Source organism: Streptomyces sp. NPDC055955 (assembly GCF_042270245.1).
Taxonomy (GTDB): Bacteria; Actinomycetota; Actinomycetes; order Streptomycetales; family Streptomycetaceae; genus Streptomyces.
In genome coordinates this window covers 282,405-340,075 of record NZ_JBHJYS010000004.1, presented here as the reverse complement: position 1 = coordinate 340,075, position 57,671 = coordinate 282,405, and the positions used below count along the sequence as shown (strand labels likewise).

At 70.2% G+C, this 57,671-nt stretch carries 49 protein-coding genes (1 of these 49 only partly in view); 26 read left to right on the top strand and 23 right to left on the bottom strand.

From position 1 onward, the window contains the following. Nucleotides 1-53: 53 nt before the first annotated feature. The gene (locus ACFC96_RS10190; protein ID WP_376611347.1) at nt 54-881 is read left to right on the top strand and encodes a class I SAM-dependent methyltransferase; all 828 of its coding nucleotides are present in this window, start codon (nt 54-56) and stop codon (nt 879-881) included. A 346-nt stretch (nt 882-1,227) separates the two neighbouring features. Here ACFC96_RS10190 and ACFC96_RS10185 read toward each other — a convergent pair whose 3' ends face one another. The 7 genes from ACFC96_RS10185 to ACFC96_RS10155 form a co-directional block, all read right to left on the bottom strand. Further along, nucleotides 1,228-1,551 (bottom strand): PQQ-binding-like beta-propeller repeat protein, encoded by a 324-nt coding sequence (locus ACFC96_RS10185; protein WP_376611345.1) that lies wholly within the window; start codon nt 1,549-1,551, stop codon nt 1,228-1,230. Between the two features lie 138 nt (nt 1,552-1,689). Next, complete coding sequence (locus tag ACFC96_RS10180) at nt 1,690-2,346, bottom strand: GntR family transcriptional regulator (protein ID WP_376611343.1); 657 nt, start codon at nt 2,344-2,346, stop codon at nt 1,690-1,692. 87 nt (nt 2,347-2,433) lie between these two features. Next, entirely contained in the window at nt 2,434-3,153 is a 720-nt protein-coding gene (locus tag ACFC96_RS10175) for an aspartate/glutamate racemase family protein (protein ID WP_376611341.1), read from the bottom strand. 139 nt (nt 3,154-3,292) lie between these two features. Next, nucleotides 3,293-4,312, bottom strand: a complete 1,020-nt coding sequence (locus ACFC96_RS10170) for a DUF6282 family protein (RefSeq protein WP_376611339.1) — start codon at nt 4,310-4,312, stop codon at nt 3,293-3,295. Nucleotides 4,313-4,389: 77 nt separating this feature from the next. Next, nucleotides 4,390-5,454 carry a sugar phosphate isomerase/epimerase family protein gene (locus ACFC96_RS10165; RefSeq protein WP_376611337.1) on the bottom strand — a complete coding sequence of 355 codons (1,065 nt, stop codon included), beginning with the start codon at nt 5,452-5,454 and terminating at the stop codon, nt 4,390-4,392. Nucleotides 5,455-5,525: 71 nt separating this feature from the next. Then, complete coding sequence (locus ACFC96_RS10160) at nt 5,526-7,037, bottom strand: MFS transporter (protein WP_376611335.1); 1,512 nt, start codon at nt 7,035-7,037, stop codon at nt 5,526-5,528. A 296-nt stretch (nt 7,038-7,333) separates the two neighbouring features. After that, nucleotides 7,334-8,704 carry an MFS transporter gene (locus tag ACFC96_RS10155; protein WP_376611333.1) on the bottom strand — a complete coding sequence of 457 codons (1,371 nt, stop codon included), beginning with the start codon at nt 8,702-8,704 and terminating at the stop codon, nt 7,334-7,336. 572 nt (nt 8,705-9,276) lie between these two features. Between ACFC96_RS10155 and ACFC96_RS10150 the strand changes: the two genes are divergently transcribed. Beyond that, a complete protein-coding gene (locus ACFC96_RS10150; protein ID WP_376611331.1) occupies nt 9,277-10,689 on the top strand; it encodes an MFS transporter in 1,413 nt (470 codons plus the stop codon). 117 nt (nt 10,690-10,806) lie between these two features. Further along, nucleotides 10,807-11,733 carry a DUF4232 domain-containing protein gene (locus ACFC96_RS10145; RefSeq protein WP_376611329.1) on the top strand — a complete coding sequence of 309 codons (927 nt, stop codon included), beginning with the start codon at nt 10,807-10,809 and terminating at the stop codon, nt 11,731-11,733. Between the two features lie 165 nt (nt 11,734-11,898). Here ACFC96_RS10145 and ACFC96_RS10140 read toward each other — a convergent pair whose 3' ends face one another. Continuing rightward, nucleotides 11,899-12,264, bottom strand: coding sequence for a hypothetical protein (locus ACFC96_RS10140; RefSeq protein WP_376611327.1), 366 nt, complete (start codon nt 12,262-12,264; stop codon nt 11,899-11,901). A 718-nt stretch (nt 12,265-12,982) separates the two neighbouring features. Further along, the gene (locus ACFC96_RS10135; protein ID WP_376261380.1) at nt 12,983-13,591 is read right to left on the bottom strand and encodes a helix-turn-helix domain-containing protein; all 609 of its coding nucleotides are present in this window, start codon (nt 13,589-13,591) and stop codon (nt 12,983-12,985) included. 99 nt (nt 13,592-13,690) lie between these two features. Between ACFC96_RS10135 and ACFC96_RS10130 the strand changes: the two genes are divergently transcribed. Together ACFC96_RS10130 and ACFC96_RS10125 are read left to right on the top strand one after the other, a co-directional pair. Further along, entirely contained in the window at nt 13,691-14,707 is a 1,017-nt protein-coding gene (locus ACFC96_RS10130) for an NAD(P)/FAD-dependent oxidoreductase (RefSeq protein ID WP_376227372.1), read from the top strand. Nucleotides 14,708-15,022: 315 nt separating this feature from the next. Then, on the top strand, nt 15,023-15,508 hold the full coding sequence (locus tag ACFC96_RS10125; RefSeq protein WP_376611326.1) for a deaminase: 486 nt from the start codon (nt 15,023-15,025) through the stop codon (nt 15,506-15,508). A 147-nt stretch (nt 15,509-15,655) separates the two neighbouring features. Here the strand turns inward: ACFC96_RS10125 and ACFC96_RS10120 are convergent, their stop codons facing one another. Next, nucleotides 15,656-16,153: a GNAT family N-acetyltransferase gene (locus tag ACFC96_RS10120; RefSeq protein WP_376261383.1), complete on the bottom strand. Its 498-nt coding sequence runs from the start codon at nt 16,151-16,153 to the stop codon at nt 15,656-15,658. A gap of 109 nt (nt 16,154-16,262) precedes the next feature. Then, nucleotides 16,263-17,162 (bottom strand): GNAT family N-acetyltransferase, encoded by a 900-nt coding sequence (locus ACFC96_RS10115; protein WP_376611324.1) that lies wholly within the window; start codon nt 17,160-17,162, stop codon nt 16,263-16,265. A gap of 163 nt (nt 17,163-17,325) precedes the next feature. Between ACFC96_RS10115 and ACFC96_RS10110 the strand changes: the two genes are divergently transcribed. Continuing rightward, a complete protein-coding gene (locus ACFC96_RS10110; protein WP_376611322.1) occupies nt 17,326-17,952 on the top strand; it encodes a maleylpyruvate isomerase family mycothiol-dependent enzyme in 627 nt (208 codons plus the stop codon). Between the two features lie 420 nt (nt 17,953-18,372). Here ACFC96_RS10110 and ACFC96_RS10105 read toward each other — a convergent pair whose 3' ends face one another. Beyond that, nucleotides 18,373-19,230 (bottom strand): AraC family transcriptional regulator, encoded by an 858-nt coding sequence (locus tag ACFC96_RS10105; RefSeq protein ID WP_376261388.1) that lies wholly within the window; start codon nt 19,228-19,230, stop codon nt 18,373-18,375. A gap of 184 nt (nt 19,231-19,414) precedes the next feature. On the opposite strand from ACFC96_RS10105, the gene ACFC96_RS10100 reads away from it, so the two are divergent. The 9 genes from ACFC96_RS10100 to ACFC96_RS10060 all read left to right on the top strand — a co-directional run bounded on the left by ACFC96_RS10100 (nt 19,415) and on the right by ACFC96_RS10060 (nt 31,138). Next, nucleotides 19,415-20,248, top strand: a complete 834-nt coding sequence (locus ACFC96_RS10100; RefSeq protein ID WP_376261390.1) for a phytanoyl-CoA dioxygenase family protein — start codon at nt 19,415-19,417, stop codon at nt 20,246-20,248. Nucleotides 20,249-20,485: 237 nt separating this feature from the next. Then, entirely contained in the window at nt 20,486-21,541 is a 1,056-nt protein-coding gene (locus ACFC96_RS10095; RefSeq protein WP_376611320.1) for a LacI family DNA-binding transcriptional regulator, read from the top strand. Between the two features lie 155 nt (nt 21,542-21,696). Beyond that, the gene (locus tag ACFC96_RS10090; RefSeq protein ID WP_376611318.1) at nt 21,697-22,938 is read left to right on the top strand and encodes an extracellular solute-binding protein; all 1,242 of its coding nucleotides are present in this window, start codon (nt 21,697-21,699) and stop codon (nt 22,936-22,938) included. 4 nt (nt 22,939-22,942) lie between these two features. Continuing rightward, nucleotides 22,943-23,929, top strand: a complete 987-nt coding sequence (locus ACFC96_RS10085; protein WP_340458916.1) for a sugar ABC transporter permease — start codon at nt 22,943-22,945, stop codon at nt 23,927-23,929. Then, complete coding sequence (locus ACFC96_RS10080; protein ID WP_376261395.1) at nt 23,926-24,813, top strand: carbohydrate ABC transporter permease; 888 nt, start codon at nt 23,926-23,928, stop codon at nt 24,811-24,813. Before ACFC96_RS10085 ends, ACFC96_RS10080 begins: the two co-directional genes overlap by 4 nt. A gap of 99 nt (nt 24,814-24,912) precedes the next feature. Further along, a complete protein-coding gene (locus tag ACFC96_RS10075) occupies nt 24,913-25,713 on the top strand; it encodes a hypothetical protein (protein ID WP_376611316.1) in 801 nt (266 codons plus the stop codon). 30 nt (nt 25,714-25,743) lie between these two features. Then, nucleotides 25,744-27,132 carry a glucoamylase family protein gene (locus tag ACFC96_RS10070; RefSeq protein WP_376611314.1) on the top strand — a complete coding sequence of 463 codons (1,389 nt, stop codon included), beginning with the start codon at nt 25,744-25,746 and terminating at the stop codon, nt 27,130-27,132. Continuing rightward, entirely contained in the window at nt 27,129-28,586 is a 1,458-nt protein-coding gene (locus ACFC96_RS10065) for a sulfatase (protein ID WP_376611312.1), read from the top strand. Before ACFC96_RS10070 ends, ACFC96_RS10065 begins: the two co-directional genes overlap by 4 nt. Next, a complete protein-coding gene (locus tag ACFC96_RS10060; RefSeq protein WP_376611311.1) occupies nt 28,583-31,138 on the top strand; it encodes a beta-galactosidase in 2,556 nt (851 codons plus the stop codon). The genes ACFC96_RS10065 and ACFC96_RS10060 overlap by 4 nt, the downstream gene beginning before the upstream one ends. Before the next feature lie 78 nt (nt 31,139-31,216). Here ACFC96_RS10060 and ACFC96_RS10055 read toward each other — a convergent pair whose 3' ends face one another. Together ACFC96_RS10055 and ACFC96_RS10050 are read right to left on the bottom strand one after the other, a co-directional pair. Next, a complete protein-coding gene (locus ACFC96_RS10055) occupies nt 31,217-32,800 on the bottom strand; it encodes an alpha-amylase family glycosyl hydrolase (RefSeq protein ID WP_376611310.1) in 1,584 nt (527 codons plus the stop codon). After that, entirely contained in the window at nt 32,797-33,648 is an 852-nt protein-coding gene (locus tag ACFC96_RS10050) for an endonuclease/exonuclease/phosphatase family protein (protein ID WP_376611309.1), read from the bottom strand. The genes ACFC96_RS10055 and ACFC96_RS10050 overlap by 4 nt, the downstream gene beginning before the upstream one ends. Before the next feature lie 106 nt (nt 33,649-33,754). Here ACFC96_RS10050 and ACFC96_RS10045 point away from each other — a divergent pair, with 106 nt between their 5' ends. Continuing rightward, nucleotides 33,755-35,911: a glycoside hydrolase family 3 N-terminal domain-containing protein gene (locus ACFC96_RS10045; RefSeq protein ID WP_376611308.1), complete on the top strand. Its 2,157-nt coding sequence runs from the start codon at nt 33,755-33,757 to the stop codon at nt 35,909-35,911. Nucleotides 35,912-35,996: 85 nt separating this feature from the next. On the opposite strand, the gene ACFC96_RS10040 is transcribed toward ACFC96_RS10045, so the two are convergent. From ACFC96_RS10040 to ACFC96_RS10030, 3 genes are all read right to left on the bottom strand, one after another. Then, a complete protein-coding gene (locus ACFC96_RS10040) occupies nt 35,997-37,226 on the bottom strand; it encodes a MalY/PatB family protein (protein ID WP_376261409.1) in 1,230 nt (409 codons plus the stop codon). A 110-nt stretch (nt 37,227-37,336) separates the two neighbouring features. Further along, nucleotides 37,337-38,860 (bottom strand): glycoside hydrolase family 3 protein, encoded by a 1,524-nt coding sequence (locus ACFC96_RS10035; RefSeq protein ID WP_376611306.1) that lies wholly within the window; start codon nt 38,858-38,860, stop codon nt 37,337-37,339. A 30-nt stretch (nt 38,861-38,890) separates the two neighbouring features. Then, entirely contained in the window at nt 38,891-39,811 is a 921-nt protein-coding gene (locus ACFC96_RS10030; RefSeq protein ID WP_376611304.1) for a GNAT family N-acetyltransferase, read from the bottom strand. Between the two features lie 135 nt (nt 39,812-39,946). On the opposite strand from ACFC96_RS10030, the gene ACFC96_RS10025 reads away from it, so the two are divergent. Then, nucleotides 39,947-41,029 (top strand): serine hydrolase domain-containing protein, encoded by a 1,083-nt coding sequence (locus tag ACFC96_RS10025; RefSeq protein WP_376611302.1) that lies wholly within the window; start codon nt 39,947-39,949, stop codon nt 41,027-41,029. A gap of 112 nt (nt 41,030-41,141) precedes the next feature. Then, nucleotides 41,142-42,083 carry a MurR/RpiR family transcriptional regulator gene (locus ACFC96_RS10020; RefSeq protein ID WP_376261417.1) on the top strand — a complete coding sequence of 314 codons (942 nt, stop codon included), beginning with the start codon at nt 41,142-41,144 and terminating at the stop codon, nt 42,081-42,083. A gap of 56 nt (nt 42,084-42,139) precedes the next feature. Here the strand turns inward: ACFC96_RS10020 and ACFC96_RS10015 are convergent, their stop codons facing one another. Continuing rightward, the gene (locus ACFC96_RS10015; RefSeq protein ID WP_376261419.1) at nt 42,140-43,048 is read right to left on the bottom strand and encodes an N-acetylmuramic acid 6-phosphate etherase; all 909 of its coding nucleotides are present in this window, start codon (nt 43,046-43,048) and stop codon (nt 42,140-42,142) included. A gap of 283 nt (nt 43,049-43,331) precedes the next feature. Between ACFC96_RS10015 and ACFC96_RS10010 the strand changes: the two genes are divergently transcribed. The 5 genes from ACFC96_RS10010 (at nt 43,332) to ACFC96_RS09990 (ending at nt 49,219) form a co-directional block, all read left to right on the top strand. Next, complete coding sequence (locus tag ACFC96_RS10010; RefSeq protein WP_376261421.1) at nt 43,332-45,158, top strand: ABC transporter substrate-binding protein; 1,827 nt, start codon at nt 43,332-43,334, stop codon at nt 45,156-45,158. Nucleotides 45,159-45,257: 99 nt separating this feature from the next. Then, entirely contained in the window at nt 45,258-46,256 is a 999-nt protein-coding gene (locus ACFC96_RS10005; protein ID WP_376611300.1) for an ABC transporter permease, read from the top strand. 4 nt (nt 46,257-46,260) lie between these two features. Continuing rightward, nucleotides 46,261-47,169 carry an ABC transporter permease gene (locus tag ACFC96_RS10000; RefSeq protein WP_340458925.1) on the top strand — a complete coding sequence of 303 codons (909 nt, stop codon included), beginning with the start codon at nt 46,261-46,263 and terminating at the stop codon, nt 47,167-47,169. Continuing rightward, entirely contained in the window at nt 47,169-48,206 is a 1,038-nt protein-coding gene (locus tag ACFC96_RS09995; RefSeq protein WP_340458926.1) for an ABC transporter ATP-binding protein, read from the top strand. The genes ACFC96_RS10000 and ACFC96_RS09995 overlap by 1 nt, the downstream gene beginning before the upstream one ends. Continuing rightward, entirely contained in the window at nt 48,203-49,219 is a 1,017-nt protein-coding gene (locus ACFC96_RS09990) for an ABC transporter ATP-binding protein (RefSeq protein ID WP_376611299.1), read from the top strand. Before ACFC96_RS09995 ends, ACFC96_RS09990 begins: the two co-directional genes overlap by 4 nt. A gap of 85 nt (nt 49,220-49,304) precedes the next feature. On the opposite strand, the gene ACFC96_RS09985 is transcribed toward ACFC96_RS09990, so the two are convergent. From ACFC96_RS09985 to vdcB, 5 genes are all read right to left on the bottom strand, one after another. Then, entirely contained in the window at nt 49,305-50,432 is a 1,128-nt protein-coding gene (locus tag ACFC96_RS09985) for a peptidoglycan-binding protein (RefSeq protein WP_376611297.1), read from the bottom strand. A 37-nt stretch (nt 50,433-50,469) separates the two neighbouring features. Beyond that, nucleotides 50,470-52,227, bottom strand: a complete 1,758-nt coding sequence (locus tag ACFC96_RS09980; RefSeq protein ID WP_376611295.1) for a glycoside hydrolase domain-containing protein — start codon at nt 52,225-52,227, stop codon at nt 50,470-50,472. A gap of 317 nt (nt 52,228-52,544) precedes the next feature. Then, a complete protein-coding gene (gene vdcD / locus ACFC96_RS09975) occupies nt 52,545-52,784 on the bottom strand; it encodes a non-oxidative vanillic acid decarboxylases subunit D (protein ID WP_376261431.1) in 240 nt (79 codons plus the stop codon). Between the two features lie 33 nt (nt 52,785-52,817). Continuing rightward, the gene (gene vdcC, locus ACFC96_RS09970) at nt 52,818-54,245 is read right to left on the bottom strand and encodes a non-oxidative vanillic acid decarboxylases subunit C (RefSeq protein WP_376611293.1); all 1,428 of its coding nucleotides are present in this window, start codon (nt 54,243-54,245) and stop codon (nt 52,818-52,820) included. Between the two features lie 28 nt (nt 54,246-54,273). Next, nucleotides 54,274-54,876 (bottom strand): non-oxidative vanillic acid decarboxylases subunit B, encoded by a 603-nt coding sequence (gene vdcB, locus ACFC96_RS09965; RefSeq protein WP_376611291.1) that lies wholly within the window; start codon nt 54,874-54,876, stop codon nt 54,274-54,276. 147 nt (nt 54,877-55,023) lie between these two features. Here vdcB and ACFC96_RS09960 point away from each other — a divergent pair, with 147 nt between their 5' ends. The 3 genes from ACFC96_RS09960 to ACFC96_RS09950 form a co-directional block, all read left to right on the top strand. Further along, complete coding sequence (locus ACFC96_RS09960; protein WP_376261436.1) at nt 55,024-55,845, top strand: helix-turn-helix transcriptional regulator; 822 nt, start codon at nt 55,024-55,026, stop codon at nt 55,843-55,845. A gap of 251 nt (nt 55,846-56,096) precedes the next feature. Further along, entirely contained in the window at nt 56,097-57,116 is a 1,020-nt protein-coding gene (locus tag ACFC96_RS09955) for a LacI family DNA-binding transcriptional regulator (protein ID WP_376261438.1), read from the top strand. Between the two features lie 107 nt (nt 57,117-57,223). Continuing rightward, on the top strand, nt 57,224-57,671 hold the beginning of the coding sequence (locus tag ACFC96_RS09950; protein ID WP_376611290.1) for an extracellular solute-binding protein. It continues 845 nt past the right edge of the window; only the first 448 of its 1,293 coding nucleotides appear in the window; the start codon lies at nt 57,224-57,226; its stop codon lies off the right edge, out of view.

Below are 57,671 nucleotides of genomic sequence, written 5' to 3'. Positions count from 1 at the left end.
GCACTGGAAGTCAGCAACGGACGCGTACTCGGCGTCTCACGCAGGGCCGCGACGTGAACGCCACTCCGCGCGAAAACGTGCCGGCCGGCAGCCGCTACGGCGAGGCCGTCTTCCGTCCCGAACAGGAGGGCGAGGGCGAGCGCATCGACTTCGGCGCCCTCACCTACGACGACATCACCATGGCGCGACTGCGGGCACTCGGGGTCGGCCCGGGATGGCACTGCCTCGACGTCGGTGCGGGCACGGGCACGGTGTCCCGCCGGCTGCTCGACGAGGCCGAGGTGGCAAGTGTGCTTGCCGTGGACCGCGACGTACGGTTCCTCAGCGCACGGCCCGTGCCCGGCCTCGACATGCTGGAGGCCGACATCACCGCCGCGGACTTCGCCCCCGGCCGGTTCCAACTGGTCCACGCGCGCTTCGTGCTGATGCACCTGAGCGAGCACGACCGCTTGATCACGGCATTGGCCGAACTCGTCGCGCCCGGCGGTGTACTGGTGCTCAGCGACGCGGTCGACCTGACGAGTGACCGTACGCCCGATACGCCGTACACCACGATGATGCGGGCGATGTGGCAAGGACTTCGGGCCACCATCGGAACCGACATCTCGTGGGTTCCGTCGTACCCGCAGCGGCTGCTCGGGGCGGGGCTCGTGGACGTCGCCGCCGAGATCCATGTGCCGCCGCTGCTGCCGGGAAGCCCCATCAGCCGCTTCTGGGCGGACACTTGGGAACGCAGCAGGGCGGCGACGCTCGCCACCGGTCTGGTCGACGACGCGGCCGTCGACGCGGCGATCCGGTACCTGGACTCCGACGAATGCGCCGCTCTGTCGGCCGGCATGCTCACCGCATGGGGACGGAAACCCGAGGACGGGCCGCGGTGACCCGGCGCCACTGACGACCCTGAACAGTGCCCGTCCACCGCCCCGGGCCCAGTGCCCGAACCGGCGGCATCCTCACCCCGTGCTGCTGCGCGAGAGAGGCCGGCGATCGTCGTGGCGGCAGCGAGGCTGCGGTTCCGCCGGACGGCAGCGCGCATCTGCTGTCGTCCGGCGGCATTTGGCCATCGCCGAACGGGTACGCGCCGCTGCCTGGTGAGAGCGCCCCGCCCGGCAGCGAGCCGAACGGGGCGCCTGAACGGGACTCACGGTGACAGAAGTCGGCCCGCTGCCAGTGCGGACGCCACCGTGCCGCCGACGACCACTGCCGAGGCTGCGAACACCGGAATTCTCAGTGTCCAGGTTCGCAGGGCCGGTGAGCGGAGGAGACGGTCGAGCAGCCCATGGCGACCCGCCAAGGGTCGGCCAGCGGGCTCTTGCCCGGCAGATACCCGGCCTTGGTCTCCCACACCGGCTTCGACGGATCGGACGCACTCGTGTCGTACGCGCGCACCACGCCGTCGCGGCCCGCGACATAGGCGATGTCGCCCCACACAGCGGGGCTGGTGAGCGGTGCCCGGCCGGGCTCGCAGACGCTGCCGCCGCCGACCTTGGACTCCCAGGTCACCGCGCCCGTGTCCGGGTCGTGCCCGCGGACAACGTCGGCCGTGGTCAACGTGCCCCTTCGTCAGGGACGAGATCAAGGCGGCCGCACCTGGTCCTCCGCGCCCTGCCCGACGCGTTCGGCATGCGCATCCACATCCGCGGCTTCTGGGCGGCACGGCAGCTGTCGCGAGACGTACGCCCGACGCTCTCAGTCAAAAAGCCCCCTGAGCGTCCGTCCCCGGGAAGCGCGTACGTGATGGCGGGCCGCGGTGGCAGCCGCGTCGGGGTCGCCGTTGGTGATCGCCTCGGTCAGGACCTCGTGCTCCGCCTGGATGAGGGAGAAGTCCTCGATCTTGCGGCGCAGCCAGTCGACCCGGCCCACGATGGGCTCCAGCGTCTCGGCGAGGAGCAGGTTGCCCGACAGCGCGGTGATCTCCTCGTGCAGGCTCGAGTTGGCCGCGTGCGCGGCCGCCACGTCGCCGGCGCCAGCGGCCTCGCCGGCTCGCTCCATCGTGGCGGCGAGATGGTTCTCCGCGCCCTCGGCGACTCGCCCCGCCGCCTGCCGGGCGGCGAGGACTTCGAGAGCCTCGCGCAGGTCGTACAGCTCGGACACCTGCCGGCGGTCCAGGGTGCGCACCACCACCCCGCGGGTGGGCAGGTGCTCGACGAGGCCCTCGTTGTGCAGGATGCGCAGGGCTTCGCGGACCGGCAACCGGGACACCGAGTACTGCTGGGCGAGCTCCTGCTCGACGAGGCGGGTGCCGGGCGGCAGCGTGCCGTCGTAGATGCTGGTGCGAAGGTGCTCGCCGACGATGTCTCGCAGGGGCTTCTTGTTGCGGTACAGCCTGGAGGACGATGTCGTCACGGGTCTCTGCTCACGCTCGTTCGTCGGCCGGGTGGGACTGCCAGTCTGGGCCTGACGGGCACCTCTTCGCCAGGCCGCGACCGGAGGTCAGCCGGGCGCGGCGTCCGGTGCGGCCTCACGGAGAGCGTCGAGGACGAGCGTGGCGGCGCTGGGGACGGGTTCGACGATCTCGACCAGATCGAGCGCGGCGAGCCGTCGGGCGGTGCTGCTCAGCGGGCCGCCCGCGATGACGACGGCTTCGGCCCCGTCCCTGTCGACGCAGGCCCGTACCGCCGCGGCCAGTTCCCGGTACTGCCGTTCGGCCGAGGCGGCGAGGACGAGCGGGTCCGAGGGCGTGAGCCGTACCCCGGTGAAGGTGTCGGAGGCTCCGTGCCGCTCGACGAGTTCCGTCAGCGAGTCGACGAGGTTCGGGGTGCTCGTGGCCATCCCGAAGCGGCGGCCGCCGGCGGCAGCCGTGACGATCGACGCCTGGCCGATGCCGATGACGGGGATGTCCAGATCGGCGGCCAGCTGTTCGCGCGCCGGGTCCCCTATGGCGGCGATGACCACCGCGGCGACCCTCGCCGCGCACCGCTCGGCGAGCCGGTGTCGCACCACGTCGACGACGTGCTGCGCGGATTCCTTGAGTGTGACGGGATCGACGATCATCGAGGGGCCTTGCCCGACGGTGAGGCTCTCGACCGTCAGTCCCGCAGGCGTCAGGTGCTTCCGCGCCAGCTCGGCCATCATCGCCGTCGTGCCCCGGTTCGTGTTGGGATTGACGAGGACGACGGTCCGGTTTCCGGTGTTCGGCAAAGGCTGGGGCACCAGCTGGGCCCTTTCGTTGTGTGCCCGAGCGCGCTCAGGCGTCTGGGGTCGTGCGCGTTCCATGATGTCGGTCGCGGGCGAGGAGGCCGGGCCCGGCACGGGCGAGGAGCCCGGCCCGGCCTCCGGGGCGCGGCGCGGGTTACGACTCGAGGTCGAGCAGGCGCCCCGGGTTTCCCTTGATCATGGTGGTGATCTCCTCGGGCTTGAACTCGAGGTCGAGGAGTGAGCTGATGAGGGTGCGCATGCCCTCGACCGGCGTCGGGCCGGACCGGATGCCGTAGTCGGTGCCGAGGATGAAGTGCTCGATGCCGATCTCCCGGATCTGCCTGGCCCACGGCATGATGCCGCTGAACTCGGGCGCGTTGGCGATGCCCGCGATCTCGTCCGCCCACTCGCGCTCGACGTAGTAGTTGGTCCTCGGCAGGCCGCGGTGGAACATCCAGTCGGACACCGCACCCTCGAGGAGCACTCCCTTGGCCGCGAGCTGCTTCTGCTGCTCGGTCGTCATGCGTCCCCGGCAGGGGTGCGCCACGACGATCTTCCTGATCCCGGCGTCGATGGCGAGGTCCACGAGCCTGAAGGCCTCCTCGACCGACAGGTGCCCGGTGTTGAGGTGGACGTCGGGCCGCTCGGCGATCAGTCCCAGGATCTCCTCGAGGGCGTCGGGAACCGGGCCGTCCAGCGGGATCCGGATGGAACGCGACAGCTCCTGCTCGGCGAACTTCGGGTACTGGTCCTTGAACGGAACCGGCTTGCCGTCGACGTAACTCCCCTCATGACTGGCCATGAAGTGGGTGCAGTGTGCTCCGAAGTGCACGAACTTGGCGCCGGCCCCGTAGTGCAGCGCGGTCTTGACGGCGCGTGGGTTGAGGCCTCCGAGGACGGAGGTCATGATGATCCCGCCGAAGATCTGGATCCCGGGAACCTGACGGCTCACGAGCATCGACGTCCCGTTGCTGATGCCCATGGTGTGGTCGTAGTAGACGAGGGACTTCATGCCCGCGGACTTTGCCTGTTCGGCGATCTGGAACGGGTCCAGACGGCCGGGGCACGACTTGAGCCAGGGTCCGCTGTGGACGTGCACGTCGCTCGTCCCACGGAGCAGCTCGTCGGGAAGTTCCATCGACCTGTCGTCGGACGTTTCGTACAGAGCGGTCACTTGGATGACTCCTTGCCGTATGGAGAGGGGTGAGGGAGCGGGTATGCGAGGGACAGTCAGTTCTTTTGTCCTGACGGTCAGTTGGTCGATTCCGCCGCACAGATGCCGCGGATGTGTGCGGCGCTGTCCTTGATGTAGCGGACCGCTTCGGCGTACCCGAACGGTGCTCGCGCGTACGTGTCCAGGTCCGGCAGCTCGTCGGAGGCGATGCGCTGCTCGTAGTCGCGAACCGTCTTGAGGTAGGCGGCGAACTCAGCGGTGGTCAGGTCGGGGTGGGCCCGGAGGAACTCGTCGTCGTAGATCTCCAGGAGCCACTTCTCGGGGTTGCGGGGGCGGTCCTCGTACGACTCGTAGGTCTCCAGGGTGAGGTTCACCCGCGGGTTCGCCCGAGTGATGATCGGGATGACTTCGGTGAAGTCGACGACGCCGGTGCCGCACGGCCTGAGCTGGTAGTACAGCCCGTCCTCGCCATGTGCGACATGGGCGTCCTTGATGTGGGTCTGGCGGACGTACGGGGCCACGCGGCGGGCCGTCCACACGGGGTGTTCGACGCGGTGCAGGGCGTTGGCCGTGTCGTAGACGATCCCGATGACGTCGGGGCCGACGGCTTCCACCAGGCGCACCAGCTCGAAGGAGGTGATCTCCTCGTGGGTTTCGAGGTTGATGTGGATACCGAGGTCCCGGGCGTACGGTGCCAGCCGGCCGAGGAAGCGCTCGATGGCGACGAGCTGTTCCTCCCAGCTGACGTCGGTCCGGAAGCGGTCCCAGGCGAGCCGGCCCGCGAACATCGGCTTGACCATCGCCGTCGAGGCCCACAGTTCGCGGCAGCCGATCGCCGCGCATGCCTCCATCATCCGCCGGAACCCGAGGAGGGTGTCGCCGTCCCCCACGGCCCTCAGCTCGGGAGCCTCCGGGATGGCGAAGGGGTTGACCTTGCCGAGGCCGGTCTCCAGGTACATCCCCAAGTCGTCGGCCCGGGCCCGCACGGTGCGGAGCTCGACCGGGTCGAGGGTGGGGCTCAGGCCGAGGACGGAGCGGAAGAAGACACCTTCCAGGCCCAGTTCCCTGGCGTGGGCGAGGGTGCCGCCGGGGCCCCGCTTCGCGGACTCGGGGATCTTCAGTCCGTCAATTCCGATGCGCACAGTCCCGTCCAATCCGGTTGTCGTCGATTGCTGCGTCGGGCCGCGTCGCCGGGAACGTGGCCGTGAGTCGGTCAGTTCTCGTCGTGCAGTTCCTCCAGCGAGCGGCCGAAGGTCTCGGGGCCAAAAGGGACCGCCACGAGGACGACCGCGCACATGACGGCCACGAGACTCAGCAGGGCGGTGGAGCCCATGGAACCGAGCAGGGCGCCCGCCACCGGCGGCAGGAGCGCGCCGCCGATCATGCCGAGGTTCGAGATGACGCCGATGCCGAAGGCACGCACACGCGTCGGGTACAGCTCGGGACACCATGTGGAGATCGAGCAGTTGGCCCACCAGGAGAAGAACTCGAAGAGGAAGCCGAGGACGAGGATGGCCGTCGCCCCGTTGGCCAGGAAGGGGAAGGCCAGTGCGGAGGCGCAGGACAGCGCGGCGGCCACGGCGATCGTCGGCCGGCGGCGGCATCTGGTGTTCAGGAACGTCGCGAAGAGAGTTCCGGTGACGGCGCCGGTGAAAATGATCATTGTGAAGGCGAGGCTGGTGGCGACCGGGTAGCCCCGGTCCACCAGGATCGTCGGCCAGAAGGTCAGCAGCACGAACTGGGCGCCGAAGAGCGCGGCGGTGCAGGAGCCGAGCACGGCCGAATTGCGCCCCAGCCGGCCTTTGAGGATCTCGGTCCAACGGGCCTTCTCCTCGGTCAGTCGCAGGCCGTCGGGCAGGTAGTCGGTCACCACGAGGCCGCGCGGGCTCATCCGGCCGGACGCGAGGACGCTGAGCGACCGGTTGGCGTCCGCGGTACGCGCCTTGGACACGAGGTACCGCGGGGTCTCCGGCATGTGGCGGCGTGTGTAGAGGACGAGCAGGGCCGGCAGGCACAGCAGGACGAAGACCCATCGCCAGCCGGCGTCCGGACCTCCCAGGAACTGCGGCAGATGCGGGCCGACGATCCCGACGGTCACCCACCCGAACAGGTAGGCGGCCGGATTGCCGAGGCCGCCGGCCCCTACCTGGAGGAGGGAGATCGCGGTGCTGCGGAACTGTGTCGAGGTCATCTCCGCGAGCAGGGTCAGACCGACGACGAACTCGCCGCCCAGTCCGAGACCGACGATGACGCGTCCTGCGACGAGCACCTCGAAGTTCGGGGCGAGGGCACAGACCAGGGCGCCCAGGCTGTACAGCGCGAGGTTGAAGTTGAACATGGTCTTGCGGCCCTTGAGGTCGCTGAGCCACCCCGCGAGTGCGGCACCCACGTACATCGACCCGAAGGTGGCCGACGCGAGGAAGCCGATGCCGGTCGAGGAGACCCCCCACTGCTCCTTGAGGAAGGGACCGACGATCCCCACGGTGTTCTGCTCGATGACGTCGAAGAACGCGCCGAGGACGACGATCGCGAGAATTACCTTGTGACATCGGTTGGTGCCGATCCGGTCCATGACCGAGGCCAGGAGAAGCTGGGCCCTGCGCTGATCGTTCACCGGTGCGTGGCCGGTGGGAGGCGCCGGGGCCTGCCGGGTCGCCGCCGAGCCGGTGTGCTCGACGGGGGTGATACGCACAGGTGGTTCTGGTTCCGAGCGGTAGTGCGTCATGGCGAACTCCTTTGAGCGCCGGGCACGAGTCGTGTGTCGCGAACCTTGGGCCCCGGACGGCCTGTTCGGCGATGCCGGAGGTCGGGGCCGTCGAGGGGTGGTCCTGGTGTGGAGCGGCCAGGGGTTGCCCGGCTCGCTGACACAACCGTTCCGCGGTGTGGAAGCAGCATTCCGACCCCGCTTGGGATCCCATCTTGCTCCGGCCGGATCGGGAGGGTCAATACTTGGGATCCCATTTTCGGTATACCGCCGCCAGGTGCTCCCGTTGCCTCAACAGAGGCCCTGCACAACTCACTTCAGGACAGCGCCGCGTCGGCTTTCCCGGAGTCCGGCGCGGTGGTGCCGACCGCCGACGGCTCCTTCCGGATGAACACGAGGACGAGCACCGCGCCGATGAGCTCCACGCCCGCGATGACGAACAGTCCCAGGGCGTAGGAGCCCGTGGTCTCCTTCATGCCGCCGAGGAACTGCGGTGCGAAGTAACCGGCAAGATTCGCACAGGAGTTGATGAGTGCGACGCCCGCGGCGAGAGCGGTTCCCGACATGAAGCGCGGCGGAAGGCTCCAGAACACGGGGATCGATCCCATGGTTCCGGCTGCCGAGAGGGCCAGGGCCGCGAGAAGACCGAGCGAACTGCCCGCCTGCTGCGCGACGGCGGCCAGGATCAGGCCCACTGCCCCCACCGCCGCGGCCCACGCCGTGTGCCGACGTGCTTCGCGCCGGCGGTCGGACCACCAGCCGTTGACGAGCATGCCCGTCCAGCCGAGCGCGAAGATGCCCGACATGACCCAGCCGAGGTCGGCGAGGTCGGTGAAGCCCGCGTCGGCGACGAGGCTGGGCCCGTAGAAGGAGAGCGTCGCGTTCCCGGTGATGATGCAGAACAGGCTCAGGATGAGGACCCATGTCGTCCGTAGACGCAGGATGGCCCGAAGGGAGTGTTCGCGGCCGCTGAGCCGGGAGGTTTCCCGGGTCAACTCTTGTTCCACATAGGCCCGTTCCTTCGCGCTCAGCCACTTCGCGTCCCGCGGCCGGTCCGTCAGGAGGAAGAACGCGAGCACGCCCAGGACGACGGACGGGATCCCCTCGATGATGAACAGCCACTGCCAGTCGGCCTGTCCGAGCAGCCCGTCGGTGCGCTTCATGAGAAATCCGGCCAGCGGGCTGCCGACCAGCATGGCCAGCGGCGACGCGGACATGCAGACGGCCACGGCCTTGCCCCGGCGGTGCGCCGGGAGCCAGTACGTCAGGTACAGGATGATGCCGGGGTGCAGTCCGGCCTCGAACGCGCCCTGCAGGAAGCGCAGGGCGTAGAAGTGCCACGGCTGGGAGACCCAGGCCATGAGCACGGAGACCACGCCCCAGCCCACGGCGATCCTCATGATGGTCTTGCGTGCGCCGATCCTCTCCAGAAGGAGGTTGCTCGGCACCTCGAACAGGAAGTAGCCGAGGAAGAAGATTCCGGCGCCCGCGCCGTAGACCGTCTCGCTCCACGAGAGGTCGTCCAGCATGGTCAGCTTCGCGAAGCCGACATTGACCCGGTCCATCCACGCGATGACGTACACGACGGTGATGAAGGGGACGGTTCGCAGGAGGATGCGCCGGAAGACGCGGTCACGGTGCTGCGGGTCCAGATGTGCGGTGAAGGGGGCGGGTTGTTGACCGGCCATGCCCTGCTACCACCTTTTCTCCAGGGGGAATGAGCGGAACGGGAAGTGAGGGGTCCGCGCGTCGGCAGGCATGGAGACGGTGCTCCACGGTCAGGAACGGGTGACCGGCCCCCGTAGGGCGCGCAGGACGGCGTCGTCCGTCGCAGGTCCGCGGGCTGCGCGGATCATTGGTGAGGTCCCATGCGCGCAGGCCGGACGGAACCCGGGCTCGCGGACGGGGTCGGCGCCGGCAGGTCGAGGCCCCGGCGGAGTGGTGTGAACCGGTGGGGGACGCTTCGACGCGGGCGCCACACGGCCCGGCCCGGGACGCCGGGGATCCTGGCGTCGCTGCGTCCGGGCGGAGCCACTGCCCGACTTTGGGGCCTGCGACCCGGTGCGTCAAGGGCTCTGCGGGAACAAGCCCGCGCGCGCGAACTCCGGGCTTCGACACGGCACGGTGCGACTCGTCCGGTGGTGCGTCTGCGCGCCGCGTCGGGTGCGGTCGTGGTCCGTTGCGGGGCGCAGTTCAGCGTGAAAGCTTGACACGGCGCCGGTCTCCCGGGAGAGGCGTGTTCCTGAACTAACGTGTGGCCATGGTGCGTGTCGGTGGTCCCAAGCCCTGTGGTTCGGACAGGTCTGCGGCTGCGGACCGGTCCCTGGCCCCGCTGCTCGCGGTCTGTGCGGGCTACTTCATGGTCATCCTGGACGTGACCGTCATCAACGTCGCCGTTCCGGTGATGGGGCGGGAACTGTCGGCCTCGCTGACCGGGATCCAGTGGATCACCAACAGCTACACCCTGATCTTCGCCGGCCTGCTGCTCACCGGCGGCGCGCTGGGAGACCGGCTGGGCAACCGCCGGATCTTCTGCATCGGTGTGGTGGTGTTCACCGCCGCCTCGGCCGGCTGCGGACTGGCCCTGAACACCGGGACCCTGATCGCCGCCCGACTGGTGGAAGGACTCGGCGCGGCACTGATCGTGCCTGCCTCCCTCGCTCTCCTCCAGCAGGCGTACCCCTCACCCGCCGAGCGCTCCCGGGCCTTCGGCCTGTGGGGTTCCATGGCAGGCATCGCCGCCTCCGCCGGCCCACTCGTGGGCGGCCTCCTGGTCACCACCGTGGGCTGGCGCTGGGTCTTCTTCATCAACCTGCCCGTCGGATGCGTCTGCCTGCTGCTCACACTGCGCCGCGTGCCCGCTTCGGCCCGGCGCACGGACCGCCCCGTGGACTGGCCGGCCCAGTGCGCGATCATCGCGACGGTGGCCCTGCTCACCGCCGTGCTGAACGAGGCCGGACGACGTGGCTGGACGGACCCGCTGATTCTGGCCGGGGCCGGCCTGTGCCTGCTGACAGCCGCCACGTTCGTCCTGCGCGAACACCTGGCCCGCACCCCCGTGTTGCCCCTGCGGCTGCTGCGCTCCCGCCCGATGAGCGGCGGAGCGGCCATCGGCCTGCTGTTCAACTTCGCCTTCTACGGCATGATCTTCACCGCCAGCCTGTACTTCCAGCATCAGCGCGGCCTCACCGCTCTGCGCACCGGGTTCGCCCTCTTCCCCGCGGTGGCCATGACGATGTTCGCCTCCGTCCTGTCCGGGCGGCTGGCACGCCGCACCGGGCACCGCCCGCTCGTGGTCACCGGCATGCTCGTGGGAGCGGCGGGGCTGGCCGGCTGGGCCGCGGCCGGCCGGAACCCCGACTACGCGTTGCTCGTGGCGCCGATGATGGCGGCGGGTTTCGGCACGTCCTTCGCCCTCACCGGGGCGACCAGCACCGTGATGGCCGCGGCCCCGGACGCGTACTCCGGCACCGCCTCCGCGCTGTTCAACACGACCCGTCAGATCGGCAGTGCCGCAGGCGTCGCGCTGGGAGGCTCCCTGCTGGCCTCCGCGGGCACTTTCACCACCGGGCTGCGGACCAGCATGGCCATCGGTGCTGCCGCGTACCTGACGGCCGCTTCCCTTGCGCTCTTCTGCGTCCCGCGGCGGGCGCACCGCCCGGTCACCGACTGAACGGGCGAGATGCAACGCCGAACGGTGCTTCGGAAAGAGCCCGCTTGTAGCACCTTCGTGACCGGAATTATGGCCTCCGTCATACCCGCATGGCCGACACCCTGCTGAGGTGACCGCATGCGAAGACCCGCTTCCCTTCTGCCTGTTCTGGCCGCGACCGCCCTGCTCCTCACGGCCTGCGGGACGGAGCACACCGGCCCCGCGAGCGCCGGCTCCGGTGCGGCCGAACGGCCGACCCGCACGCAGGTCGACGACCCGGGCGAGGACGGCGTACGCATCACATCGCTGACGCTCCCGTCGGTCTCCCCGTCGCCCACACGCAGCACGTCCGTCTCCGCCGGCGGCATCCCCGCGGACTCGGGGGTGCTTGCGACCTACGAGGTCATCAACAACGGTACCGAGAGACTGACTTACTCAGTCGTGTTCACCTTCTTGGGCAGCGACGGCGGAGCCGTGATCAACCAGTCCACGACGGTGCGCGACGTCGGCCCCGGGAAGACGGTGCGGGGCACGGTCCGGGCGGGGGAACTGCCGCCCGACGCCCCGCGGGTGACGCAGGCCAAGGTCCTCGAAGTGACGACGGTCCCCGCGGGTGAGGCGCCCGCCGAGCCGGGCACGTGCCCCGCCTCCGGCATCCGGATCAGCGCCGACAAGGGCGACGCGGCCATGGGTCTGCGTGTCGTGGGCCTGCGCCTCGACAACTGCGGGAAGCGCGACTACACCGTCGACGGCTACCCGCTGCTGGAACTTCTGGACGACGACCTCGACCCCGTGGACGGCATCGAGATCCTCGACGGCAGCGGCGACATCACCACCGGCGCCGGTCCCGACGAGCCGCCACGGCCCATCACACTCGAGCCCGGCGAGTCGGCGACCTCCGGCCTGGTATGGCGCAACACCACCGAGGCCGGTACGGCGGTGAACGTTCCCCATGTGCGGGTCAGGGCGAAGGCCGGTGCCGACCCCGTGACCGTGACCCCGCACCTCGACCTCGGAACCACCGGAAAGCTCGGGGTCGAACCGTGGGCGAAGGCGGAACGCTAGGGCCTTTCGTTTGGATCAGGCTGGATCAGAAGTCCGCGATCGGCACGACATTCGTTCGGCGGACCAAGCACGGGACGGACGTTCCCTTGCGGGCGAGTTCGGGAGTACCGCGGTGTGCGGCCCCGGCACTGACCGGGGCCGCACACCGTTCTCAGCAGGCAGCCGTCACCGGCCGCCGTAGCCGCCGCCGTAGCCGCCGTAGCCACCGCCACCGTAGCCGCCGTAGCCACCGCCGCCATAGCCGCCGTAGCCGCCGTAGCCGCCGTAGCCGCGACCGTAGAAGCCGCGACCGTAGTCGTTGTAGTAGCCGCGGTTGTAACCACCGTAGCGGTGGTGACCGTTGTAGCGGCAGTTGTCGTACTTCCAGTTCCAGCCCCAGCCGCGGTTGTAGCAATCGCCGTGGCCGGAGTTGTGGTAGTTCGAGCCTGTGTTGGCCGAGGCCGTCCCCGCTGTGCCGATCGCGGCGCCACCCGCCATCAGAACTCCGGTGGCGGTCACCACGAAGAGGCGCTTCACGCGAAGTGCTCGCATGAGATTTTTCTCCCTTCCATCGTCTCGCGCACCCGAACGCGAGATGGATGGCCGCGCACGCAAGAAGGATCAGGGCGCGCGGTCGAAATGTCACCGCTCTGGAAATTGAAAGACACGCCGTGGCCGCCGGCCGTGCCGGCCGTGTACGGCTCTACGCGCGAACCCGCGGTAGCAGTCGAGCTGTCCACCGCGAGAAGACTTCGCCGATGGGGCGCGTCCCGGGTTGCGGTCTCAGTCTTAAACGCTACTCCGTATCCGCTCCACGTCATCTTGAGCGGGCACTCATCTCGGCGCCGAACCCGTCGATCGACGCCTCTCGGCGGGCGAATCCGCTGGTGGCACGGCCTTCTGAGCACTCAACTGAACTTCCGGCCGCCACAGCGGCGCAGCCTCACGCGAGCGGACTCGAAGGGAATGAACTGGCCCGACCGGTCCAACCGTTGCTCCTTCGCGGAGCCCGGGGCACCGCTTCCCCCTGCACACCCTGCCCGGCACAGTGACCCAAGAGGTACGCGCGCTGCCAGTCAGTCACCAAAGCCCGCGTCAGGCGTCGCCATGTGTCATCGTCGGCCGTGGCGACGCCGAGTGCTGCGCGGCCGCCAAGGGCGGTGAAGCGCACGCTGGGCACTTCCGCGTCCAGGTCAGACGTGTCTGCCTGACTGCCGGCACGGGCGGCATTCTGCTGGGCGGGCGGCAAGACTTCTGCCGCGGCACGATTTCAGGAACAGGGGCCGCCCGGTTCGAAGTCGCCGACGGTCTTGCTGTCGCCGTCGCGCTGGTGACCTCGGCGGGCGTCACGGTCGAAGATGCCCAGGATCTCGCAGGGGCCGCCTTCGGCGCCGATGGCGTGCGGGAGCATGGTGGGGAACTCCGCGGCCTGGTCGGTCTCGATCCGGAAGCGGCGGTGGCCCAGCATGAGGGTCGCGGTGCCGGACAGGACGACGAGCCATTCCCGGCCGGGGTGCGCCCGCATGCGTGCGGGATTGTCCGGGGGCGGTTCGGTCATCCGCTGACGCATGACGCTCATCCCCGGGTCGCCTTTGACGGGCCAACGCATCAGGCCGTGGGCCGCGTCGATCCTCGGACTGATGATGACGTCGTCGGACGCGGTCTCGACGAGCTGGTCCAAAGACGTGTCGAGCACGCGGGCGAGAGTGACCAGCTGGTCCAGAGCGAGGCGGCGCTGGCCGTTCTCGATGCGCGACAGCGTGGACTGGCTGACGTTGGCGCGGGTGGCCAGCTCCTCCAGGGACCAGCCCTGTGCCACGCGCAGGGCGCGGATCCGTTTGCGTACGAGGCTGTCGAGCTCGCCGTCACTTTGCGTCATAGGCAACATCGTATGCCTGTGATGCAAGCAGGCGATACGTTCACCCCTGTGGTGACCTGGAAAGGGTGGGGTCACGCCGGAGCGAAAGGGTGCGAGGACATGACGGTGACGGCTTCTGCATACGCGACCGACGCACTGCCCCGGACGACTGTGGACGCCGTGGTGATCGGCGGCGGTGCCGCGGGGCTGAACGGTGCGCTGACGCTCGCCCGCTCCCGGCGCTCGGTCGTCGTGATCGACAGCGGCACGCCCCGCAACGCGCCCGCGAAGGCCATGCACGGCTTCATCGTGCTGGACGGCACCCCGCCCGCCGAGCTGCTCGGACAGAGCCGGGAGCAGGTGCGCCGCTACGGCGGGCGGGTCGTCTTCGGCGAGGTAGCCGCCGCCGAGCCTGCCGCCCCCGGCGGCGGGGGCGATCCGCGTTTCACACTCACCCTGGCCGACGGCCGCACCCTGACGGCACGTCGCGTCCTGGTGTGCACCGGATTGCGGGACGTGCTGCCCGACGTGCCCGGCCTCGCCGAGCACTGGGGGCGCGACGTGGTGCACTGCCCGTACTGCCACGGCTGGGAGGTGCGCGACGAGCCCATCGGCGCCCTTGCCACCGGCCCCGCCTCGGCGCACCAAGCCCTGCTGTTCCGCCAACTGACCGACGACCTGGTCTACTTCACGCGCGACACCGAGCTGGACGAGGACACCCGCGCGCGCTTCGCCGCCCGCGCCATCCGGATCGTCGACACCCCGGTGCGGGAGGTCGTGAAGAGCGAGGACGGCGGCATCGCCGGGGTGCGTCTGAGCGACGGCACGTTCGCGGCCCGCCGCATCCTCGCGGTCGTCCCCAGGATGCAGGCCCGCGCCGAGGGCCTGGACGGCCTGAAGCTGCCGATGGAGGACGTGCCCGACAACATGGGCCGCCGCATCGCCTCCGGCGCGGCCGGCATCACCGAGGTGCCGGGTGTGTGGGTGGCCGGCAACGCCACCGACCTGACCGCCAAGCTCGGCGCTTCCGCCGCGGCAGGCGCCCTGGCCGGCGCCGACGTCAACGCCCACCTGGCCACCGCCGACACTGACGCGGCCCTCGCCGCGGCACAGGGCGGCACCCCCATCACCGCATGACGCCCGGGCCCCGCACCGGCCCACATCCACATCGAACGATGCGCAGGCAGCCGCCCGCCTGCCCACTCCGCAACCGACCGTACTCCGGGTGCCGACTCGGCCCTGCCCTTCACCGACCGCTTGCGCCCCTCCCCCACGACCGGCTTCTGGGCCCAACGGTGCTGCCGTGCCGACGGTCGCGCAGCAACTGCCGCTCGGCGGGTGTACGTCGCACCGCCGCAGACCCGCCGAGTACAACACCGGTGCGGGCCTGGCCCCTGGGTCTGTGTGAGCATGGCGTGCGCATTTCGGTGTCGAGCGCTCGGAGGGGCTTTGATGGACACACGTGAGCTGGACCATCTGCGCAGGTGCGTCGAGTTGGCTGCCGAGGCGCTGGAGGTTGGGGACGAGCCTTTCGGCTCCGTCCTCGTCGACGGTGCCGGAACCGTCCGCGTGGAGGATCGCAACCGGGTGGCGGACGGCGACGCCACCCGCCACCCCGAGTTCGAACTCGCCCGCTGGGCGGCCGGCAACCTCTCGCCTCAGGAGCGCGCCGCCGCCACCGTCTACACGTCGGGTGAGCACTGTCCGATGTGCTCGGCCGCGCACGCCTGGGTCGGCCTCGGCCGCATCGTGTACGTGGCGTCTTCGGCCCAGCTGTCCGGGTGGCTCGCCGAGTGGGGCCGCCCCCAGGCACCTGTGCGCAGCCTGACCATCCAGGAAGTCGCTCCCTCGGTCGAGGTCGAGGGCCCCGTCGACGAACTCGTGCCCGCCGTCAAGGAGTTGCACCGACGCCTGGCACAGCAGTCGTCCGACTCCTGACCAGCCCCACCCACTCCCCTTCAGTCGTCCGGTCACGCCCTGGCCGCGCCCGGCGACTCGTACCCGCACACGACCGTTCGGTGCCCTGACCGGCCTCCTGGGAACAGTTTCCCCGACCGTCCGGGGAGTGTCGGGCCATCAGGTGGGTCAGGTGGTGGGCGGCAGCGACAGCCACTCCTGCCAGGTGATGTCCCGGCCCAGAAAGCGAGGATTGCGGAAGGGCCAGTCGGCGGCGATCCACTCGGGCACGAGCGCGTCGAGCGCGCGCTCCGCCGCGCTGCCGACGAGATCGTCCACCACCCACCAGGAGATCTCGCCGTCGGATCCGGTGCGCTCGGGCGGATCGATGTAGACGCAGCCGAGGACCGCCGTCTCTTCCTCGTCCAGCAGCGCGTAGTTGAAGGACTGGTGCGCTGCGATCTCCTTCTCGTGGCGCAACAGATCGATGCGGTCCTCTTCGTAGGTCATCGACTCGTTCGGCCATGCCCAGGCCGGACCGAAGATCTCCCACAGCCGCTTCTGGGAGCCCATCACGGCCGGGTAGTCGAGCGCGGTGTCCGCCTCACGGATCGGCCGCAGGTGCAGCGCGGTGTGGGGCACGGGCACATGGACGGGGTGGACGAAGTCATCCGGGAGCCAGCTCATGGGAGCGAGGCTACAACCCCCTGACGTGCAGGCGCTCCACACAGAGCAGTTGCTCGCGGCGCCGGCCTCTTCGACCTGCGGCACACCCCGCGCCGGCCCGTCGGAGTGTTCAACCCGATCGCGGTGCGCTGATGCGCTTCTCGAACCAGTGGTGGGCGTACGGCTCGTCGTTGAAGGCACTGACCTCCTGGAAGCCGTACGAGTGGTACAGGCCGATCGCGGCGGTGAGCGCCTTGTTGGTGTCCAGGCGCAGCACGTCGTGGTCGTGCTGGGCGGCCCTCGCCTCCAACTCGGCCAGGAACCGGCGACCGAGACCGAGGCCCCGCGTGCGGGGATCGACCCACATACGTTTGATCTCGGCCGGGGCACCGGCCGGCAGCTTCAGACCTGCGCAGCCGACAGGCTCGCCGTGCAGCCGGGCGACCAGGAACAGGCCGTGCGGCGGCCGGAGTTCGCCCGCGTCGGGCAGCAGGCTCCGCGCGGGGTCGAATCCGCTCTCGAAGCGCTCCCGCACTTCGGCGAAGTAGGACCGCAGGCAGTGCCGGGCGTCCGGGCGGTCCGGGTCGACCACGTCCAGCGTGACCGTCGCGGCCGTCAGCAGCCGGTCGACCTCGGCCATGGCCACGACCAGCCGGGCGCGCTGGTCGGTGTTGAGCGGCTCCAGGAGGGAGCCGGCCACTTCGTCGCTACGCCGGTCGAGCACGGCGAACTCCGCGCGGCCCGCGTCGGTGAGTCGCACGGTGCGCACCCGCCTGTCCTGCGGTTGCGGCTCCACTGTCACGAGGCCGTCCGTCTCCAAGGAGCGCAGCAGCCGGCTGACGTACCCGGAGTCGAGCCCGAGGCGCTCGCGCAGCCACCGTACGTCCCGGCCCTGTACGCCGATCTCCCAGAGCAGCCGTGCCTCGGCCACCGGCCGACCGAGGCCGAGGTAGTGGTCGTGCAGCACGCCCACACGTTCAGTGACCGTGCGGTTGAACCGTCGCACTGCGTCGACCTGCGCCTCATCCATACCTCTGACTTTAGTCAGAGAATTGCGCTCGGGCCAGTCCCGCGAGCAGGTGAGACACCGCAGGCGCTCATCGCCGAACGGGTACTCCGCACGCCGGACGATGAGTTCCGGCCGTCCCATAAGTCCTAGTCGGCAGACACTGGGCCGATATGAAGGAGAAGCCGTGACGGACGATGTCTGGGCCATCGTGCACGCCGAGCGTGCGGCACTGATCGACGATCTCGCGCACCTGAAACACGATCAGTGGCTGAAGCCGTCGCTCTGTGACGGATGGACCGTGCACGACGTGCTCGCCCATCTGGTCGACACGGCCCGCACCACACGCCTCGGCTTCGTGAAGGATATGGCCCTCGCACGGTTCGACTTCAACCGCCAGAACACCCGCGGCGTGGAACGCGAACGCCGGAGCGCACCGCAGGAGACCCTGGAGCGGTTCCGTCAGGTGGCATCGCGCACATCGACCCCTCCGGCCCCTCTCGACAGCCGGCTCGTCGAAGAAATCGTCCACGGCGAGGACATCCGCCGGCCCCTCGGGCTCACCCGCACCTACCCCACGCAGGCCGTCGTCAGATCACTCCGGCTCCAGACGCGCACCCCCGCGTCCTTCGGCGGCGCCAAGGAACTGGTGACGCGCGTTCAACTCAGCACACCTGACGCCGACTTGACGATCGGCACCGGACCAGAGGTCAACGGGCCCGCGCTTTCCCTGCTGCTGGCCGTGATGGGGCGCCGGGTGGCACTCGACGATCTCCACGGCCCCGGCGTCGCCACTCTGGCGGAAGGTGTCTGACCCCTCTCGCCGGGACTGCCCGGCCCGCGGCACGGGGCGACCTTCGCGGGCCCCAGAGCCAACCCCAAGGGCCAGCCCCCAAGAGCCGGCCTTCAGGGCGACGCGTCACCCGGACTCGGCGCGCTCGTGTCCGTGTCCGTGTCCGTGTCCGTGTCCGTGTCCGTGTCCGTGTCCGTGTCCGTGTCCGTGTCCGTGTCCGTGTTCGTGTTCGTGTTGCGAGCGGAGCGCCCCGTCGTGGCCGCAGGACAGCACCTCGTCACGCACTCTGCGCGGCTGCCGGAAAGACCACCTCGGGACGTGGTCGCCTGGAAGAGCGCTTCGGGACAAGGCCGGAGACGGCCTGCGAGACCAGCACAGACGACCGGACTCGGCCTGCACACACGCTCGGGGCCGCGGGATTCACGAGGGTGGGCCCGAGGCTCACCCGGGCAGATGCGCTGCCCGGTACTCGCTGGGCCTCATGTGGTGGAGCTCCAGGAACCGGCGGTTGAAGTTGGAGAGGTTCTGATACCCACTGCGGGCCGCCACCTCCGTGACAGGCAGCTCGGTCGTCGCCAGCAGCCGGCAAGCGGTCTCCGTGCGCAGCTGGTTGACGTAGTCGGTGAGGGTGCGGCCCATGGTGCGGCGGAAGAAGCGGCTGAACGAAGTCGGTGCCATGTGCGCGATCGCGGCGATCTCGACGAGTTCGACCGGCCGGGTGTGTGCCCGCTGGAGGTGGCGGCAGACGTCGTCGACGCGGCGGCGCGCCTCGATGTCGGGAGCGGGTGCGTACCCCGGCCTGGTCAACGGGGCGGCGTCGTCCGCCTGGTGGGCCAGACCGCCCAGGACGTCGAGCAGGGCGATCGTGGCCGCCGCGCTGTCACGCTGTTCCGGCAGGCCGGTGAGCCGCGCGCGCACGGCGTCGGAGGCGCCGGTGAACAGGAGGCCACGGGCGGATCGCTCCAGCAGCGCGCGCACGGCGCGGAACTGTGGCAGCGCGAAGAAGTCACGGCCCAGGAAGCCGTGGCGGAACTGGGCGACGGCGGCCTCGGCGACGCCGCCGGGGTGCGGCCGGGACACGAAGGTGTGCGGCACATCGGGGCCGATCAGCATCAGGTCCCCGGGCGCGTACGGCTCGACAGTGGTACCCACGTAGCGCGTGCCCGCCCCCTCGGTCATCAGCAAGAGTTCGTACTCGGCGTGATAGTGCCAGCCGAAGTCGAAGGCGCTCTCACGCCGGATGAAGCTCTTGAAGGTGGTGTCCTCGGGGAGACTCCATTGTTCGTGGCGCGGTTTCACGGCGTGCAGGCTAGCGCAGGCGGGAGCGCCTCTTACGGGGCAACTGAGTACCGGAACGGGTCATTGGCGGCGTAGCCCCCGCCGACGTCCGCTGCGACCGTGGAGGCCTGCCACCCGCGAGACCGGCACCACGTCGATACAGCCGAGACCGGCACCACGCCGATACAGCGAGGAGAAGTCCGCCATGACCGTTACGCCGACGTCGCCGATGCCGGAGCTCGACCGCCCCTTCGACGGCCTGCCGTCGAACGCAGTGGCGGACTTCGACCGGGACGGGTTCGCGCACCTGCGGAACGTACTCACGCCCGAGACGATCGCCGCGTACGAGCCGACGATCACCTCTGAGGTGATCCGGCTCAACACCCAGGACCTGCCGCTGGCGGAGCGCGACACCTACGGCAAGGCGTTCCTTCAGGTGACGAACCTGTGGGAGCACAACGAGAAGGTGAAGGAGTTGGTGTTCTCGCGGCGCCTCGCGCGGATCGCCGCCGAGCTGCTCGGCGTGGACGCGGTACGTCTCTACCACGACCAGGCGCTGTACAAGGAGCCGTCCGGCGGCATCACGCCCTGGCACGCCGACCAGTACTACTGGCCGCTGTCCTCCGACCGCTGCCTGACCGTCTGGCTGCCGCTGCAGGCAACCCCCATGGAGATGGGGCCGCTCGCGTTCGCCCGTGGCAGTCACCACTTCGCGTACGGCCGCGACCTGCCGATATCCGACGAGTCCGAGGCCCGCCTCAAGGAAACCGTCAGGGAGCAGAACTTCGAGGACGTCGTGGAACCGTTCGCGCTCGGCGACGCGAGCTTCCACCGGGGGTGGACCTTCCACCACGCGGGTCCCAACCGCGCAGCCGTCCCGCGCCGCGTCATGACGGTGATCTACATGGACGCCGACATCCGCGTCGCCGAGCCCACGAACGACCATCAGGCCGCGGACCGCGGCTGGATGCCCGGCACCGCGATCGGCCAGGTCCCGGACACGCCGCTCAACCCCGTGCTGTACGACGCGCGCCGCTGACGGCAGCGCAGGCACGCAGGCCGGCGGCCGCCACCGGTGGCCATCTGCCATCCGCCACCTGCCGACGCCACCAGCACCAGCACCAGCACCAGCACCAGGTATGTTGCCCCGGCACCCGGACCGGGTATGTTGCCCCGGCACCCGGACCGACCGTAGGCTGAATGCGCTTTCAGCAACGACGGCGGGCACCCGGCACGCCCCAGGGTGCCGGGCGAAGGGGCGAGGCGAGACAGCAAGATGACCACTCCCACGGTGTACGACGTAGCCGAACACTCCGGCGTCTCCATCGCGACCGTGTCGCGCGTCTACCGCAATCCCGACGCGGTCCGGGCGGCGACCCGCGACAAGGTCCTGGCCGCGGCACGCGAACTCGGCTACGTGCCGAGTGGCAGCGCCCGCGGGCTCGCCAGCAGGGCGACCGGCGTCCTGGGACTGTGCTTCCCCGACTTCCACGACACCGAGGCGGAGCACGCGCCGGGCGCCGAGGACGCCGAGCTGGTGCTCTACTCGGACCAGGTCATCCGCGGAATGGAGCGTGCGGCGCGGCGCCAGGGCTACGCGTTGCTGATCTCGGCCGCGCACGCCGACCAGGCCGGCCGGCAACTCGCCGAGGTGGCCGGACGCGTGGACGGTCTGGCCGTACTCGCGCAGTCGCTGACCGAGGAGGACCTCGACGTCGTGGGGCGCCGGCAGCCCGTCGTCCTGCTGGCCGGAGAGCGGCACGCCGGCTACGACCACGCCGAGGTGGCCAACTTCGACGGGCAGTTGGAACTGACGCGACATCTGATCGTCGACCACGGGCTGCGCCGCCTCGCCTTCGCCGGCGGCCCGGCCGACTCACCTGACGGCGAGGCACGCTTCCGTGGCTTCCAGGCCGCCCATCTGGAGGCCGGACTGCCGTTGCCGAAAGCGCCCGACACCAGAGGCGACCTCACCCAGGCCGCGGGCCGCAAGGCCGCGCTGGAGCTCCTCGACCGGGACGAGACCATGCCCGACGGCCTGGTGTTCGCCAACGACCAGATGGCGGTGGGCGCGCTGCACGCCCTGGAGGCGCGCGGTGTCGCCGTCCCCGACGACATCGCCGTGACCGGCTTCGACGGGATCCCGCTGAGTCGTCTGGTGCGGCCGACGCTGACGACCGTACGTCAGCCGACCGGGCGCCTGGGCGAGGTGGCCGTGGAGCTGCTGATCGCCAGGCTCCACCAGCGCGACCGGGCGGCCGAGGTACGCGTGCTGCCGGTGACGGTGACGCGCAGGGCGAGCTGCGGATGCGCGGACGAACGCGCGGTGTGAGCGGGGCGTAACCGCCCTTCTTCGGCTCCGCGTTCACGGATTTCCGCACGTTTACGGAAGCGTTACCTCCAGACCCCTTGAGTCGGTCCGCCTCGTACTACAAGGTCATGTATGCGCTTACGTACAGCGCATACATGAATGTGTTGGAGGCCCCCATGACACGCACCAAGTCCGTCAGCGTCGCCGCGACCGTGGTGGTGACGGCGCTCGCCCTGACCTCCTGCGGAAGCAGCGGGGGCGAGCAGGTGGCGGCGGACAAGAAGCAAACGCTCACGGTGTGGGCCATGGGCGAGGAGGGCACCCGCCTCAAGGCGGTCACCGACGAGTTCACCAAGCAGCACCCGAACATCACCGTCAAGGTGACCCCGGTGGGCTGGGACGTCGTGCACCAGAAGCTGGTGTCGGCCATCGCCGCCAAGAAGACGCCGGACATGGCACAGATGGGCTCCACGATGATGGGCGAGTTCATCGCCCTGGACGCCCTGGAGCCGGTGGACACCAAGACCTTCAAGAAGTCCGACTTCTTCCCCGCAACCTGGGACAGCAACGTCAAGGACGGGACCGCGTACGGCGTTCCCTGGTACGCCGACACCCGCGCGCTCTACTACCGCACCGACCTCGCCAAGAAGGCCGGCATCGACAAGGCCCCCACCACGTGGAAGGACCAGCAGGCCCTCGCCGCCGCCTACCAGAAGGCGGGCGCCGAGTGGGGCACGGACCTGCAGCCGAGCAGCACCGGCGCCTGGCAGAGCTGGGTGCAGTACCTCTACTCGGCCGGCGGCGACCTGATCGGCAAGGACGGCAAGCCGGCCCTCGACTCCCCCGCGGCGATACGGGCGTTCACCGAGTGGGCCGGCTACTTCAAGAAGGGGCTGGCCAAGAAGACCTTCACGCCCGGGTACGACGTCACCAAGGACTTCGGCTCCGGCAAGCGCCCGATGTTCCAGTCCGGCCCGTGGATGGTGCGCAACATCGCCGACCAGCAGCCGCAGATCAAGGACAAGTACAAGGTCGTCCCCGTCCCCGCGGACAAGACCTCGACCTCGTGGGTCGGCGGCGCCTCCCTCGTCACGTTCAAGAACAGCGCGCACAAGGCGGCGGCCGAGCAGCTGACCCAGTACCTCACCACGCCGAAGGTGCAGGCCAAGTGGTACGAGGCGGACAAGGCGCTGCCGGCCAGCAAGGCCGCCTGGGACGAGCCCGCCCTCAAGGGCGGCGACGATTCGCTCGCCACCTTCAAGACCTCGCTCGACACGGCGAAGGCGATCCCGCCGCTGGAGAAGTGGAACGAGTTCGCCGCGGCGATCGAGGGCGCCCTGGCGAAGATCTCACAGGGCGCGGACCCGGCGGCGACCGCGAAGGCGCTGCAGAAGACGGCCGCGGGGCTGGTGGGCTGACCCCATGAGCACCACCACCGCACAGGCCGGTACGCCGGGTGCCGGGCAGGACGCAGTGGTGCCGAGGGCCCAGGGTGACGGCGCCGGGCCCGCCCGGCGCCGTCGGGACCGGCTGTCCCGCCACAATCTGGCCGGCTGGCTGTTCTCCACGCCGTTCCTGGTCCTGTTCCTCACCTTCATGGCGTTCCCGATCGTGGCCACGCTGTTGATGAGTTTCACCGACTTCGGTCTGCGCAACGTCACCGATCCGCTGTCGGCGCAGTTCGTGGGCCTGGACAACTACACGAAGCTGTTCCAGGACGACAAGTTCGTCAAGGCGCTCTTCAACACCGGGTACTTCGTGGTCCTCGGCGTGCCGCTCACCATCGGCAGCGGCCTGGTGGCCGCCGTGCTGCTCAACTCGGGGATCGACCGGCTGCGCACCTTCTTCCGGGTCGGCTTCTACGCGCCGGTCGTCACCGCCATCGTGGCCGTCGCCGTCATCTGGCGCTTCGTCCTCGACCCCAGTGAGGGTCTGATCGCGGGCCTCGGCCACCAACTCGGCTTCCGGACTCCGGACTTCCTCGGTTCCGAGGCACTCGCGATGCCCTCCCTGATCGCGATGGCCGTCTGGCGCAACATGGGCTCGGCGATGGTGCTCTTCCTCGCCGGCCTGCAGGCCATTCCGACAGAGGTGCGGGAGGCGGCACGGATCGACGGCGCGGGGATCTTCCAGGAGTTCCGCAGGATCACGGTGCCGCTGCTGCGCCCCACCATGCTCTACGTCGCCGTCATGACCACGATCGGCTTCCTCAACGTCTTCGAGGAGCCGTTCGTGATGACCGACGGCGGTCCGAACGACAGCACCCTGACGATCTCGCTGCACATGTACCGCGAGGGCTTCGACTTCTTCCACATGGGTTACGCCAGCGCCATGGCGTACGTCCTGTTCGTGATCGTCCTCGCGATCACCACGCTCCAGCTCCGCCTCCTGAAGGACAAGACGTCATGAGCACGACTGAGACCCGGGCCCCGCTCGCGGCCCCGGCGAGCAAGGCGCGACGGGACCCGGCGGCCCGGGCCCGTCGGACACTCGTCTACGTCCTGCTCGGCGTGGGGCTGATCGTGACGGTCGCGCCCTTCCTGTGGATGGCGCTGTCGTCGTTCAAGACGCAGCGGGAGCTGGGCGCGAGCCCGCCGGTGTGGTGGCCGTCCGAATGGACGCTGGACAACTTCCGGGAACTGCTCGACCGCATGGACGTGGGGCAGGCGCTCTTCAACTCCCTGCTCGTGGCCGTGTTCGTGACCGTCTGCAATCTGCTGTTCTGTTCGATGCTCGGCTACGCCCTGGCGAAGCTGAACTTCGCCGGGAAGCGGCCGATCTTCGGCATCGTGCTCGGCGCGCTGATGGTGCCCGGCAACCTCATGCTGCTGCCCATGTTCGTGATGATGAGCGCGATGGGGCTGATCGACAGCTACGCCGCACTGATCCTGCCGTTCGCGGCCGGTGCCTTCGGTGTCTTCCTCATGCGGCAGTTCATCCAGGCCATCCCCGACGAGCTGCTCGAGGCGGCGCGGATGGACGGCGCCCGCGAGTGGTACATCTTCTGGCGGATCGTGCTGCCGCTGGTCAAGCCGGCCCTGGCAACGCTGTCGATCTTCGTGTTCCTCGGTTCCTGGAACAACTTCCTGTGGCCGCTGGTCGCCACCAACGACCCGGGCAAGTACACGCTCCCGGTCGCACTCGCCACGTTCGCCACGGACCCGACCCAGGCGGACGGTTCCAACGGCGTCCTGATGGCGGGGGCGTTCCTCGTGGTGCTGCCGGTGCTGCTCGTCTTCGTGCTGCTCCAGCGGTTCTTCACCCAGGGCATCGCCACCGCCGGGCTGAAGTAGCCCTTCCCATCGGCCGGTTCCCGCCCCGTGCCATGGGGCGGGGGCCGGTGGACCCGTACGCCAAGAATGTATGCGCATCCATTCGAAAGGCGGACCACCATGCCACCGAGGATCGCCACGCGGCACGCCCCCCACCGGACCTCGCACCCGGCACAGGACGTCACCCTGCCACCGCCCGCCGGGCTGCGCGCCGAGGACGGCACCGGTCATGTGCTCCTGACCTGGGAGCCGGTGCCCGGCGCCGATGGTTACGTGGTGCACCGCTCACCGTTCGCGGAGGGCCCCTACACACCCTTGCCCGGGGGGCCTCTCCCCCACCCTTCGTACGCCGACACCCGGGTGGAGCCCGGCCGGGGCTACTGGTACAAGGTCGCGGCCCGGACCGACGGCGGCCCCGGCGCGCCGACCCCCACGCCCGTTCCCGGGTGCGCCAAGGCACGGGGTATCGCCCTCGCGACCGTGACCGTCACGGTCGACGCCACCGGTACCGCACCCCCGCTCGTCACCGGCGACGGCGCCCAGGCCCTGGTCCGCGCCGCGGCCAGGCACACGGACGACGGCGCGCACGTGCACGTCGTGGTGTGGAACGCCGCCGCCGACCGCACCGGTACGTCGTCGGGGTCGCCGGCACTCGACCGCACGGCCGTGGTGCGGGTGACCGGCCTCGCCCCGGCCACCTCGTACGCAGCCTCACTGCACGGCTCGGACACCGTTCCCACCGACACCGAGAGGGCCTGCGGCGCACGCGGAGGCACCCTGCTCGCGCCCCCCGGCACCTGCAGCAGCCCACTTTCCCACGAGCCGCTCCCGCCGCTGACGACGACACCGGACGGCACCGCGTCCCTGTCCCTCGACGTCCCGTTGCCGGGCCTGCGCTCGCTCCGCCTGTCCCGTATCTGACCACCCCCCACCTCAAGGGAAAGAAATCGGATGAAACGCCGCACCTTCCTCACCACCGCCGCGGGCGCCTCCACCGCCCTCGCTCTCGGCACCGCCACGACGGCCACCGGCGCCGACACGGACGCCCTGCTGCGCCGCTGGTTCCGCGACACGTACCGCTCCATCGAGGCCCTGACCACGGACTTCGGGCTGGCCGCGGACACGATGGACGTCACCGCGAGCAGGCTCACACCGTCCGTCAACACCTCTCCGACCAACATCGGTTGCGGCCTGTGGGCGACGGTCGCGGCCGGTGGACTCGGGGTCATCGACGCCACGACGATGCACCGCCGCCTCGCCCGCACCGTCACCGCCGTCGAACGGCTGCAGCGCGCCCACGGCTTCTGGTTCAACTGGTACGACGCCTACACCGGCGAGACCCTCACCTCGTGGCCGGACAGCGGCGACCCGGTCGACCCGTTCCTGTCGTCCGTCGACAACGCCTGGCTGGTCACGGGCCTGCGGATCGCCGCCGACGCCGACGCGGAGCTGCGCCCGCGCGTGGCGCGGCTGCTCGCGGACGCCGACTGGTCGTTCTACTACACGCCGTACGACGCCGCGGATCCGGCGGCGGGCCCCGGCCAGCTGCACGGCGGCTACTCCACGGCCACCGAGTCCTTCACCCCGCACTGGTACGGCGCGCTCAACACCGAGCCGCGCATGGCCAGTTACCTCGGCATCGCCGACGGCTCGCTGCCCGGCGAACACTACTGGCACACCTTCCGCACTCTGGAGCCCGGCGCCGAGCAGGACCAGCAGCCCGAGGGTGAATGGGTCACGGTCGACGGTGTGCGGCTGTGGCGCGGGCACTACACGTACCGGGGCCGCAAGATCGTCCCCTCTTGGGGCGGATCGATGTTCGAGGCGCTGATGGTGCCGCTGTTCGTTCCGGAGGCGGCGTGGTCGCCGGGCGCCTGGGGGCTCAACCACCAGCGGTACGTACGCAGTCAGATCGAGCACGGGATGGTGGAGGAGGCATACGGGTACTGGGGCTTCTCCCCCGCCGACGTCCCCGCGGGCGGCTATGCCACGTACGGCGTGGACGCTCTCGGCATGGCGGTCGACGGCTACACCTCCGGTGGCGTGGTCACTCCGCACGCGTCCTTCCTCGCGATGCCGTTCGCGCGCCAGGAGGCGGTCACCAACCTGCAGCGCATCGCTCGGGACTTCGGCGCGTACGAGGACGGCCTCGGCTTCCGCGACTCGGTCGACGTGACCACGGGCCGGGTCAGCGACCACGTGCTCGCGCTGGACCAGGGCATGATCGCGGCGGCGCTCGCCCAGGTGCTCGAGCCGGGGCTGCTGCAGGGCCCGTTCCGCAGCGGCGGGTTCGCGCGGCGCGTGCGGCCGCTGCTGGCGAAGGAGAACTTCGGAATATGACGGATCCGAGACACGGACAGCGCCGCCGCCCTGTCCGGCGCCCCAACATCATCCTGATGATGACCGACGACCACGCCGTGCCGGCCATCGGCGCGTACGGCAGTGTCATCAACCGGACGCCGGCGGTCGACCGTCTCGCGGCCGAGGGCATGCGTTTCGACAACGCCTTTTGTACGAACTCGATCTGCTCGCCCGCCCGTGCGACGCTCCTCACCGGCGCCTACAGCCATGTGCACGGCATGACGACACTGGAGCAGCCGGGGCAGAAGTTCGACGCACGTCAGCCGTCGTTCCCCGAGATGTTGCGGGCGGCGGGCTATCAGACGGCGATCGTCGGCAAGTGGCATCTGGGGCACGGTGGCGTCAGTGACCCGTGCGGCTTCGACCACTGGGAGATCCTGCCGGAGCACGGGCAGTACCACGACCCCACCTTCCTGACCGCCGACGGTGAGCGCGAGTACCGCGGCTACGTCACGGACATCATCACCGACCTGGCCCTGAACTGGCTGGACCGGCGGGATCCGGACCGGCCGTTCGCGCTGCTGATCCAGCACAAGGCGCCGCACCGCGCCTTCGAGCCGGCCGAGCGCCATCGCCACCTGTACGAGCAGGAGGAGATTCCGGCCCCGGCCACGCTCCACGACGACTACGCGAACCGGGCGGGCGCGGCGGCCGAGGCGCGGATGCGGATGTCGGATCTGCTGCCGTCGGACCTCAAGACGCCGGTGCCCGAGGGGCTTTCGGAGCGGGAGGAGCGGGAGTGGCGCTATCAGCGCTACATCAAGGAGTACCTGCGGGTGATCGCGGGGCTCGACGAGAACGTGGGCCGTGTCCTGCACCATCTCGATGTCGGCGGGCTGACCGACGACACCGTGGTCGCGTACACCTCCGACCACGGTTTCTATCTGGGTGAACACGGCTGGTTCGACAAGCGGTTCATGTATGAGCCGTCGCTGCGGATTCCGTTGGTCGTGCGCTGGCCGGGGGTGGTCGAGCCGGGGTCGTCGTGCGACGAGCTGGTGGCCAACGTCGACTACGCGCAGACGATCCTCGACCTGGCGGACGTGCCCGCCCACGAGCGCATGCAGGGCAGGAGTCTGCTGCCGCTGCTGCGGGGTGAGCGGCCGGACGACTGGCGTGACGCGGTCTACTACCGCTACTTCGAGCATCTGGACGTGTGCCACGGCGTGCAGGCCAACTACGGGATCCGTACCCGGACGCACAAGCTGATCCATTACCCCGGCCATGGTTCAGGGCAGGTCGGGGCGTCGCCGCGGACCCGTGCGCCGCAGTGGGAGCTGTTCGATCTGGAACGGGATCCGGACGAGTTGCACAACCGGTACGACGACCCCGAGTACGCGCAGGTCGTCGACGACCTCACCGCGCGGCTCACCGCGTTGCAACTGCACTACCTGGACACACCGGAGCACGTGAGCACCGAGGAGCAGCGATGACGCAGCAGTCCGGGCCGGCCACCACTGCCTCCGCTCCACGGCGCAGAACCGTCCTCGGCGGCCTGGGCGTCGGGGTGGCCCTGGCGGCGGCCTCCGGAGCGCCGAACGCCGCGGCGGCGGCCGGCAGGGCCACGTCGGCGGGCGACGACGGCTCCCCCGCCTCGGTCACGTACCGCGACAAGCAGATCCTCATCGACGGCGAACCGGTCGTGGTCCTCGCCGGTGAGATCCACTACTTCCGCCTCGAGCGTGCCGACTGGCAGTCCCGGCTGGACAGGGCGAAGGAAGCCGGACTCAACGCCATCGCCACGTACATCCCCTGGATGTGGCACGAGACGGCGGACGGTTCGATCGACGTCAGCGGCAGGACGAGGCCCGAGCGCGACCTCGGCGCCTTCCTCGATCTGTGCCGGGACAACGGCTTCCATGTCATCGCCCGGCCCGGCCCGTTCACCATGGCCGAGCTCAAGGGCGAGGGTGTCCCGCAGCGGGTGCGCACGGACCACCCGGAGATCGTGCCGACGGGCTGGAACGGCGACAAGGCCACCACGGCCGCCGTCGACTATCTGGCGCCCGCGTACCTCAAGGAGGTCAGGCGCTGGTACGACGCGGTGATGCCGGTCATCGCCGAGCGCCTGCACCGCAAGGGCCGGCCCGGCGTGATCGCCTGCCAGCTCGACAACGAGATCGGCATGCTGCCGTGGGTGAGCAACGGGCCCATCCTGACCGATCGTTGTCTGCGGGACTTCAACGCCTGGCTGGACACGACGTACGGGAAGGGTCTGGCCGAGCGCTATCCGTTCGCGGGCGGCAGCGCCGCCGAGCGTGACGCCGCGATCCGGTCCCCGAAGGACGGCTACGCCCCCGCCCTCATGCACGATCTGGGGTCGTACATGCGCGGTGTCATCGCCGACTACGCGGCGCGGCTGCGCTCGTACGCGGAGGCGGGCGGGGTCCGCGGCATCCCGTTCCTGATCAACATCCACGGCACGGGCGGCGGGAGCGCGGAGAACTTCCCGATCGGTGTCAGCCAGTTGATGGAGTCCTACGCGGGCAGGCCCGGGATGATCTCCGGCGCGGACTTCTACCTCGGCGATCTGACCCTCGCCAACGTGACGGACCTGTATCTGGTCAATGCGTTCATGGACGCGGTCAATGACAGTGATCAGCCGTTGACAGCCCTGGAGTTCGACGCCGGGCACGCCGACTACGGGGACGACCTGAGCAATGAGACAGGACGTGGGGCGGTCGGGCTCAAGACGCGGCTCTGTGTCGCCCAGGGCGCGAAGATGATCAACTACTACCTGTTCGCGGGTGGTTTCAACCCGAAGCTCGACAAGCCGGTCGGCGACGGCAACGACCGTATCGGCATCACGGGCGAACGGCACGGCTTCGCCGCGCCCGTCGACCCCGAGGGCAGGCCCGGCGTCAGCTTCGCCCCCACCAGGCAGACGGCGCACGCCGTCGGCGGGCTCGCCGCGGCGCTGGCGCCGATGAGGGCGGAGTACGACGACGTGGTGCTCGGCTTCGTGCCCGACCACTACCTCACCGAGTACCGGCCGCCGGACAGCGACTCCGTACAGGCCGTGGTCGACGACGTGACGGGAACCCGCGGCTTCGGCCCGCGTGGCGCCCTCTCGCGGGCCATGCTGCTCGGCGGCTTCCGGTACCGGAGCGTCGATCTGCAGGCCGGGGACCTGGATCCGGCCCGGCAGCCGGTCCTCGCGCTGGCCACGGGGCAGTACCTGGCACGTGGGGTGCAGGAGCGTCTGGTGCGGTACCTGCGGGCCGGCGGGCGGCTGCTGTTGTCGGGTCAGCTGCCGGGCAAGGACATGACGGGCGCGTCCTGCACGGTGCTGCGGGACGCGCTGGGCCTGAGGCCGGGCAAGACCCTCACGGACGCGAACCAGTTCTGGCTGTCCGCGACCGCGCACGGGTGGGCGGCGCCGCGGGCCGAGATCCGGGTGCCCAAGGCCCAGTTGTGCGCGGCGAGCCGGGGTGAGACGGTGCTGCGCGAGGTGTCCACGGGCGACGGCTGCGGCTTCGACATTCCCGTGGGCAAGGGGCGGGCCGTCGTGATCACCACGGCGTACCGCTGCGACCTCGACTTCTGGCTCGGCGCGTTCAAGGTGCTGGGGGCGGCGCCCGCGATCACCCACAGCTCGACCGACGCGGGCGTGTTCATGCTCACCACGAAGGACGAGCACGGCGGCCGTCTGCTGCACGCCTTCAACGTCACCTCCGGTTACGCCGAGTCCTGCACGGTCGCCGAGAAGGGCAGGGCGCTGTTCGGCGGTGAGCGGCTGCACCTGGCGGGGGCGAGCGCGGCGATGCTGCCGCTCGACCTGGCGGCGGGCGGGCTCCACATCGCGTACGCGACCGCCGAGATCACCGGCATCGCGGACGGCAGGGTCGCCTTCCGCTCGCTCGGCGACGAGGCAGTCGTGGCCGTCGACGGCCGGGCGCGGTGCGAGGGCGCCAAGTCCTCGTACGAGGGCGGGCGCACGATCCTGCGTGTCCGACGCGCGGAGTTCACGGTCCGCAAGGGCTGACACCGTCCACGCAGGAGGGGCCATACCGCCGTCCGGCGGTACGGCCCCTCCGCTGTGGAGTGCGGCCCTAAGTTCGGGTCACAGCTCGAAGATTCCGTAGCCGAAGCCGTCGGCGCTGATCCTGCCCCCGCTCACGGAGACCCCGGAGGCCATCACGGGGGTGGCGGTGTCCTTCGGCGCGGCTGCGTCCGCGTGTTCGCCGCGCGGGTTGACGACGACGAGATAGCGGCCGCCACGGACGTAGACCAGCGGGTAGCCGTCGTGCAGGACCTCGGTACTGCCCGCGGGGCCGAGGTCCGGGGTGGCGGTGCGCAACGCGATGAGGCGGCGGACCAGGTTCAGCAGGGAGTCGGGGTCGGCCTGCTGGGCGGCTACGTCGGGCCGGTCCGCGTCGGGGTCGACGGGCAGGTAGAGCCGGTCGGCCGGGGCGGTGGAGAAGCCCGCGTTGGGGGTGTCGTCCCACTGCATGGGGGTGCGTGAGCCGGCCCGGTTGTAGCGGGGGCCGAGGCGGCTCCCCTCGTGGTCGGGCAGGCCGGGGACGTAGCGCATGCCGATCTCGTCGCCGTAATAGATCGCGGGCAGCGTGGGCCAGGTGAGTTGGAACGCGAAGGCGGCGGGCAGCTGCTCGGCGGTGCGCGGCCCGCAGGCCAGCCGGGAGAAGTCGTGGTTGGCGGTGGGCAGGGCGATGAAGCCGGCGTCACCGATGGCGTCGCGGGCCGCGCTCCAGCCGTCGAGGAAGGTCCGCGCGGAGCCTTCGCCCGACGCGTCGAAGTACGGGGTCTGCGGCGTCCAGGGCTCGCTGACCGTGCCGGCGAAGTTGTTCCACAGGGAGCGCAGGTACAGGCCGTCGTTCTGGGAACCGAACTGGAGGAAGAAGTCGGCGTGGAAGCCGGCCGGGACGGAGACCGTCGGGTCGCCCCATTCGGACAGGAGTGCCGCGTGCGGGTGGCTGGTGTCGAGCCAGCCGCGCAGCTCCCGCCACAGTTTGGCGGTTTCGACGTGGCCGGGGTCGTCCTTGACCAGCGACGCGGCCATGTCGACGCGGAAGCCGGAGAGGCCGAGGGAGAGCCAGTGGTCCATGATGTCGCGCAGGGCGCGGCGGTTGGCGCGAGGTCCTTCGGCGTCGACGGGCAGGCGCCAGGGCTCGTCCGGGTTGCGGCGGGCGTGGCCGAAGTTGAGGGCGGGCTGTGAGTCGAAGAAGTTGGGCTGGTAGAAGCCGGGGCGGGTGCCGGGCGAGGCGACGAAGCCGGGGGGCGCCGTGTCGGTGTCGGCCCAGATGTAGCGCTGGTCGGTGGGGTCGTCCGCCGACGCCTTGAACCAGGCGTGTTCGTCGGAGGTGTGGCCCGCGACCAGGTCGAGCAGGACGCGGATGCCGCGGCTCCGGGCGGCGTCGACGAGCTTGGCCAGGTCGTCGTTGGTGCCGTAGCGCGGGGCGACGGTGAGGTAGTCGCTGACGTCGTAGCCCGCGTCCCGGAACGGCGAGGCGAAGCACGGGTTGAACCAGACGGTGTTCACGCCGAGCCAGGCCAGGTGGTCCAGCTTGGCCTCGGCACCGGCGAAGTCGCCGATGCCGTCACCGTCGGAGTCGGCGAAGGACTGCGGGTAGATCTGGTAGAGGACGGCGTCGGCGAGCCATTCGGTGGCGGGGCGGCGAGAGGTCATGGGGTGGGGTCCTCCGAGGACGGTCGGGGTGTGGTGTGCAGAACAGCCTCGATCGGCAGGTGGTCGCTGGGGAAGCGGCCGCCGGGTGCGAAGGTGTGGGCGTGCGCCGAGCGGACCCGGACGCCGGGTGAGACGAGAATCCAGTCGATGCGCTCGCCGCCGGGGACCGGGGGCCGGTAGTCGTGGAAGGTGCCCAGGTCCGGGCCGCGTTCCTCGGCGGTGACCCAGGCGTCCTCGAGACCCGCGTCGGCGAGCAGGCGGGTGTAGGGCAAACTGTCCGGTCCTGCCGGGGTGTTGAAGTCGCCGGTGACGATGGTCGGGACGCCCGCCGCGAGAGCGCTCAGACGCTCGGCGAGCAGGGCCGCGGAGCGTTCTCGGGCGTGGGCGCTCGCATGGTCGAAGTGGGTGTTGGCGGCGTACAGCTCGTCGCCGGTGACCAGGTCGCGGAAGCGGGCCCAGGTGACCATACGGGGGCAGCCGCCGCCCCAGGTGTTGGTGGCCGGGACGTCCGGTGTGCCGGAGAGCCAGAAGTGACCGTGTGTGAGGGGTGCCAGGCGCCGACGATCGTGGAAGATGGCCATGAACTCGCCGTCGTCACCGCCCTCCCGGCCCTCGCCGATCCAGCCGTAGTCGCCACCGTACTCGCTCAAGGCGGCCTCGACATCGCGCACTTGGTGCCGCAGTCCCTCCTGGGTGCCGATGAGGTGGGGACGTGCGCGGCGCAGCAGGTCGGCGACCGTCTGTCTGCGTTCGGGCCAGGTGTGGGGCGGGTTGTCCCAGTGGACCTGCAGGTTGAAACTCATGACGCGCAGTCCGTCTCCGGCCGTCGGAGTCCCGAGGTCGGCCATCAGAAACCTCCACCCACTTGTATGCGCTTCCTGAATGCGCTTACATGACTGGCGCACACGTTAACTTCGCATGGGCGATGCGGCAATAGAGCGGTGAGGGGCTCGCATGCTTCGACGGTATGAGGACCAGGTCAAGGTGCTTGTCGACCAGATGACGACCGCCGAGAAGCTGGGGCAGCTGCAGCAGCTGACCTGGACCGGTGACACGGGGCCCGGCGGCGGCCAGACCGCGCACATCGAGGCGGCCGCGCGCGCCGGCCTGCTCGGCTCGGTGCTCAACATCCATGGGGCGGCGCACACCAACGCCCTGCAGCGGATGGCCGTCGAGGAGTCCCGGCTCGGCATCCCGCTGCTGTTCGGCCTGGACGTCATCCACGGCTTCTGGACCACGTTCCCGATCCCGCTGGCCCAGGCCGCGTCCTTCGACCCGCAGGTCGCCCGCCGGGACGCCGAGGTGTCCGCGGCGGAGACCCGTTCGAACGGGGTGCGCTGGACGTTCTCACCGATGATGGACGTCACCCACGAGCCGCGCTGGGGCCGCATCGCGGAGGGCTGCGGCGAGGATCCGTACGTCAACGCCGCCTTCGCGGTGGCCAAGATCCGCGGCTACCAAGGCGCGGACGACGGAAGTGAGTTGACGGACGGGGAGCGCATCGCGGCATGCGCCAAGCACTTCGTCGCCTACGGCGGGGCCGAGGGCGGCCGCGACTACAACACGGTCGATGTCTCCGAGCAGCGGCTGCGCAACCACTACCTGCCGCCCTTCAAGGCCTCCGTCGACGCGGGCGTGGCCACGGTGATGGCAGCGTTCAACACGGTGTCGGGCGTACCGGCACACGGCAATCCGCACACGATGAACGCGATCCTCAAGGAGGAGTGGGGCTTCGACGGGTTCGTCGTCAGTGACTACACGGGCGTCGAGGAACTCGTCGCGCACGGCTTCGCCGAGGACGGTGCCGACGCGGCCCGCCTCGCGTTCGACGCCGGGCTCGACATGGAGATGGTCTCCACCAACGTGACCGAGTACGGCGAGCAGCTCGTGGCCGACGGCCTGATCGGCGAGTCCCGCCTCGACGACGCGGTGACGCGCATCCTGCGCCTCAAGTTCGCCCTCGGCCTCTTCGACCGGCCGTACACCGACGAGGCCGCCGAGATCACCGGTCCGACGCCGGCCGCGCGGGAGGCGGCGCGGGCCGCGGGCGCCCGGTCGATGGTGCTGCTCAAGAACGACGACGGTGTCCTCCCCCTGGAGCGCGACACGCCCTCGATCGCGGTCGTCGGCCCGCTCGCGAACTCCACCGATCTGCACGGCACCTGGGCCGGTCCCGGCGGCTTCCAGCTCCCGTCCGTGAGCATCGTGGACGCGGTGCGCGCGGCGGCGCCCGGCGCCCGCGTCACCCACGCCGATGACGACATCGCGGCCGTGGTCGCCGCGGCGCGGGAGGCCGAGGTCACCGTCGTCGTGGTCGGTGAACCTCCCGCGCTCAGCGGCGAGGCGGCCGTGCGCAGCGACATCTCCCTGCCCGTCGGGCAGGAGGAACTGATCGCCGCCGTCGCCGCGACCGGCAAGCCGTACGCCGTGGTCCTCCTGAACGGCAGGCCCCTGACGATCGGCGGCTGGCTGGACAGCGCGCCGGCGGTCCTCGAGGCGTGGCACCCGGGCATCGAGGCGGGGCACGCCGTGGCGGACGTGCTCTTCGGCGCGGTCAACCCGGGCGGCAAGCTGCCCGTGACCTTCCCGCGGGCGGTGGGCCAGATCCCGGTCTACTACAACCACGAGAACACCGGCCGCCCGGCCCAGGCCCCCGGCGCCGACCCGAAGTTCGTCTCGAAGTACCTGGACCTGGACGAGACCCCGCAGCTCCCGTTCGGGTACGGCCTGAGCTACACGACGTTCACCACCGGCGCCCCGGAGCTGGGGCGCACCGAGATCACCCGCGACGAGCTGGCGGCGGGCGAGACGCTCGAGGTCACGGTGGCGGTCACCAACACCGGCGACCGCGTCGGCGACGAGGTGGTCCAGCTCTACGTCCACGACGTCGCGGCGAGCATCGCGCAGCCGGTGCGCCGGCTGCGCGGCTTCGAGCGGGTGACGCTGGAGCCGGGCGAGAGCACCACGGTTCGCTTCCGGCTCGGCGCCGAGGACCTCGGCTTCTGGACGAACGACCCGGCAGGGACGTACGTCGTGGAGCGCGGCCGCGTCGACGTCTACGCCGGAACGAGCTCGACGGCACGGGCCCGCGGCACGCTGCGCATCCTCTGAGAGGCAGTACGGTCTTGCGGCCGACGCCGTGGCCGACCTCTCGTGGTGGGTCACGGCGTGGACCTGGGATGCTCTTCCAGGCCGGTCAGGAGGCTTCGAGGCCGGACAGCGCGACGGCCATGCGATCCACCGCTTCGCGGAGGATCACCGATGAGGTGGCGAAGTTGATCCGTACGAACCCGGCGCCGCCGCTGCCGAACACGTGCCCCGAGCTCAACGCGACCCGTGCCCGGTCGAGGAACAGCTGGGCGGGGCCGGCGATGTCACTGACCACGGGAGCGGCAGCCGCCGGGGACGTCGTGTGCAGGCCGAGGGTGCGGCAGTCGAGCCAGGCGAGGTAGGTCGCCTCCGGCCACATCAGGGCGAGTCCGGGAAGACGCTCGGCCACGAGGTCGGTGAGCAGCGCCCGGTTGGTGTCGAGACCTCGCAGCAGCGCGTCCAGCCAGGGCCGCCCCTGCTCGAAGGCGGCGGTGTGGGCGAGGATGCCGACGTGGCTGGGTCCGTGGCTGACCTCCTCCGGAAGCCGGTGCAGGTCGTCGACGGCGTTCGGACCGGCCACCAGCAGTGCGGCCTTCAGGCCGGCGAGGTTCCATGCCTTCGACGCGGAGTGCAGGGCGAACGCGTCCTCGGCGCCGGGGACGGTCAGGTAGGGGACGAACTCCGCACCGGGCAGGACCAGGGGTGCGTGGATCTCGTCCGAGACGACTCGCACTCCGAAGGACCTGGCCAGAGCGGCAACCGCGCCGAGTTCGGCCCGCGTGTGCACCGTGCCGGTGGGGTTGTGGGGATTGGCCAGCAGCAGCACGGTGCGCGCCGAGACGTGCTGGGCCGAGGCGAACGCGGCCCTGAGCGTCTCCATGTCGAGCCGGCCGTCGGGTCCGAGCGGCGCCTCGATCACGGTCCTGTCGGCGTGGGTGACGAAGGCGTAGAACGGCGGGTAGACCGGCGGGCACATCACCACGGCATCGCCCGGAGACGTGATGAGCCGCAGCGCCTCGACGATGCCCATCATCACGTCGGGGACGATGGCGGTCTGCTCGGCCTTCAAGCCCCGCCATCCCCAGCGGTCCGCGGCGAACGACTGGAGGGCTCGGGCGTAGGCGCGGCCGCTGGGATAGCCCGTGTCGCCCGCTTCGACGGCCTCGTGCAGCCTGGCCGCGACCGGCTGGGCGAGCGGTACGTCCATCTCGGCCACCCAGAGAGGCAGGACGTCGGCCGGAAAGGTGGTCCACTTCATGCTGGTCCGGGCCCGCAGCTGGTCGATCGTCAACTGTTCGAGCGGGTTCGTGATCGACGGATCCAAGTCGGAGGGCATGGTCGTGATGCTAGCCACGCCCCGAGGCCGGGTCGATGACGGCGCGGTATCCACGGCCCCGCTGGACTCTCCGTTCCCTGCTGCGTCCCGGTCGCCGTGCCGTCGGCCGATCAGGTGTGGGGCAGCGTCCGACCGGCGAGTGCCTCCGCGGCGGCCTGTCCACAGACCCTTGCGGCTCCGTGGGTGTCGATGCGGAGGGCTGAGTCCAAGCCGGGGCGTGGGAAGCCGAGTTCCACGATGATCGCGTCAGGACGGTGGGTGAGCAGCGCGCGCAGCCAGTCACCGACGGCGGGGCGGCGGTGTGCGTCGCGAACGGCGATGACCAGCGGAAGGCCGGCTGCCTGAGCCACGATCGACCGGGTCCGGGCCGCGTCGTACGGGGCGTCCGCGGGCAGAGCGACACGTACCGTTCCGGGCAGGAGCGAGGAGAGGGCGGGGCCCAGGCCCCACGGCACGCCGTCTCCTTGCACAACGGTGCCGGGGATGCCGAACTCGACCAGAACCGGGGCCTTGTCCAGGGGCAGCGTGGGTGCGTCGGGTGGGGTGAGGCGAAGGGCACGGCGGGCGGCCATCAGTCCCAGCTCCCGGTCCGGCGGGGCGACAGCGGCGGTCTTGGCCAGGTCGCGTTGCCAGGCGGTGAAGTCGGCCGTGTGCTGGGCGGCTTCGGCCAGCCGGTCCTCCGAGAGCTCGCCGCGTATCACCGCCTGCGCGATGGCGGTGCGCAGGGCGGTGAACTCGGCGTCGCCCGAAGTGTTGCCGAGGCAGACGAGGTCCACGCCCGCGGCCAGCGCGCGGACTGCGGCGCCGGTCAGCCCGTAGCGGGCTCGGACGGCCCGCATCTCGACGGCGTCACTGACGACGAGTCCGTCGAATCCCAGCTCGTCGCGGAGCAGTCCCGTGACCAGGCGCGGGCTCACGGTGGCGGGGTGTTCGGCGTCGTGGGCGGGGATGAGGAGGTGAGCGGTCATCACCGCGCGGGCGCCGGCGGCCAGGGCGGCGCGGAAGGGCGGCAGGGCCAGTTCGGCGATCCGGTCGGCGCCCATGGCGACGACGGGCAGGTCGGTGTGGGAGTCCTTGTCGGTGTCTCCGTGGCCGGGAAAGTGTTTCGCGCACGCGGCCGTTCCCGCACTGTGCAGTCCGCGGATCCAGGCAGCGGTGTGCCGGGCGGCCAGTGCCGGGTCCGCGCCGAAGGACCGGGTGCCGATGACCGGGTTGTCGGGGTTGGAGTTGACGTCGGCGTCGGGTGCGTAGTCGAGGTCGATGCCGACGGCGCGCAGCTCGGCGCCGATCGAACGGGCGACGGCAGCGGTCACTGCGGTGTCGTCGATGGTGCCGAGGGCGAGGTTGCCCGGGTAGGAGGAGCCCGTTGTCGCTTCGAGCCGGGTGATGTCACCGCCTTCCTCGTCGACGGCGATCAGTACGTCGGGGTTCTCGGCGCGCAGGGCATCGGTGAGCGCGGCGGTCTGCGCGCGATCGCGGATGTTGGGGCCGAAGAGAAGGAGCGAGCGCAGCCCGTCGCCGAGCCGGCGGCGGATCCAGTCGGGGGCGGCGGTGCCGTGGAAGCCGGGCTGCAGCACCTGGTCGGCGAGGGTCAGCAGCGAGCCGGATGGCCGGCCGGTGCGGAGGGACGGCATGACGGTTCCTCTCGGGTCTGGTCGTGGGGCTCAGATGTCTTTGGAGTACGTCCAGAAGACCCGGCCGAGCCGCGCCTCCACACCGCGCGCGTAGAAGTGGACGGGTCCGGTCCAGCCGATCTCGGCCTCGTCGAGCCCGGCCGCGAGCTGGTCGGCGAGGCAGCGCCGCAGCAGTACGGTTCCCACACCCATGCCGCGCAGGGCGGCGTCGGTGCCCATCGGGCCGAACCAGGACCGGCGGTTGACGCCGTGACAGGCGAAGCCCACGTATTCGACTCCGCCGGCACCCTCGCGGACGGCGACATGGCCGCGCGGCGGGTCATAGGCGAGGGCGCGTGCTGCCTCGCCGTCCCAGGTTCCGCCCCACCGGGTCATCCACGCAAGGAACGGCTTCTCGTCCTGCGTGGTGAGGCGGCGGACCTGCACTCCGGCGGCGGCCAGACGCGCTTCGTCGGCGGCCGTGTCCAGCGGCGCGGTGCGCAGGTCGACGTTCATGTTGAGGCCTTCGCGCCCGCGGGTGTAGCCGCTGGACTCGGCGAGGCAGACGGCCCGCGTGTAGCGGATGTCGATGCCGGGCCAGGCGTAGTACGGCGGCCTGCCTCGCATCATCGACCGCGTGGCACCGGCAGCGGTGAGGAGTTCCTCCGCACGGGTGAGCAGGATCCGTCCGATGCCCTGGCTCTGCGCCTGGGGGTGCACGGCGATCAGGTCGACGTGTCCGGTGACGGGGGCGTCTGCGTGTGCCGGGCCCAGGGCGCCGACGACGAGGCCCACGGGTTGCCCGTCGGCCTCGGCCAGGAGCCGGAGCCGGGGGCGGGACGCGGCCTGGGTCCACAGGAGGTCGAGCACGTCCGCGGCGTCCTGATCGTGAACGAGCGCTGCCTGGACGAGCGTTCGCAGCGCCGGAAGGTCGCTCTCGGTCGCGGTCCTGATGGAGTGAGGGGTCGTCATCGCTGCTCACCTCGGAGGTCGGTGGAGACGCCGCATGTAAATCAATAACATTCGAGTTCGTTGTTGCGGCGAAAAATTACCAGCGAGATGATCGGCCTGTCAGCCCCCCGTACCCAACCGGAAGGCAGGACCATGATGTCCGTCCCGCAAGACGTCGCAGATCTCACCGATCCGTCGGACCTCGTACGGCGTGCGGTGGAGGACGGTACGGTGCCCGGCGCCGTCCTGATCACGGGGCGAGGTGCCACGGGTGAGGTGCACACCTCTTCCTACGGTGTCACCGCTTCAGGCCCTTCGGGCCGTTCGGTCACCGCCGACACCGTCTTCGACCTGGCCTCACTGACGAAGGTGGTGGCCACCCTGCCGGCCGTGCTGCGGCTCGCCGATCGCGGAGAGCTGGGCCTGGACGACCCTGTTCGCCGCCACCTTCCCGCCTTCCGGGGGAGCGGCAAGGACCAGGTGACGATTCGTCACCTGCTGTCGCACACCTCGGGTCTGCCTCCGCACCGGGACTTCTGGCAGCTCCCCGGTGGCCCGGCCGACCGTCTGACCGCCGTGCTGCGCGAGCCGCTCGAACATCCGCCGGGCAGTGTCGTGCAGTATTCCGACCTGGGGTTCATCCTGCTCGGTGAGATCGTCGCCCGAGTCACCGGCGCACCGCTCGACAGCGCCGTACGGGACCTGGTACTCGACCCTCTCGGCCTGGGAACCGTCCGCTATCTGCCGCCCGCCGAGTGGCGTGCGCACACCGCCGCGACCGAGGCCGGACCGGACGGCGAGCCCAAGTGGGGTGTCGTCCACGACGAGAACGCCGAGGGCCTGGGAGGTGTCGCCGGACACGCGGGCCTGTTCGGCAGCGCACCCGACCTGGCGCACTATCTGAGAACCTGCTGGCTCTCCGAGGGCTCGGTGCTCTCCCGACGGATGCGTGCCGAGGCGCTGACCCTGCAGACCCGCGGCCTGAACGGCGCCCGGGGACTGGGCTGGACACTGCCCGGTGACGCCTGGGACCACATGTCCCCGCACTGGCCCGCGTCCGGTGCCGGGCACACCGGTTTCACCGGGACCAGCCTGGCGCTCGACCCGGTCAGCGGCATCTGGGTGGTGCTGCTGACCAACGCCGTGCACTACGGGCGCGGCGCGCGGGCGAAGACACTGCGTCGCGTGGTCCACGCGGCCGTCGCCCGGACCGAGTCGGCCCTTTCCCACGGAAGTTGACCACCGTGCCGCCCCCGTCGCACCGACCGTGCACGCCACGGACGAACCAGACCGTGACGGACGAATCCCTCGGCCCGCTCCCCGTCCCCCACCGAAACCGTAGGATTCCCACATGACTGCTTCACGTCACCGGAACCACGCACGAGGCGAGACCCCGCGTCGTGCGCCCAGCGCGGAACGCACCGCACCGGCACAGTCCGTGCTGGTGCAGATCCGTGCGCTGTTGCCCTCGCTGCCGCCGTCGGAGCAGCGTGTCGCTGAGGCGGCGATCGCCGATCCGGTGGGAGTGGCCGGGCGGACCATCAGCGAACTCGCCGCGGAATGCCGGACGTCCGAGACGACGGTCATCCGGTTCTGCCGGGCCGTGGGCCTCAAGGGCTACCCCGATCTGCGGATCGCGCTGGCCACGGCCGCGGGGAGCAAGGACGGCGCGCGGGTCTGGTCGAGTGCGGGCAGCGAGATCGAGCCCGACGACTCCCTGGCCAACGTGGTGAGCAAGCTGGGGTTCGCCGACGCCCGGGCCGTGGAGGAGACCATCGCCCAGATCGACCTGGACGTCCTGGAGCGGGCCATCGACGCGGTCGTCAGCGCCAGCGCCCTGGACCTGTACGGGGTCGGTGCGAGCGCGCTGATCGCGCTGGACCTCCAGCAGAAGCTGCACCGCATCGGGCACCGCGCGACCGCCTGGCCGGACCGGGACGGGGCCGTCACGTCGGCGGCCCTGCTCGGCCGGGGCGACCTGGCGATCGGCATCTCGCACACCGGCGAGTCCGCCGACACCGTGACGGCCATGCGGGAGGCCTCGGACAACGGTGCCACCACCATCGCGATCACCAACTTCCCGCGCTCCGAGATCGCCCAGGTCGCCGATCACGTCCTCGTCACCGCGGCGCGCGAGACCACGTTCAGGACCGGCGCGATGTCCAGCAGGATCGCCGCGCTGACACTGGTGGACTGCCTGTTCGTCGGCGTGGCCCAGCACAACAGCAGCCGCACGACGCGCGCGTTGGAACGCACGTACAGCGCGGTGCACCGGCGGCGCTCTAAGGGGTGAACGGCACATTCCCGCCGGTCCGGCCCGGCGGGAATGTCCGGCGTGACGCGCGACCCTCAGCCGAGGAGGCGCAGCGCCGTACGCACGTGTCCGCCGCTGTCGCCCAACGCCGCTCGCGCCTGCTGCGGTGAACACGGGGCGAGCAGGCCGACCAGAGCGGTCTTCAGTTCCCCGCCCGAGGCGGCGAGGGCGGCGGCGCACGTCTCCTCGTCGAGTCCGGTGGCCTCCACGAGGATGGTGATGAGGCGGCCGCGCAACTTGCCGTTGGTGGCGGTCACGTCGACCATCAGGTTCGAGTACGTCCGCCCCAGCGCGACCATCACCATCGTGGACAGGCTGTTGAGGACCAGCTTGTGCGCGGTGGCCGCCTTCAGCCGGGTGGAGCCGGCGATGGCCTCGGGGCCGGTGTCCACGCCGAGGTGGACGTCCACCGCGTCGGCGAGCTCCGCCGCGGGGTTGGCACTGACCAGGGCGGTGAAGGCACCGGCCGCCCGGGCGGCGCGCAGGGCCCCGCCGACGTAGGGGGTGCGGCCGCTGGCGGCCACGCCGATCGCGACGTCCCCGGAGCCCACCGGCGCCGCATCGCCCGCGCCGGCGTCGGCGCTGTCCTCCACGCCCTCGACGGGCTCGACCAACGCGCGGGGGCCGCCCGCGTGATGGGCCACCACGATGCCGGGAGGCATGCCGAACGTGGGGATCAGCTCTGCCGCGTCCATCACGGCGAGCCGCCCCGACGTCCCCGCGCCGAAGTAGTGCAGCCGGCCGCCTGCCCTGATCCGCCGCGCGGTCTCGTCGACCAGGCGGGCCAGGTCGGGCAGCACGGCGGCGACGGCCTCGGCCGGGATCCGGTCCTCGGCGTTGAGCAGGCGCAACGCCTCCAGAGTGGGGAGGTCGTCGATCTCACGGGTGCGGGGATTGCGGGTCTCTGTGGGAGCGTTGACGCGTTCGGCGTGCGGCGGGCGCATCGGGGAGTCCTCTCGGTCAGCGAGCGGGGGATCAGCGCGGCGCAACTTTGCCACAAGGGCTGGCGGTTGTACGTAACTTTTTCACGTAGGTGTCTCCCGCGTCACCCATCCGTCTGGGCCACCACTCCGGAGAGCCTGTCAGTACGGGGCCGAAGGCGGGAAGTTACGAACTGGATTCGGCCAACGCAAATTATTGACATGCCCACAGGGTCGCTCCTACGGTCTGCTCACCCTCAGGACCCTTCTTCCGCCTTGTTCTGTCATTCGATCGGAGACCACACGTATGGTCCGGTTCAAGCACTTCGTCGCAGCCTCCGCCGCACTGGCGACGCTCGGATCGCTCGCCGCTTGCGCACCGGACTCCGGTGCCAAGAACGGCGCCAGGGGCGGTGTCTTCACCACGGTCGACGCCAACAACCCGATCACGCCCGGCGCGCCGATGAACCCGTACAACGCCAACGGCAACAGCTTCGTCAGCTTCAACACCATGCGCCTCGGCTGGGACAAGAAGAACCCGCTCAACCCCAACGACAACTTCCCCGGTCTGGCCAAGAGCTGGGAGATGAAGGGCGACTCCCTGGTCGTCCACCTCCAGGACGGCGCGAAGTGGTCCGACGGCACCCCGGTGAGCCTCGACGACCTCAGGCTGTCGATGGCCCTCGGCTACACCCAGAGCGCCGCCGCGGTCGGCGCCCGCGGTCTCACCGAGGGGCTCAACGTGTCGTCGGTGGAGTCGGCCGGCGCAGGCGCCTTCGAGTTCAAGCAGGCTCCCGGGACCAAGAACCTGACCTTCACCAAGCAGGTCCTCGGCCAGGTCATCGTCAACGCCAAGGTCTACGGCCACCTGGTCCCCGCCGACATGTGGGACATCATCCACGCGAGCCAGCAGGTCGACCCGGCCAAGGCGAAGGACGCCAAGGCCGCGGCCGCCAAGCTGACCGGGGTCGGCAAGCAGGTCTCGGCCTTCGCCCCCCAGAAGGACATCTCGGCCGGCCCGTTCGTGGTGCGCAAGCTCAACCCCGGCTCGGTCATCCTCGACAAGAACAAGAACTTCTACGCCGCCGACAAGGTGGGCCCCAGCCAGGTCGTCGTCCGCCACTACTCGGGCAACGAGCAGATCTGGGGCTTCATGAAGAACGGCGAGCTGGACGCCGCGCCCTTCACCGCCATCCCCGAGAACGTGCTCAAGCAGATCGAGAGCAAGGGCTACCAGCGCACCGAGAGCGTCAGCTACGTCCAGGCGTCGCTGGCCTTCAACCAGAGCCGCGCCCCGTACGACAAGAAGGAGGTGCGCCAGGGGCTGGCGTACCTCCTCGACCGCGAGGCGGCCACCAAGGTGGGCCAGCCGGTGGGCGGCGAGACCGCCGCCGCGCCGACCGGCATGGTCGACAAGATGACCCAGGCCTGGCTGACCAAGGACCAGTCCTCGGCTCTGGAGCCCTACGCCCACGACGCGGCCAAGGCCGAGGCGCTGTTCAAGAAGGCCGGCCTGACCAAGAAGGGCGGCAAGTGGTACCTGGCCAACGGCAAGCAGTGGAAGATGACGCTGCAGACCGTCAACGGCTTCAGTGACTGGATCTCCGCCTCCACCGTCATCGCCAACCAGCTCACCTCGGCCGGTATCGACACCAAGCCGCAGCTGTCCGCCGACTTCGGCAAGTACCAGGAGGACATGGCCGCGGAGAAGTTCGACGTGGGCTGGTGGCTCACCGCCGTCGGGTCCACCGCGCGCGGCGACTTCCAGCGTCTGTACGGCGAGTCCGACGGGTTCACCGCCAACGGTGACAAGGCCTCCCACACGGACAAGAAGGGCTCGGGCAACTGGATGCACGGCCCGGTCGAGGTCACCGTGGGCGGCAAGCGCGTCAACCCCGGGAACCTGACCGCGCAGCTCGCCGGCCTGGACAACGAGTCGGCCAAGCCGATCATCAACCAGCTCGCCCAGGTCACCGCGCAGGAGGTGCCGGTCATCCCGATCTGGGACTACACCAACGTGAAGTTCTACAACGAGAAGAACTTCACCAAGTTCCCCAAGAACGGGCAGGACGACCTGCTGGGCAACTTCCCCGGCATGTGGATGGCGCAGGGCTACATCCAGCCCAAGAAGTAAGCGATCCCAGCCGATCGGACAGGGCGGCAGCCGCACAGCCGCCGCCCTGTCCGCCTGTGTCATCTCACCCACCGCACCACACACCCCGGAAAGGAGGTGATGAACGTGAAGGGACTCGTCCGCGCCGTCCTGACCAAGCTGGCCGGCGGCGCGGTGATGGTCTGGGTCGTGGCCTCGTTCACGTTCTTCCTCGTCCACGCGCTGCCGGGCAGCCCGGGCAAGGTGGCCTACGAGGGCTACCTCAGCCAGGGCATGTCCCCCGACGAGGCCATGGCCAAGGTCGCCGTGATCTACGGCTACACCTCGCAGGACCCCCTGGCCACCCAGTACGTGAACTACCTGTCCGACCTGCTGCACGGCAACCTCGGCCTCTCGATCTCCTACAGCGGCGTGCCGGTGTCCCAGGTGATCGGCAACGCCCTGCCCTGGACACTGATCCCGATCCTCAGCGGCCTGCTGATCAGCTTCGCCATCGGCATCACCGCGGGTGTGGTGGCGGCGGTCAAACGCTCCTCGCGCTGGGGCGGCGCGCTCAGCCTGTCCGCCTCGCTGATCGCCGGCATCCCGTCCTTCGTGCTCGCGATCCTGCTCACCACCGTCTTCCACACCCAGCTGGGCTGGCTGCCGTACGGCGAGACCAACGACCCCTGGGTGGACTCCGGCTGGAGCGCCGCGTACATCGGCTCCGTCGCCTACTACGCGATCCTGCCCGTCGCCACCTACGTACTCATCTCCTACGGCGGCTGGATGCTCTCCATGCGCTCCTCGGTCGCCTCCGTACTCGGCGACGACTTCATCCTCGCCTCCGAACTGCGCGGCATCGCCCCCGGCACACGGCTGCGCTACATCGGCCGCAACGCCATCCTGCCGCTGTTCACCACCCTGGCGATCGCCTGTGGCTATCTCTTCGGCGGCGCGATTCTGATCGAGAACGCCTTCAACTACCCGGGCCTGGGACGTCTGTTGCTGCAGAGCATCGGATCCCGCGACTACCCGCTGATGACCGGCGCGTTCCTCATCATCACCATCGCCGTCGTGCTCGCCAACATCATCGCGGACCTGCTCTACTCCGTGATCGACCCCCGAGTGAGGCGCTGAGACGATGACCACCACACCTCTCACCGCCGAACCGCGCCCCGCCGTCGTCACGCCGCGCCGCCGCTACTGGACCGGCATCCGGCGCGTGCTCACCCGCAAACCGGGCCGGGTCGCCGGTCTGGTCATCCTGGTGTTCTTCACCCTGATGGGCGTCTTCGGCCCGATGCTCTACTCCGACAACCTCGCCGTCGACCCGAACGCGGTCTACGCTCCGCCGAGCGCCGAGCACTGGCTGGGCACCGACTTCGCCGGGTCCGACGTCTTCCAGGCCCTGGTCGTCGGATCCCGCTACGTCCTGTTGACCTGCGCGATCGCCGGACTGTTCGCCGTCGGCATCGGCACCGCCGTCGGCCTGCTGGCCGGTTTCCACCGCGGGCTTGCCGACTCGCTGCTGATGCGTGCCACCGACTTCATCCTCACCATCCCGGGCCTGCCGGTGCTGGTCGTGCTCTCCACCGTGTGGGCCTTCGGCAGCCCGCTGGAGATGGGCCTGGTACTCGGCATCGTCGGCTGGGGCGGCATCGCTCGCGCCGTGCGCTCCCAGACGCTCAGCCTGCGCGAGCGCGGCTTCCTCGAAGCCGCCCGGAGCCTGGGCCTGCCCAACCGTCACATCCTCGTCAAGGAACTCCTGCCCAACCTCGCCCCCTACGTGGCGATGAACCTGCTGCTGGCCATCGTCAGCTTCGTCGAGGCACAGGTCGGCCTGTTCTTCCTGGGCATCGTGCCGTTCACGTCCACCAACTGGGGCGTGATGATCAACCAGGCGGTGTTCTCCGGCGGCGCGCTGCAGAGCCCGGAGGCCCTGATGTACCTCCTCGCCCCGCTGGTCTGCATCCTGCTGCTCATCACCGGCGTCGTGCTGTTCCTCGACGCGATCGACGAGCTGTTCAACCCGCGTTTGAGGGAGCGCTGATGACCCACCACACCACCACGGCGACCGCCGAGGCAGAGGTCCGGGTGCGCGACCTGACGGTCCATTACCGCATCGAGGGCACCGAGTACCCGGCCATCGCGGGCGTCACGCTCGACCTGCCCCGCGGCCGGATCACCGGCCTCGTCGGCGAGTCCGGCTCCGGCAAGTCCACGCTCGCGCTCGCCCTGATGAACGCCATCCCCGAGCCGGGCCGGGTGAGCGGCGGCACCGTCCACGTCGACGGCGTTGGCGAGATCACCGCCCTCTCCGCCAAGCAGCTGCGCGCCGTACGCGGCTCGGCGCTCGGCTACGTGTTCCAGGCCTCCCAGAACTCCATGAACCCGCTGCGCACCATCGGCCAGCAGATCCTGGACCTCGGCCGTTCCCACGACGTGAAGGACCTCCCCGAACTCCTGCGACGCGCACGTGAACTGGCCGAGCGCATGGGCCTGGACGGCCGTCGCGTCCTCGACTCCTACCAGCACGAACTCTCCGGCGGCATGCGCCAGCGCCTGGGCATCGTCTTCGCACTCGTCCTCAACGCCAAGGTGCTCATCCTCGACGAGCCGACCACGGCCCTGGACGTGCTGTCCCAGGCCGCCGTTCTGAAGATCATCCGCGAGGTGCACGAGGAGAACCACCTCAGCACCCTGATCGTCACCCATGACATGGGCGTCGTGTCGGAGATCGCGGACAACCTCGCCGTGATGTACGGCGGCCGCATCGTCGAGCACGGCCCGGCACTGGAACTGCTGCGCGCTCCGTCCCACCCGTACACGAAGGCCCTCATCCGTGCCACGGCCCGGATCACGGGTGACCTCGCCAGTGCCCGGGCGCTGCCCGGCCGGCCGCCGGACCTGACCACCATCCCGAAGGCGGGCTGTGTGTTCCGCGAGCGCTGCGCGTTCGCCACGGACGTGTGCACCGGCTCGGAACCGCAGCTCGAGGAGTTCCGGCCCGACCACCGTCGCGCCTGCCACGCCGACGTGGCCCTCGTCCGCTCATCCCCCGCCACCCCGAAGGGAGACGCGTCGTGATCGAGGCACGCGGCCTCACCCGCACCTACCGCACCCGCGGCGCGTTCACCGGCGAGCGCACCGTCCACGCCCTGCGCGCCGTGGACTTCACCCTGCCCAAGGGCGGAGCCGTCTCCTTCATCGGCGAATCGGGCTGCGGCAAGACCACGCTCGGCAAGATCCTCACCGGGATCGAGACGTTCGACGGCGGCGAACTCCTCGTCGACGGAACAGAGCTGTCGAAACTCCCGCCGCGCAAACGAGCCCCGTACTTCCGCCGTATCCAGATGATCCACCAGGATCCGTACTCGGCCCTCAACCCCACCCGCACCATCGACCAGATCCTCGGCGACCCCCTGCGGATGCGCGCGAAAGTGACCGGTGCCGCGTCCTCGGGAGTCCGTGGGCGGGCCGCGGAGCTGCTGGAACTGGTCGGCCTCGAACCCGACGGCGTCCTGCCCAAGTACCCCCACCAGCTGTCCGGCGGCCAGCGCCAGCGCGTCGTCATCGCCCGCGCGCTGACCGTGGACCCGGAAGTGCTCATCGCCGACGAAGCCGTCTCGATGATCGATGTGTCCTTGCGGCTCGGCATCCTCGGGCTGCTGCACGATCTGCGCACCCGCCTGGGGATCTCCCTGTTCTTCATCACCCATGACGTGGCCACCGCGCGCTACATCGGCGCAGGGGGAGAACTGCACGTCATCTACCGCGGCCAGGTCATCGAACGGGGGCCGACCGACGACATCATCCAGGCGCCCGTCCACCCCTACACCCAGTGTCTGCTGTCCGCCGTCCCCATCATGCGCGGACGGGAGGAGCCCGGCCCCGACCGGCTGGAGCCGCTCGCCCCGCTCGACGAGAAGGCACAGGCGGACGGCTGCCTCTTCGCTCCTCGCTGCCCCTTCGCCGACGAGCGGTGCACCGCCGCCCGGCCGGTCCTCGAACAGCTCGGGGACACGGGGCAGGACCACGCCTGCTTCCATCCCGCACCGCGACGCGTGGTCGGCGTGGAGATCCAGCCGGCGGGCGTCTGACGACCTCTCGGTGGTACAGGCACCACATGCGGCTGCCGGAACCCCTGACGGGGCTCCGGCAGCCGTTCGTTTCCCGCGCTGACGATCAGCCCGCCTCGTGCGGGGCCGGACCGGACAGCGAGTCGGCAAGGGCCGCCGAGGTGACACCGGTGACGTGGTAGTAGCCGAGCAGGTCGCTGTGCGAGGCGACGGTGTCCTGCCGTACGTAGGTTCCGGTGTGCGAAGCGTTGATCATCAACCCGTTGCCGATGTAGACCCCGACATGATGCACCGTCGACGCCGAACCACCGAAGTACACCAGGTCGCCCGGGATCGCGCCGGCCGCGCTGACCTGCGCCAGCTTCGGGTTGACCACCTGGTCGCGTGTGGTCTGGCCGATGTCGCCGGCCCCCGCGCGCCAGTACAGCCACCGCGTGAAGCCCGAGCAGTCCAGACCCACTTCCTTGTCCGCCGGGCACGGCTGGATCGAGCCGCTGTAGTCGTCACAGATGCCGATCGACGGGCCGAACGAGAACGCCCCGTCCTCATGACCGCCGCCCCAGACATACTGGATGTTCTGACCGGTGGCCTGCTGCGCGTAGCCGACGACCGCGGCGTAGCGCCCCGAGCCGAGGTCGGCCGGCTGCTGCGGCGCCGCGTCGCCGTACAGCTCGGCCTTGGTCGGCGGGTCCACCAGCCCGGTGGCCGCCAGGCCGTGCGACGACTGGTAGGAGCTCACCGCGGCGACGGTGGCGGAGCCCAGATCGTGGTCCACGGTCAGACCGGCCCCGTTGGAGTTGAGCTTGTTCTGCAGCTCGGTGACGCAGCCGTCGTTCTCGCCCGCCTCCAGCTGCACGGGGCAGCGCAGTGAACGCAGGTCGATCGGCACGGCCGGATCCTCGTAGTACAGCGCGGACTTGGTGGCGGGCCCGACCAGACCGTCCGAGGTGAGCCCCTGGGAGGTCTGGTACGCCTTGACCGCCGTGGTGGTGGCCGACCCGAAGTCGCCGTCGACCGTCAGCGAGGCGCCGTGGGCGTTCAGCAGAGTCTGGAGTTCCGTGACACATCCGCTCACCTGCCCCTGCTGAACGGTGTTGGGGCAGTCGGACGAGACCAGAATGATGCGTGCGGGCGCGGTCGCCGCTGCCGCGGGCACGAGAGTGCCCAGCGCGAGCAGCCCCGCCGCCAGGGCAACCCCCAGGCCGCGGACGGCCCGGTGACGTCTGTGGTGCACAGGCATGGTTCTCCCTTGGTTCGTGGTGGACCGGGGGTCACTTGCCGGACTGCAGGGCCGACCAGGTGGCGTTCCCGACGATTCCGTCGGAGGAGAGACCCTGGGCGGTCTGGTAGGCCTTGACGGCGGAGGTGGTCGCGGGACCGAAGTCGCCGTCGATGGCCAGGGACTGTCCGCGGGCCGCGATCAGCGCCCGCTGCAGCCGCTTGACGTCGATGCCGGTGGAGCCGGACTGAAGAGTCGGCTTGGTGCCGGCCGACAGCAGCGCGGTCCAGGTGTGGGAGTCCACCGTGCCGGTGACCGGGAGGGACACGGCGCCCTGGAACGACTGCACCGCGGTCGTGGTGCCCGAGCCGAACGCGCCGTCCACCGCGCCGCTGTAGCGTCCCTGACGCAGCAGCAGACACTGCGCCGCGCTGACCAGGCCGCCGGAGGAGCCGGCCGAGATCGACGTGTACTGCGAGAAGTCGAGGTTCGCGGAGCAGGATCCGGCGTACGGCCCCGTGTCCACGTCCAGGTAGTCCCGGTCGATGTTGATGGTCACGCCGCCCCAGGTCTCGTCGGTGTCGCCGGAGAGCTGGTGGATGCGCTGGTGATCGGCCCAGTACCCGTCGGGCACGTAGGGCGTGGCGTCGGTGTCGGCGGCGCCGTTCCAGCGGGCGAACCAGATGTGGTCGGGCATGGTGTACGTACCGGCCGTGTACTCCCCGGCCAGGTCGACCATCCCGGACGCGGCGGACGAGTAGACACCGGACAGATAGCCGCCCGCGTGCAGTTCCTCGGTCCACGCGCTGAGGAACGTCATCACCGCGTCACTGCATGCGGTGTTGGTCTGGTCGTAGGCCTCCATGTCGTTGTAGAGCACACTGCCCTCGGGCAGTCCCAGCGCCGCGGCGGCGGCCATGGACTCCTGGGCCTCGCTGCGTCCCTGGCCGGCGGCGGTGGACAGGGTGTACGACACCTTGTGGCTGAAGCTGTTGCACGGCGCCTGGAGGCCTACGTGGATGGGGATGATGTGCCAGCCCGCCGACGTCTGGGTCTGCACCCACGACGCCGTCAGATTCGGCTGGTCGCAGGCCGCGCTGATGCCGCTGATGTACACGCCGACGGCCCGGAAGGGCGAGGCGGACCAGGCGGTCATCTGCGAGGAGGAGGGTGCGGCGCAGGGGTCGAAGCCCAGCCCCGTGTACGTACCCGGCTGCGCCGCCACAGCGGCCGCGGCCGAGGTGGTCGCCTGGCCGGACTCGGCTGTGTTCGGCGTCGCGGCGGTCGCCTTCGCGTCGTCGTCCAGACGGGCACTGTCCAAAATGCCCTGCGCGGTGGCCTCGTCGGCGCCGACGGAGGCGGTCACGAGTACTCCTGCGGCGGGCACCGCCTCGCGTATGCGCCCAGGGGACTCGCTCTTCGCCGCGCCGGCGGCGGCCCTCGCCGAGCCCTTGGGCGCGATGCGTGTCGAACTGTCCATCTTCTTACGGGACTTGGCGTCGAGGGGCTCGATGACCAAGGCCTCGGTGCGGCCGACGATGCCGGACGGGCACGTGGCCTGACCGGCGTCGGTGGGATGACCGACATAGACCGCGTGCCGGTCGAGGCGCACACAGGTGTCGGGGTTCGCGGCCAGGTCCACGACCGGCCAACTTGCGGGCACCCGTACGTGATAGCCGCGATATGAGACGTCCTTGGCCGCGGTGGGCGACGCGGCGGCTGCCACGGCGGAGGTGCCCAGCGCGGCCAGGACGGCCAGAACGGTGGTTGCGCCGCGCAGTCGCGCACGCGAGGAACGGAGCGGTGTCATGGCACTCCAGATTCAGTCTCTGGGTCGGATCAGGACTGTGCGCCTTCGGCCCGGTCAGCGGATGGGGCCCAACACCGTTGGTGTGCCTGCCGTGACGGGGCAGGCGAAAGGTAGCGTGTTAATGAGTTCCGTCGCACTACCTACTACCGAATATTTTCTACGTCGCTGCGCGGAGGGGAGTGCGAGCGACAGATCAACCACGTGCATATGAGGGAAAGTTGGGCACACCCTGCGTCCTCACCACTCCGAGGCGGGAGAACTGGACTCCGGGCCCGTTCAGGGTCTGGCAGACGTTCCGTCAGGGTGTGCCGGAAACATCACTTGCGCAGCGGCGGCACCGCGGGCACCTCGATGGCGTTCTCGATGTCCTCCGCCGTCAGCTTGAAGCTGTCCGGGTAGGCGTCACGCCGGGTGCGGCGGGCGGGTTCGATGGTGCGCCAGGTGTAGAGGCAGCGGCCGCACTGCACCACGTCCCACACGCCGGGGACGGGGGACGTGGCGAGCAGGGAGATCTCCTCGAAGGCGCAGCGAGGGCATTCAACGGGCAGGTGACTCAAGGGAGTTGTCCTTTCGGCGAAGATCGGTGGGTGTCAGCCGCGGGCCGCGATGAGGCGCTGCAGGCGGGCGGCCCACTCGGCTGTCTCGGGCAGATCCTTGGCCGGGGTGGAAAAGTTGCCTCGGACGTCCGGGGCGACCGGCGTCGTCGCATCGATGATCATCTTGCTGGAGATGCCGGCGGGCTGCGCGGCGGGCGCGAGTTCCAGGACCGACAGGTTGGGGATGACGACGACGTCGTCCTTCGGGTTGACCTTGGCGGACATCGCCCACATGACCTGCGGCAGGTTGAACGGGTCCACGTCCTCGTCGACGAGGATCACCTGGGCCACGTAGCCGAGCCCGTGGGGCGTCGTCATGGCGCGCATGCCGACGGCCTTGGCGAAGCCGCCGTACCGCTTGGCCGTGGAGATGATCACCATCAGGCCGTGCGTGTACATGGCGTTGACGGCCTGCACCTCGGGGAACTCGGCGCGCAACTGCTTGAGCAGCGGAACGCACGTGTTGGGGCCGACGAGGTAGTCGCACTCGGTCCACGGCATGCCGAGGTAGAGCGACTCGAAGACCGGGTTCGTGCGGTACGAGACGCGGTCCACGCGGATGACGGGCATGCGGCGGCCGCCCGAGTAGTGACCGGTGAACTCGCCGAAGGGTCCCTCTATCTGGCGTGTGCGGGACTCGATGACGCCCTCGATCACGACCTCGCTCCCCCAGGGCACGTCGAAGCCGGTGAGCGGCGCGGTGGCGATCGGCGCGGGCGCGCCGCGCAGGGCTCCCGCCATCTCGTACTCGCTCTGGTCGTACGCCATCGGCATCCCGGCCACGATCGCCATCACGGGGTCGTTGCCGAGGGTGATGGCGATGGGCAGGTCCTCGCCCTTCTCCTCGGCCTTGCGCAGATGCTGGGCCACGTCGTGCATCGGCACGGGCTGGAAGGCGAGCCGGTCGGTGCCGATGACCTGGATGCGGTAGGTGCCGACGTTCTGTTTGCCGAAGTCGTCCGGGTCCTGCGGGTCGCGGGAGACGACGGCGGCCTTGTCGAGATAGAAGCCACCGTCTCCGTCGTTGAGGCGGAAGAGGGGGAGCACCGAGAACAGGTCGACCTCCTCGCCCTCCTGGGTGTTCTCACGCCACGGGGCGTCCTCGCGGCGCTCGGGCGCGACGGGGAAGGCGTCCCAGCGCCGCGCGAACTCCTCCACCTGCTCCCTGACCGGCGTGTTCTTCGGCAACCCGAGCGCGAGCGCGTGGTTGGCCCAGGAGCCGTGCACGTTCATCGCGATCCGGGCGTCGGTGAAGCCCTTGACGTTGTCGAAGTGGAGGGCGGGTGCGTTCTCGCCGATGCGGCCCGTCGCGTTGGCGGCGGCCGCGAGATCCGGCTCGGGCAGCACCTCGTCGGTGATGCGCAGGAGCTGCCCCTCCTTCTCCAGGGTGTCGAGGAAGCTGCGCAGGTCGTCATGGGCCATGGTGAATTCCTTTACGGGGCGGGGGACTTCAGGCGGCGTCGCCGAAGGACCGGGAAGCGGCACGAGCGGCGCGCATCCCGGCCCAGCGCTTGGCGGCGGGCGCGGGCAGCTCGAACTGGTCGAGGATGCGGGCCACCACGTGGTCGACGATGTCGTCGACGGTCCGCGGGTTGTTGTAGAAGGCGGGCATGGGCGGCACCAGTTGCACACCCATGCGGGCGAGTTCGAGCATGTTCTGGAGGTGGATCTCGCTCAGCGGTGTCTCGCGCGGTACGAGGACGAGCCTGCGCCGCTCCTTGAGAACCACGTCGGCGGCCCGGGCGACGAGCCCTTCGGCGTATCCGGTCCTGATCCCGGCGAGCGTCTTCATGGAGCACGGCACGATCACCATGCCGTCGGTGTGGAACGAACCGGAGGAGATGGTGGCGCCCTGGTCCTCGGGATGATGCGTGACGTCCGCGAGGGCGGACACCTCGGCCACCGACAGGCCCGTCTCCAGCTCGATGGTGGTGCGTGCCCAACGAGACAGGACGAGATGCGTCTCCACACCCGGCAACGCGTGCAGACTCTCCAGCAGACGGACACCGAACGGGGCACCCGTCGCCCCGGTCATTCCCACGACCAACCGCATAGGACCACCTCAAACACGTCGCTGACCTGTGCTTTCACGCTACGGAGCGATCGGGACGCGGCAGCGGTACCCTCGGGACCATCGATGGGGAAAAACGGACACCCTGCACGACGCCCCGATGTCAGGGACCTGGCGTACACCCCGGCCGTGGGCGCACCGGCCGGGGTCGAGGTCATGGAACTCGCCGACCTGCTCGCACGCTCACGGCGTCACGGCAATGACCCGTACGCGCCGCTGCGCCCCGCCTTCCACCAGCTGATCGGCGCCCGCGAACGGCCGCTGCGGATGTGGGTCGACTTCGTCGAGCACGAACTGAGGCCCGGGTCGTGGCTGTGGATCCGGCCGGGGCAGGTACAGCGGTTCGGCCCCGACCTGGCGACGGCGGACGGGGTGATCGTGCTGTTCCAGCCCGGCTTCCTGCCGCCGGCGACCGTGTCGCTGGCACACATGGACCCGCCGTACGAACAGCGCCCGTCGGTCCTCGACGGCTCGGACGCGGAAGGCGTCCGCCGGGCACTCGACCACCTCGTCCACGAGTACGGGGCGATGGCCTCACTCCCCCTCCGGGCACACACCGAGGTGCTGCGCGCGCTGCTGTCCGTGCTCGTGGTGCGGCTCGCGCAGGCGCGCGGCCCGGCGCCGCGGCCGGCCGCCGCGTCGGAGACGTTCCGTCGCTTTCACGCGGCCGTCGAGCGGGACCACGCGGTGACCCGGCGCGTCGAGGACTACGCGGCGGCACTCGGCTACAGCCCGCGCACGCTGACCAGGGCCACGCTCGCCGCGACGGGACGTACCGCCAAGCAGTACGTCGACGACCGGGTCCTTCTGGAGGCCAAGCGTCTGTTGCAGCACAGCGGCCTGACCGCGAAGGAGGTCACCGTCCGGCTCGGGTTCACGGACGCCAGCGACTTCACGAAGTTCTTCCGACTGCGGACGGGCATGACGCCGGGAGCGTTCCGCGGAACGTGACCCGGCGACGGACGCGTACGCGAGGACGCTCCCTCGGGACGGCTCCCGCTCCCGAGGCGGCGCGAGAGCCCGGAGAACGACACAGATCACACCCGCCGACCCCTTGACCTCCGCCGTTCAAACCGGTTTAGTCGGCGTCGTTCAGCGACTCAAACCGGTTTAAGGACTGGTTGCGGACCGTCGTTCCATGTCGGCTGGACGGTTCGTCGCGCTCCGGCTCGTCCAAGGCCGCACCCAGGGAGTCCAGCACCATGGCACGCAAGCCCACCATCGCGGATGTCGCACAGCGTGCGGGCGTCTCGCGCGCCACCGTCTCCTTCGCGCTCAACGACCGGCCCGGCATCGCGGCCGAGACCAAGGCCCGCGTTCTCGCGGCCGCCGCCGACCTCGGCTGGACGCCGAGCCACCAGGCACGCGGCCTCTCGCTGGGCAGGACCGGAGCCTTCGGCCTGGTCCTGGCCCGCGAGTCCGAGCAGATCGGCGCGGACCCGTTCTTCCCGGCGTTCATCGCCGGTGTCGAAGCCGTCATAGGGCGGCGTGGCGACGGACTCATGGTGCACGTGACCACCCCCGAGCAGGAGCAGGGCGTGTACGAACGCCTTGCCGCACGGCGGCAGGTGGACGGCGTCCTCCTGACCGACCTGCGCGGCGACGACCCGCGCCCTCCGCTCATGCGCGCACTCGGGCTGCCCGCCGTCGTGGTGGGCCAGCCCGAGTGGGGCGGCGGTCTGACGGCGGTGAGCCTGGACGACGAACCCGCCTACGCCGATGCGATCCGCCGGCTCGCGGACCTCGGGCACCGGCGGATCGCCCACATCGAGGGCCCCCAGGAACTACGCCACGCCCACCGGCGCCGCACGGCCTGGGAACAGACTCTGCGCACGCTCGGTCTGCCCGAAGGACCGGTGCTGCCCGGCGGGTTCAGCCCCGAAGGCGGCGCACGGGCCACGCGGGAGCTGCTCACGCTCCCCGAGCCACCGACCGCGATCGTCTACGGCAACGATCTTGCCGCGATGGCCGGGCTCTCGGTCGCCCAGGAGCTGGGCGTCCGCGTCCCCGACCAGCTGTCGGTGGTCGGCTACGACGACGCCCCTCTGACCCGCTACAGCTACCCGCCGCTCGCCTCCGCCCGCGCGGACGCCCGCGGCTGGGGAGAGGCGGCGGCCCGTGCCCTGGACGACGTGATCGCCCTCGGTACCGCGGCGCACGTGGAGCTGCCGCCCGCCCAGTTCGTCCCCCGCGCGTCGATCGGGCCCGTGCCCCGCGGGTGACGCGGGGACCGCACCCCGCACGCAGGGACCAAGCACCGGTCGCGCTGGCGCCGACCGGAAATTCCGCTCGGCGACGAGGCCGCGCGTGAACAGTTCGGAGATCAATCATGCTGAGGAGAACGGCGTACACGCTGCTCGTGCTCGCACTCGCGGGCACGGCGACAGCCTGCGGCCGGTCGGCTCCGGATCCGGCCGCCGCCGCTGACGCGCGCGGTCCGATCACGGTCTGGCTTTCCAACAACGCGCAAGAGGTCCAGTGGGGCAAGGCCATGGTCGCCTCCTGGAACGAGCGCCATCCCGACCAGCACGTGACCGCGCAGCAGATCCCGGCCGGCAAGACGTCCGAGGAGGCCATCAGCGCTTCGATCATCGCGGGCACGACGGCCTGTCTCGCCTTCAACACCTCGCCCGCCGCGGTGCCGACGTTCCAGAAGCAGAACGGACTCGTGCCCCTCAGCGACTTCCCGGACGGCGAGAAATACATCACCGAGCGCGGTGGCGCCCTCACGGACCAGTACCGCTCGACGGACGGCAAGTTCTACCAGCTGCCCTGGA

Bases quoted from the DNA above. Each gene is read 5' to 3' on its own strand.
- ACFC96_RS10115 (WP_376611324.1), bottom strand. From the start codon at position 17,162: ATGGATGAGGCGCAGGTCGACGCAGTGCGACGGTTCAACCGCACGGTC.
- ACFC96_RS10090 (WP_376611318.1), top strand. From the start codon at position 21,697: ATGACACGCACCAAGTCCGTCAGCGTCGCCGCGACCGTGGTGGTGACG.
- ACFC96_RS10045 (WP_376611308.1), top strand. From the start codon at position 33,755: ATGCTTCGACGGTATGAGGACCAGGTCAAGGTGCTTGTCGACCAGATG.
- ACFC96_RS10140 (WP_376611327.1), bottom strand. From the start codon at position 12,264: ATGCGAGCACTTCGCGTGAAGCGCCTCTTCGTGGTGACCGCCACCGGA.
- ACFC96_RS10055 (WP_376611310.1), bottom strand. From the start codon at position 32,800: ATGACCTCTCGCCGCCCCGCCACCGAATGGCTCGCCGACGCCGTCCTC.
- ACFC96_RS10085 (WP_340458916.1), top strand. From the start codon at position 22,943: ATGAGCACCACCACCGCACAGGCCGGTACGCCGGGTGCCGGGCAGGAC.
- ACFC96_RS10075 (WP_376611316.1), top strand. From the start codon at position 24,913: ATGCCACCGAGGATCGCCACGCGGCACGCCCCCCACCGGACCTCGCAC.
- ACFC96_RS10005 (WP_376611300.1), top strand. From the start codon at position 45,258: ATGAACGTGAAGGGACTCGTCCGCGCCGTCCTGACCAAGCTGGCCGGC.
- ACFC96_RS10080 (WP_376261395.1), top strand. From the start codon at position 23,926: ATGAGCACGACTGAGACCCGGGCCCCGCTCGCGGCCCCGGCGAGCAAG.
- ACFC96_RS10095 (WP_376611320.1), top strand. From the start codon at position 20,486: ATGACCACTCCCACGGTGTACGACGTAGCCGAACACTCCGGCGTCTCC.
- ACFC96_RS10065 (WP_376611312.1), top strand. From the start codon at position 27,129: ATGACGGATCCGAGACACGGACAGCGCCGCCGCCCTGTCCGGCGCCCC.
- ACFC96_RS10000 (WP_340458925.1), top strand. From the start codon at position 46,261: ATGACCACCACACCTCTCACCGCCGAACCGCGCCCCGCCGTCGTCACG.
- ACFC96_RS10100 (WP_376261390.1), top strand. From the start codon at position 19,415: ATGACCGTTACGCCGACGTCGCCGATGCCGGAGCTCGACCGCCCCTTC.
- ACFC96_RS10130 (WP_376227372.1), top strand. From the start codon at position 13,691: ATGACGGTGACGGCTTCTGCATACGCGACCGACGCACTGCCCCGGACG.
- ACFC96_RS10030 (WP_376611304.1), bottom strand. From the start codon at position 39,811: ATGACGACCCCTCACTCCATCAGGACCGCGACCGAGAGCGACCTTCCG.
- ACFC96_RS10160 (WP_376611335.1), bottom strand. From the start codon at position 7,037: ATGACGCACTACCGCTCGGAACCAGAACCACCTGTGCGTATCACCCCC.
- ACFC96_RS10070 (WP_376611314.1), top strand. From the start codon at position 25,744: ATGAAACGCCGCACCTTCCTCACCACCGCCGCGGGCGCCTCCACCGCC.
- ACFC96_RS10015 (WP_376261419.1), bottom strand. From the start codon at position 43,048: ATGCGCCCGCCGCACGCCGAACGCGTCAACGCTCCCACAGAGACCCGC.
- ACFC96_RS10035 (WP_376611306.1), bottom strand. From the start codon at position 38,860: ATGCCGTCCCTCCGCACCGGCCGGCCATCCGGCTCGCTGCTGACCCTC.
- ACFC96_RS10010 (WP_376261421.1), top strand. From the start codon at position 43,332: ATGGTCCGGTTCAAGCACTTCGTCGCAGCCTCCGCCGCACTGGCGACG.
- ACFC96_RS10120 (WP_376261383.1), bottom strand. From the start codon at position 16,153: ATGAGCTGGCTCCCGGATGACTTCGTCCACCCCGTCCATGTGCCCGTG.
- ACFC96_RS10020 (WP_376261417.1), top strand. From the start codon at position 41,142: ATGACTGCTTCACGTCACCGGAACCACGCACGAGGCGAGACCCCGCGT.
- ACFC96_RS10135 (WP_376261380.1), bottom strand. From the start codon at position 13,591: ATGACGCAAAGTGACGGCGAGCTCGACAGCCTCGTACGCAAACGGATC.
- ACFC96_RS09995 (WP_340458926.1), top strand. From the start codon at position 47,169: ATGACCCACCACACCACCACGGCGACCGCCGAGGCAGAGGTCCGGGTG.
- vdcC (WP_376611293.1), bottom strand. From the start codon at position 54,245: ATGGCCCATGACGACCTGCGCAGCTTCCTCGACACCCTGGAGAAGGAG.
- ACFC96_RS09955 (WP_376261438.1), top strand. From the start codon at position 56,097: ATGGCACGCAAGCCCACCATCGCGGATGTCGCACAGCGTGCGGGCGTC.
- ACFC96_RS09980 (WP_376611295.1), bottom strand. From the start codon at position 52,227: ATGACACCGCTCCGTTCCTCGCGTGCGCGACTGCGCGGCGCAACCACC.
- ACFC96_RS10155 (WP_376611333.1), bottom strand. From the start codon at position 8,704: ATGGCCGGTCAACAACCCGCCCCCTTCACCGCACATCTGGACCCGCAG.
- vdcB (WP_376611291.1), bottom strand. From the start codon at position 54,876: ATGCGGTTGGTCGTGGGAATGACCGGGGCGACGGGTGCCCCGTTCGGT.
- ACFC96_RS10060 (WP_376611311.1), top strand. From the start codon at position 28,583: ATGACGCAGCAGTCCGGGCCGGCCACCACTGCCTCCGCTCCACGGCGC.
- ACFC96_RS10145 (WP_376611329.1), top strand. From the start codon at position 10,807: ATGCGAAGACCCGCTTCCCTTCTGCCTGTTCTGGCCGCGACCGCCCTG.
- ACFC96_RS10125 (WP_376611326.1), top strand. From the start codon at position 15,023: ATGGACACACGTGAGCTGGACCATCTGCGCAGGTGCGTCGAGTTGGCT.
- ACFC96_RS10025 (WP_376611302.1), top strand. From the start codon at position 39,947: ATGTCCGTCCCGCAAGACGTCGCAGATCTCACCGATCCGTCGGACCTC.
- ACFC96_RS10040 (WP_376261409.1), bottom strand. From the start codon at position 37,226: ATGCCCTCCGACTTGGATCCGTCGATCACGAACCCGCTCGAACAGTTG.
- ACFC96_RS10150 (WP_376611331.1), top strand. From the start codon at position 9,277: ATGGTGCGTGTCGGTGGTCCCAAGCCCTGTGGTTCGGACAGGTCTGCG.
- ACFC96_RS10050 (WP_376611309.1), bottom strand. From the start codon at position 33,648: ATGGCCGACCTCGGGACTCCGACGGCCGGAGACGGACTGCGCGTCATG.